52 protein-coding genes, 1 riboswitch and 1 other annotated feature (2 of these 54 running past the window's edge) are annotated in these 57671 nt (G+C 44.0%); of the genes, 25 read left to right on the top strand and 27 right to left on the bottom strand.

The window, feature by feature from the left end:
* The 8 genes from L1D23_RS16165 to L1D23_RS16130 all read left to right on the top strand — a co-directional run.
* On the top strand, nucleotides 1–2160 hold the 3' portion of the coding sequence (locus tag L1D23_RS16165; RefSeq protein WP_239868278.1) for a response regulator. Its footprint begins 357 nt before the window's first position; the window shows 2160 of its 2517 coding nt (coding positions 358–2517); its start codon lies off the left edge, out of view; its stop codon occupies nucleotides 2158–2160.
* A gap of 449 nt (nucleotides 2161–2609) precedes the next feature.
* The gene (locus tag L1D23_RS16160; RefSeq protein WP_345779110.1) at nucleotides 2610–5099 is read left to right on the top strand and encodes a response regulator; all 2490 of its coding nucleotides are present in this window, start codon (nucleotides 2610–2612) and stop codon (nucleotides 5097–5099) included.
* A gap of 290 nt (nucleotides 5100–5389) precedes the next feature.
* Entirely contained in the window at nucleotides 5390–5632 is a 243-nt protein-coding gene (locus tag L1D23_RS16155) for a hypothetical protein (protein ID WP_239836671.1), read from the top strand.
* Between the two features lie 150 nt (nucleotides 5633–5782).
* Nucleotides 5783–6334 (top strand): septation protein A, encoded by a 552-nt coding sequence (locus L1D23_RS16150; protein ID WP_239868272.1) that lies wholly within the window; start codon nucleotides 5783–5785, stop codon nucleotides 6332–6334.
* A 92-nt stretch (nucleotides 6335–6426) separates the two neighbouring features.
* Nucleotides 6427–6825: an acyl-CoA thioester hydrolase YciA gene (gene yciA / locus L1D23_RS16145; RefSeq protein ID WP_239836673.1), complete on the top strand. Its 399-nt coding sequence runs from the start codon at nucleotides 6427–6429 to the stop codon at nucleotides 6823–6825.
* Between the two features lie 113 nt (nucleotides 6826–6938).
* Entirely contained in the window at nucleotides 6939–7235 is a 297-nt protein-coding gene (locus L1D23_RS16140) for a YciI family protein (protein ID WP_239868269.1), read from the top strand.
* A 1-nt stretch (nucleotide 7236) separates the two neighbouring features.
* Nucleotides 7237–7638, top strand: a complete 402-nt coding sequence (locus tag L1D23_RS16135) for a GspS/AspS pilotin family protein (RefSeq protein ID WP_239836675.1) — start codon at nucleotides 7237–7239, stop codon at nucleotides 7636–7638.
* A gap of 331 nt (nucleotides 7639–7969) precedes the next feature.
* Nucleotides 7970–8191, top strand: coding sequence for a hypothetical protein (locus tag L1D23_RS16130; RefSeq protein WP_239836676.1), 222 nt, complete (start codon nucleotides 7970–7972; stop codon nucleotides 8189–8191).
* A 42-nt stretch (nucleotides 8192–8233) separates the two neighbouring features.
* Here the strand turns inward: L1D23_RS16130 and L1D23_RS16125 are convergent, their stop codons facing one another.
* Complete coding sequence (locus L1D23_RS16125) at nucleotides 8234–8482, bottom strand: DUF1289 domain-containing protein (protein WP_239836677.1); 249 nt, start codon at nucleotides 8480–8482, stop codon at nucleotides 8234–8236.
* A 213-nt stretch (nucleotides 8483–8695) separates the two neighbouring features.
* Here L1D23_RS16125 and L1D23_RS16120 point away from each other — a divergent pair, with 213 nt between their 5' ends.
* The 5 genes from L1D23_RS16120 (at nucleotide 8696) to L1D23_RS16100 (ending at nucleotide 13446) form a co-directional block, all read left to right on the top strand.
* Nucleotides 8696–9142: an META domain-containing protein gene (locus L1D23_RS16120; protein WP_239836678.1), complete on the top strand. Its 447-nt coding sequence runs from the start codon at nucleotides 8696–8698 to the stop codon at nucleotides 9140–9142.
* A 204-nt stretch (nucleotides 9143–9346) separates the two neighbouring features.
* A complete protein-coding gene (locus tag L1D23_RS16115; protein WP_239868266.1) occupies nucleotides 9347–10492 on the top strand; it encodes an ABC transporter substrate-binding protein in 1146 nt (381 codons plus the stop codon).
* 33 nt (nucleotides 10493–10525) lie between these two features.
* Nucleotides 10526–12235 carry a thiamine ABC transporter permease gene (locus L1D23_RS16110; RefSeq protein ID WP_239868264.1) on the top strand — a complete coding sequence of 570 codons (1710 nt, stop codon included), beginning with the start codon at nucleotides 10526–10528 and terminating at the stop codon, nucleotides 12233–12235.
* Nucleotides 12201–12848, top strand: coding sequence for an ATP-binding cassette domain-containing protein (locus tag L1D23_RS16105; protein WP_239868261.1), 648 nt, complete (start codon nucleotides 12201–12203; stop codon nucleotides 12846–12848). Before L1D23_RS16110 ends, L1D23_RS16105 begins: the two co-directional genes overlap by 35 nt.
* Nucleotides 12841–13446: a CDP-alcohol phosphatidyltransferase family protein gene (locus L1D23_RS16100; protein ID WP_239868206.1), complete on the top strand. Its 606-nt coding sequence runs from the start codon at nucleotides 12841–12843 to the stop codon at nucleotides 13444–13446. Before L1D23_RS16105 ends, L1D23_RS16100 begins: the two co-directional genes overlap by 8 nt.
* A 31-nt stretch (nucleotides 13447–13477) precedes the next feature.
* Here the strand turns inward: L1D23_RS16100 and L1D23_RS16095 are convergent, their stop codons facing one another.
* The 4 genes from L1D23_RS16095 to L1D23_RS16080 all read right to left on the bottom strand — a co-directional run bounded on the left by L1D23_RS16095 (nucleotide 13478) and on the right by L1D23_RS16080 (nucleotide 16911).
* Nucleotides 13478–13627, bottom strand: a complete 150-nt coding sequence (locus tag L1D23_RS16095) for a hypothetical protein (protein ID WP_006962746.1) — start codon at nucleotides 13625–13627, stop codon at nucleotides 13478–13480.
* Nucleotides 13628–13718: 91 nt separating this feature from the next.
* Complete coding sequence (locus L1D23_RS16090) at nucleotides 13719–14651, bottom strand: class I SAM-dependent methyltransferase (protein ID WP_239868565.1); 933 nt, start codon at nucleotides 14649–14651, stop codon at nucleotides 13719–13721.
* 11 nt (nucleotides 14652–14662) lie between these two features.
* Entirely contained in the window at nucleotides 14663–15358 is a 696-nt protein-coding gene (locus tag L1D23_RS16085) for a TIGR01621 family pseudouridine synthase (protein ID WP_239868203.1), read from the bottom strand.
* Nucleotides 15359–15480: 122 nt separating this feature from the next.
* Nucleotides 15481–16911 (bottom strand): sodium-dependent transporter, encoded by a 1431-nt coding sequence (locus L1D23_RS16080; protein WP_345779109.1) that lies wholly within the window; start codon nucleotides 16909–16911, stop codon nucleotides 15481–15483.
* A gap of 405 nt (nucleotides 16912–17316) precedes the next feature.
* Between L1D23_RS16080 and cls the strand changes: the two genes are divergently transcribed.
* The 4 genes from cls (at nucleotide 17317) to L1D23_RS16060 (ending at nucleotide 22093) form a co-directional block, all read left to right on the top strand.
* Nucleotides 17317–18771 (top strand): cardiolipin synthase, encoded by a 1455-nt coding sequence (cls, locus tag L1D23_RS16075; RefSeq protein WP_239868200.1) that lies wholly within the window; start codon nucleotides 17317–17319, stop codon nucleotides 18769–18771.
* 87 nt (nucleotides 18772–18858) lie between these two features.
* Nucleotides 18859–20064 carry a cystathionine beta-lyase gene (locus tag L1D23_RS16070; RefSeq protein WP_239868197.1) on the top strand — a complete coding sequence of 402 codons (1206 nt, stop codon included), beginning with the start codon at nucleotides 18859–18861 and terminating at the stop codon, nucleotides 20062–20064.
* Nucleotides 20065–20316: 252 nt separating this feature from the next.
* Entirely contained in the window at nucleotides 20317–21219 is a 903-nt protein-coding gene (locus L1D23_RS16065; protein WP_239868559.1) for a triacylglycerol lipase, read from the top strand.
* A 10-nt stretch (nucleotides 21220–21229) separates the two neighbouring features.
* On the top strand, nucleotides 21230–22093 hold the full coding sequence (locus tag L1D23_RS16060; RefSeq protein ID WP_239868194.1) for a lipase secretion chaperone: 864 nt from the start codon (nucleotides 21230–21232) through the stop codon (nucleotides 22091–22093).
* A gap of 15 nt (nucleotides 22094–22108) precedes the next feature.
* Here L1D23_RS16060 and L1D23_RS16055 read toward each other — a convergent pair whose 3' ends face one another.
* The 7 genes from L1D23_RS16055 to pspA all read right to left on the bottom strand — a co-directional run bounded on the left by L1D23_RS16055 (nucleotide 22109) and on the right by pspA (nucleotide 29544).
* Entirely contained in the window at nucleotides 22109–22669 is a 561-nt protein-coding gene (locus tag L1D23_RS16055; RefSeq protein WP_239868191.1) for a DNA-3-methyladenine glycosylase I, read from the bottom strand.
* Between the two features lie 62 nt (nucleotides 22670–22731).
* A complete protein-coding gene (locus tag L1D23_RS16050) occupies nucleotides 22732–25833 on the bottom strand; it encodes an efflux RND transporter permease subunit (protein ID WP_239868188.1) in 3102 nt (1033 codons plus the stop codon).
* On the bottom strand, nucleotides 25826–26911 hold the full coding sequence (locus tag L1D23_RS16045; RefSeq protein ID WP_239868184.1) for an efflux RND transporter periplasmic adaptor subunit: 1086 nt from the start codon (nucleotides 26909–26911) through the stop codon (nucleotides 25826–25828). The genes L1D23_RS16050 and L1D23_RS16045 overlap by 8 nt, the downstream gene beginning before the upstream one ends.
* Before the next feature lies 1 nt (nucleotide 26912).
* Nucleotides 26913–27944 (bottom strand): efflux RND transporter periplasmic adaptor subunit, encoded by a 1032-nt coding sequence (locus L1D23_RS16040; protein ID WP_239868181.1) that lies wholly within the window; start codon nucleotides 27942–27944, stop codon nucleotides 26913–26915.
* Between the two features lie 134 nt (nucleotides 27945–28078).
* Entirely contained in the window at nucleotides 28079–28468 is a 390-nt protein-coding gene (gene pspC, locus L1D23_RS16035) for an envelope stress response membrane protein PspC (RefSeq protein WP_239836691.1), read from the bottom strand.
* The gene (gene pspB / locus L1D23_RS16030; protein ID WP_239868178.1) at nucleotides 28461–28694 is read right to left on the bottom strand and encodes an envelope stress response membrane protein PspB; all 234 of its coding nucleotides are present in this window, start codon (nucleotides 28692–28694) and stop codon (nucleotides 28461–28463) included. Before pspB ends, pspC begins: the two co-directional genes overlap by 8 nt.
* Nucleotides 28695–28872: 178 nt before the next feature.
* Nucleotides 28873–29544 (bottom strand): phage shock protein PspA, encoded by a 672-nt coding sequence (pspA, locus tag L1D23_RS16025; protein ID WP_239836693.1) that lies wholly within the window; start codon nucleotides 29542–29544, stop codon nucleotides 28873–28875.
* Nucleotides 29545–29757: 213 nt separating this feature from the next.
* On the opposite strand from pspA, the gene pspF reads away from it, so the two are divergent.
* From pspF to L1D23_RS15995, 6 genes are all read left to right on the top strand, one after another.
* Nucleotides 29758–30756 (top strand): phage shock protein operon transcriptional activator, encoded by a 999-nt coding sequence (gene pspF / locus L1D23_RS16020; RefSeq protein ID WP_239836694.1) that lies wholly within the window; start codon nucleotides 29758–29760, stop codon nucleotides 30754–30756.
* Nucleotides 30757–30865: 109 nt separating this feature from the next.
* Entirely contained in the window at nucleotides 30866–32485 is a 1620-nt protein-coding gene (locus tag L1D23_RS16015; protein ID WP_239868175.1) for an ABC transporter substrate-binding protein, read from the top strand.
* Nucleotides 32485–33447: an ABC transporter permease subunit gene (locus tag L1D23_RS16010; protein WP_239836696.1), complete on the top strand. Its 963-nt coding sequence runs from the start codon at nucleotides 32485–32487 to the stop codon at nucleotides 33445–33447. The genes L1D23_RS16015 and L1D23_RS16010 overlap by 1 nt, the downstream gene beginning before the upstream one ends.
* Nucleotides 33434–34321 carry a putrescine export ABC transporter permease SapC gene (gene sapC / locus L1D23_RS16005; protein ID WP_239868172.1) on the top strand — a complete coding sequence of 296 codons (888 nt, stop codon included), beginning with the start codon at nucleotides 33434–33436 and terminating at the stop codon, nucleotides 34319–34321. The genes L1D23_RS16010 and sapC overlap by 14 nt, the downstream gene beginning before the upstream one ends.
* Nucleotides 34321–35319, top strand: a complete 999-nt coding sequence (locus L1D23_RS16000) for an oligopeptide/dipeptide ABC transporter ATP-binding protein (RefSeq protein ID WP_239868169.1) — start codon at nucleotides 34321–34323, stop codon at nucleotides 35317–35319. Before sapC ends, L1D23_RS16000 begins: the two co-directional genes overlap by 1 nt.
* The gene (locus L1D23_RS15995) at nucleotides 35316–36101 is read left to right on the top strand and encodes an ATP-binding cassette domain-containing protein (protein ID WP_239836699.1); all 786 of its coding nucleotides are present in this window, start codon (nucleotides 35316–35318) and stop codon (nucleotides 36099–36101) included. The genes L1D23_RS16000 and L1D23_RS15995 overlap by 4 nt, the downstream gene beginning before the upstream one ends.
* A gap of 93 nt (nucleotides 36102–36194) precedes the next feature.
* On the opposite strand, the gene L1D23_RS15990 is transcribed toward L1D23_RS15995, so the two are convergent.
* Together L1D23_RS15990 and L1D23_RS15985 are read right to left on the bottom strand one after the other, a co-directional pair.
* On the bottom strand, nucleotides 36195–36584 hold the full coding sequence (locus tag L1D23_RS15990) for a DUF2750 domain-containing protein (RefSeq protein ID WP_239836700.1): 390 nt from the start codon (nucleotides 36582–36584) through the stop codon (nucleotides 36195–36197).
* Nucleotides 36585–36650: 66 nt separating this feature from the next.
* Nucleotides 36651–37556, bottom strand: a complete 906-nt coding sequence (locus L1D23_RS15985; protein ID WP_239868166.1) for a manganese-dependent inorganic pyrophosphatase — start codon at nucleotides 37554–37556, stop codon at nucleotides 36651–36653.
* A gap of 183 nt (nucleotides 37557–37739) precedes the next feature.
* Between L1D23_RS15985 and L1D23_RS15980 the strand changes: the two genes are divergently transcribed.
* On the top strand, nucleotides 37740–38951 hold the full coding sequence (locus L1D23_RS15980; RefSeq protein WP_239868163.1) for a putative manganese transporter: 1212 nt from the start codon (nucleotides 37740–37742) through the stop codon (nucleotides 38949–38951).
* A 75-nt stretch (nucleotides 38952–39026) separates the two neighbouring features.
* On the opposite strand, the gene L1D23_RS15975 is transcribed toward L1D23_RS15980, so the two are convergent.
* From L1D23_RS15975 to L1D23_RS15915, 13 genes are all read right to left on the bottom strand, one after another.
* A complete protein-coding gene (locus tag L1D23_RS15975) occupies nucleotides 39027–40115 on the bottom strand; it encodes a response regulator (protein WP_239868160.1) in 1089 nt (362 codons plus the stop codon).
* 78 nt (nucleotides 40116–40193) lie between these two features.
* Complete coding sequence (locus tag L1D23_RS15970) at nucleotides 40194–41117, bottom strand: diguanylate cyclase (protein ID WP_239868157.1); 924 nt, start codon at nucleotides 41115–41117, stop codon at nucleotides 40194–40196.
* Between the two features lie 19 nt (nucleotides 41118–41136).
* The gene (locus tag L1D23_RS15965; protein WP_239868134.1) at nucleotides 41137–45933 is read right to left on the bottom strand and encodes a PAS domain S-box protein; all 4797 of its coding nucleotides are present in this window, start codon (nucleotides 45931–45933) and stop codon (nucleotides 41137–41139) included.
* The gene (locus tag L1D23_RS15960) at nucleotides 45930–47135 is read right to left on the bottom strand and encodes an EAL domain-containing response regulator (protein WP_239868133.1); all 1206 of its coding nucleotides are present in this window, start codon (nucleotides 47133–47135) and stop codon (nucleotides 45930–45932) included. The genes L1D23_RS15965 and L1D23_RS15960 overlap by 4 nt, the downstream gene beginning before the upstream one ends.
* Nucleotides 47136–47379: 244 nt before the next feature.
* Nucleotides 47380–48015: a bifunctional phosphoribosyl-AMP cyclohydrolase/phosphoribosyl-ATP diphosphatase HisIE gene (gene hisIE, locus L1D23_RS15955; RefSeq protein WP_239868130.1), complete on the bottom strand. Its 636-nt coding sequence runs from the start codon at nucleotides 48013–48015 to the stop codon at nucleotides 47380–47382.
* Nucleotides 48012–48785 carry an imidazole glycerol phosphate synthase subunit HisF gene (gene hisF / locus L1D23_RS15950; RefSeq protein WP_239868127.1) on the bottom strand — a complete coding sequence of 258 codons (774 nt, stop codon included), beginning with the start codon at nucleotides 48783–48785 and terminating at the stop codon, nucleotides 48012–48014. The genes hisIE and hisF overlap by 4 nt, the downstream gene beginning before the upstream one ends.
* Entirely contained in the window at nucleotides 48767–49504 is a 738-nt protein-coding gene (hisA, locus tag L1D23_RS15945; RefSeq protein WP_239868124.1) for a 1-(5-phosphoribosyl)-5-[(5-phosphoribosylamino)methylideneamino]imidazole-4-carboxamide isomerase, read from the bottom strand. Before hisA ends, hisF begins: the two co-directional genes overlap by 19 nt.
* Nucleotides 49505–49516: 12 nt before the next feature.
* Entirely contained in the window at nucleotides 49517–50131 is a 615-nt protein-coding gene (hisH, locus tag L1D23_RS15940; RefSeq protein WP_239868121.1) for an imidazole glycerol phosphate synthase subunit HisH, read from the bottom strand.
* A gap of 26 nt (nucleotides 50132–50157) precedes the next feature.
* On the bottom strand, nucleotides 50158–51231 hold the full coding sequence (gene hisB / locus L1D23_RS15935; protein ID WP_239868118.1) for a bifunctional histidinol-phosphatase/imidazoleglycerol-phosphate dehydratase HisB: 1074 nt from the start codon (nucleotides 51229–51231) through the stop codon (nucleotides 50158–50160).
* A 69-nt stretch (nucleotides 51232–51300) separates the two neighbouring features.
* Entirely contained in the window at nucleotides 51301–52341 is a 1041-nt protein-coding gene (gene hisC, locus L1D23_RS15930; RefSeq protein WP_239868114.1) for a histidinol-phosphate transaminase, read from the bottom strand.
* A 12-nt stretch (nucleotides 52342–52353) separates the two neighbouring features.
* Entirely contained in the window at nucleotides 52354–53646 is a 1293-nt protein-coding gene (gene hisD, locus L1D23_RS15925) for a histidinol dehydrogenase (RefSeq protein ID WP_239868110.1), read from the bottom strand.
* A gap of 5 nt (nucleotides 53647–53651) precedes the next feature.
* The gene (gene hisG / locus L1D23_RS15920) at nucleotides 53652–54548 is read right to left on the bottom strand and encodes an ATP phosphoribosyltransferase (protein WP_239868107.1); all 897 of its coding nucleotides are present in this window, start codon (nucleotides 54546–54548) and stop codon (nucleotides 53652–53654) included.
* 40 nt (nucleotides 54549–54588) lie between these two features.
* Nucleotides 54589–54724, bottom strand: a sequence feature (His leader region).
* Nucleotides 54725–54898: 174 nt separating this feature from the next.
* The gene (locus tag L1D23_RS15915) at nucleotides 54899–56500 is read right to left on the bottom strand and encodes a Na+/H+ antiporter NhaC family protein (protein ID WP_239868104.1); all 1602 of its coding nucleotides are present in this window, start codon (nucleotides 56498–56500) and stop codon (nucleotides 54899–54901) included.
* Nucleotides 56501–56615: 115 nt separating this feature from the next.
* Nucleotides 56616–56798: riboswitch (Lysine riboswitch) on the bottom strand.
* A gap of 606 nt (nucleotides 56799–57404) precedes the next feature.
* On the opposite strand from L1D23_RS15915, the gene L1D23_RS15910 reads away from it, so the two are divergent.
* Nucleotides 57405–57671, top strand: the 5' portion of a protein-coding gene (locus L1D23_RS15910; protein WP_239836716.1) for an H-NS family nucleoid-associated regulatory protein. The gene runs 141 nt beyond the window's last position; 267 of the gene's 408 nt are visible here — the first part of the coding sequence; its start codon is at nucleotides 57405–57407; its stop codon lies beyond the right edge, outside the window.

Genomic DNA, 57671 nt, shown 5'->3' with positions numbered 1-57671 from the left:
CTTTCGGTGACGGTCATTGTCATCTTTGGAGTCATCTGTAACCTAGTTCCTGAACTAACGGTTAAAGGAGTTACAATTACGGGCCCAAGTCAATTTGAACTGGACTTTGGCCCCTATACACAACCATTTTTCTTAGGGCTCACAGCACTAGTTATACTAACCTTCATCAACCTGCTATCACTTAAAAAATGTAGTAACAGGATCCGTCGTACAAGAATTAATTATATGATTCTTGGTATGACCATATTCATGTGCTCCACAGCAATAATCCAACTTGGTTTCACATTCTTTTTCAATGACTTCTCTTTGACCTGGCTACCACCAGCACTTTCAGTAAGTGAGATGTTGTTTATGGGCTACGCATTGCTTACATCGAGATTTTATAGCCCCAAATACGTTTTCTTTATCATGACCAGCGTAGTAGCTACCGCTTTGATCTATACGGGGCTGTTATCTGTTCTCAATGTATTTGACGATGTTAAGCGGACAGAAGTTATACTGATAGTGCTATTTGTAGGACTGACATGGCGAAAAGCTTATCAAACAACGCAAATGGTCATAAGTAGAGCCCTTTATGGTGACCCACTTTCTCCGGTAGAAAAAATTTCACGTCTAGAAGAGGAATTTCAAAATTCACCGACTTTGGCAATAGATATGCTTGCTAACTACTTAGGTGTACCAAAAGAAAATCTTCGTTTACTTGATGACTACCAAGGTGCAAGCTTTTACAGGCCTTATTTCGAAAGCAGCACTACTCCGCTTGTGATTGATGAGGTTGAAGAGGAGCTATCTCAGACCAGAGATCAAACGTTGAGCAACATCCATCACAACATGAGCGAGACACAGTCAGCAATAGTGCTTCCTATCTATGAAGGAAGAAATAGGCTCTCCCATGTACTTGTTTCTAGTTATAAAAACGATGGCTTGCACTTCTCCAATGAAGAGCTGTCTGCTCTCGAGCGAGTTTTGCAGAAAGTTCAGGTCCACATCAATTACGAGAGAAAAGTGCGACAGTCCCAAGCTCTTGCGAATTCCATCGCCCATGAGATGAGAAACCCACTTACACAAGTTCAGTTTGAATTTGAAAACTTAGAGCAAAAGATTGAAAGTCGACAATCATATAGTGATCTAGCTATACATGTAGACAAGGGGAGGCAAGCTATCAATAGAGGTCGGCAATTGATCGATATTATTCTTCGTGAAGTCAATAGTTCGTCTCTAGATCAAGAACCTGCTGTACCGACATCTATATCTTCAGCTATTCACTCAGCGGTCAATCAATATGGATTTGATGATGAATTGATGAGACAGCGTGTTCAGCTAGATATCCAACAAGACTTTGTTGTTAAGCTCAATGAAACGCTATTTAACTTTGTCCTATTTAACTTGCTCCGTAATGCAATCTATTATTTTGATTCATACCCGAATAGCACTATATGCATTCGAACAGAAGCAGGAGAATATGAAAATAGAGTCATCTTTTCCGATACTGGCCCTGGTATACCTCAAGATTACTTAACAAGAATCTTCGATGACTTTTTCAGCCATAACAAAAGTGGAGGAAGTGGTCTTGGTTTGGGGTACTGCCAAAGAGTGATGAAAGCATTCGGAGGTTCAATTCGCTGTAAGTCCCAAGAAGGAGAATTCACTGAATTTCATCTATCATTCCCAACTGTCGCTGGAGTAAAGCCAGTTAAAGTAGATAATGATGCGCCTCAAAATGTGAAAACTAGTATGCAAGAGCAAACGAATGCCTTTGTCGCTAATTTGACACACTCTAGTGAGAGGTCAGGTAAGCACCTCATTTTAGTTGTCGATGATAAAGAAGTTCAACGCTCCCTTGTCAAATTATACCTTGAGCAATTAGGCTACGATGTCGTCCTAGCCAACAATGGCAAAGTCGCTATTGAGATTATACACAACAACCCAATTAATCTAGTTTTCATGGATATACAAATGCCCGTCATGAATGGCTTTGAAGCGGCAAGCATCATAAAACGCTCTTACCCAACAATTCCCATTATTGCGTTATCTGGAGAGTCAGGAGAAAGAGAATTAAGTATGATAAGTGAACTCATGGATGGACGCCTTTCGAAACCGACAACCAAACAAGCGCTCGAACAAATGTTAACATCAGCTCTATCGATGAATGTTCATTAACAACTCCTCTATGCTGGAGTAGAATAACACTCAAAGAAAGGTGGAATAAAAAAGCGGTAAAAGGGAGACTCACTTTCACCGCTTTTTCGTTTTATCATCATGCTGTTCATCGAGTGAGCCATTCAGCCGAACCAGACTAAATCTAGTCATTATCCACTCTAAAACTTTACATAGAACAAGCTTTTCATATCAAAAAGTGGGACAGCGCTCAGACACAAATAAAAAACTAGTTGCATAATTACTTTTGTCAGGTAAATAAGTCTATCAACGTTGAATCTACTAACTCACATTAGTCATTGGTTGTCTTACACTTCTCACTCAAAAGTCAGTTAATTGCCTAGATACAAATGAATACCGACGAAGACACCAACCCAACTCGGACCCACGATAGCAATGTCAATATCTGGTGAAAACAGAACATCATGTTCAATTATTTATTGAATCAATTAATGTATACCAAGGCGGTTGTTTTAGTTTTAACCGCCCTACTCGTACTATTGTGGGCTGTCTACTTTTGTACAGCGCTTGCAAAACGTCATGGTACGTTCAGTTTGCAGCAATATGGCTACTATATTGGCTACACAATAGGTGTTTTCATATGGATGCTGAGTAATAGCTATTTTCATACAGACCTGATTAAGCAATTTAGTCATGAAGTGGCTATCAATATGGCTATCTTAGCCAACTTAGCCAACTTGATTGCATTTGCTTGTGCTTATTGCTTTATTGCAAAGCTACACAAACATTACACAGGACAATCAGTCCCTTATTGGCAACAGATATTGGTTTTTGCCATTTTTATCTTTAGTATTGCCTGTAATCTACTTCCAGGCTGGACAATAAAAGGCATAGACATTACTGCACCGAGTAACTTTCGACTGGAGTTCGGTCCATACACTAAATACTTCTTTCTTGGCATCGTAACACTGATTTTACTTACATTTACTAACCTGCTTTCACTTAAAAATAGTAATAGCCCAATCCGCAGAACTCGTATCAACTACATGATATTGGGTATAACCATATTCATGTGCTCAACAGCAATTATTCAAGTAGGCCTAACCTATTTTTTCAATGAATTTTCACTCACTTGGTTACCACCAACGCTTTCACTCAGTGAAATGCTTTTCATGGGTTATGGACTACTTACTTCTAGATTCTATAGTCCAAAATACATTTGCTTTGTAGCTCTAAACGTTGGAGCAACCGCTCTTATTTATGCAAGCTTGATTTCAATTCTTTATCCCTTTATTGAAATGAGATTGACTGATGTACTGCTATCAGTATTGCTCGTTGGCGTGACTTGGCAAACACTCTACAAAACGATAAGAAGAGGAGCCAGCCTGCTTCTGTACGGTGATTCAATATGCCCTGTAGAGCGTATTTCTCAGCTGGAGGAAGAATTTCAGCACTCACCGGCTCAAGCCATAGAAAGCCTTGCCAATTATTTGCAAGTACCCAAAGATAAGCTTCGTTTACTTGATGACTATCAAGGCGCACATTTATATCGTGCATATTTTAAAGATCACAGTGCCGCACTCGTCATTGAAGAGGTTGAAGAGGTATTGTCACAACTTGGGAATCATACATTAAGTCTCGTTCACCAGAATATGAACAAGACGCAATCGGCACTTGTTCTCCCTATATATAAGAGTAAAAACAATCTTTCACATGTCTTAGTGTCAAGTTCTAAGAATGATGGTGTGTATTTTTCCTATGAAGAGTTATCCGCGTTAGAGAGGGTGTTTAAAAAAGTACAAGTACATATTAACTACGAACGAGAAGTTCGTCAGTCACAAGCCTTAGCAAGTTCTATTGCCCATGAGATGCGTAACCCCTTCGCTCAAGTCCAATTTCAGTTTGAGCACCTAGGCTCAGGAATCGATAGCAACCGATCACTTGAAGAACTTGCTACCCACGTGAACAAAGGAAAACAGGCCATAAAACGTGGTCACCAATTAATTGATATCATAGTGCGCGAAGTGGATAATGCATCGCTCGATCAGGAGCCTGTACTCCCTTCATCTATGTCATCGGTGATACTTGCAGCAGTGAACCAATATGGGTTTGATGACGATTCTATGCGTCAAAGAGTCCACTTAGATATTGAGCAAGATTTTGTCGTAAAAATAAACGAAACCCTGTTTAACTTCGTTCTCTTCAATTTGCTACGTAATGCGATATATTACTTTGACTCCTACCCTGATAGCACAATAACAATCCGAACATTAAAAGGTAATGACCAAAACCAAGTTATATTCTCAGATACTGGTCCCGGTATTCCTGAAGCATATTTGTCTAAAATATTTGACGACTTCTTTAGCCACAACAAAAGCGGTGGCAGTGGATTAGGACTAGGATACTGTCAACGTGTAATGAAGGCTTTTGGTGGCACGATTTGCTGTGAGTCAAAAGAAGGAGATTTCACAACATTTTATTTGTCTTTTCCACCGATGCCTAACACCACTAATGTTAAACTTAATAACGGCGCTAACGAATCCTTGGAGCTCATTTCCAGCACGCCAACGATTGCTATTTCAAATCAGATAAAGTCCTCAGCCAAACGAATGGAAAAGCCGTTAATCCTCGTAGTAGACGATAAGCGGGTTCAGCTTTTACTTGCTAAGCTTTATCTTGAGCAACTAGGCTATAACGTCCTGCTAGCCAATAACGGGAAGGTCGCAGTTCAGACGATTCAGAATAACCCTATTGATCTCGTCTTTATGGACATTCAAATGCCGATAATGGATGGGTTTGAAGCGGCTAGCATCATCAAACGCTCACACCCATCTTTGCCCATCATTGCTCTGTCCGGAGAGTCGGGTGATAAAGAGCTAAAAAAAATCAATGAACTGATGGATGGTCATTTATCCAAGCCGACATCAAAGCAAGCATTAGATGAGGTGTTGACCACTGCATTAGCACCTGCTCCTGTCTAATACATCGCTGTTTCAAAACGACTCGCAATTTGCATGTCACCTATCATGCGATAACCCAAGGACTCATTTTCATTATCAACGCCTCATATGTGTTTGGATGTTGACGTGACTTTAACCTACATTAACTGGTTAATATCGTTAATAAAAAATCTATGACATGGCATTTTCAGTAGTTGTGGCACTTATTATGCTTTTAGACAGCTATGAATGAAAAAGTGGCAATATTTTGTCTTTGCCACTTTCTCAGTCTGAGAGAGATATCAGACTGACATAGCTAAGAGAGGCAGCTTATGGAAATTCATCGTCATACATACTATCGCCTTATTCATCATGGCATTAAAAGCTTGTTGGTTGATCGTCTTGGTCACTTTACTGAGCATGAATATCACGACTACCTCAACTATATGACAGGCAAATCGAGCTGTTTCGCAATGTCCAATGAAGAGCTTCAAGTTGCCGTTTCTAACTTGAAAGACGAGGGCTACCTCGAAGATATTAAGCCCCTAATTAGGCGATTAGAAATGCACTCATAAGTCATCAGTACTAGGCTGGTCAAATATGGCCAGCCACTTGAACACTTGAAACAGCAAAATAAGGTTTTAAATCCGCTGCTTTTAATACCTTTGTGATTTCATAAGACTTGGTTAGACTGAATCCCCCCAAACTCTATAGAACCGGCAATAATGAAACAACTGATCGATTTTATTCCGCTCATTATCTTTTTCGTTTTATACAAAATGCACGATATCTATGTGGCGACAGGTGCTCTAATCATAGCAACGGCTATCCAATTGGTTATCACCTATGCCTTATATAAGAAAATCGAGAAAATGCAGTTGATCACCTTTGTTATGGTTGCGCTGTTTGGCGGAATGACCATCTTCCTGCACGACGATGATTTCATCAAATGGAAAGTCACTATTGTTTATATCGTTTTCGCTATCGGCCTTGCAGTAAGCCATGTAATAGGCAAATCCGCGATAAAGGGTATGTTAGGTAAAGAAATCAACCTACCAGACCACGTGTGGTCAAAAGTGACTTGGGCATGGGTTGCCTTCTTTTCTTTCTGTGCTGGGGTGAACGTCTATATTGCCTTTAAACTTCCGCTCGATGTTTGGGTTAATTTCAAAGTCTTCGGCTTACTCGCAGCAACATTTGGCTTCACCTTAATCACAGGTATCTACATCTATAAACATCTGCCAAAAGATAAATCCGAAGCCAATTCTGGTGACTAACCACACGCTTTTGATATAATTAATACTAATTTTTCCCCTTTGAGATATTGCAGCGGCCACTTCGGCCGCTGTTTAGTTTTACGGATGTCAAAATGAGTAAAGAAATCACTTCCCCTCGTGGACAAATGCTTTTGCGCACCCTTGCAATGCCTGCAGATACTAATGCGAACGGTGATATATTCGGGGGCTGGATCATGTCTCAGCTCGACTTAGCTGGTGGGATTCTGGCTAAAGAAATATCGGGGGGACGTATTGTGACGGTTTCCGTCTCAAGTATTACCTTTAAAAAGCCAGTAAAGGTGGGTGATGTGGTTTGCTGCTACGGTGAGTGTACCAAGATTGGTCGCACATCAATGAGTATTGATCTCGAAGTATGGGTTAAGCCCGTCAAAGAACATGGTGTAGAAGATCGCTTTATGGTGTGTGACGCGACATTCAACTACGTCGCTATTGATACTGAGGGTAAACCTCGTCCAATCAAACAAAACTAATCTCACACTTTGCTGTCAGAAAGTCTTTAAAAAGCTGTTACATTCTGTAGAGTTAGGTAAATCACACAATAACCGGCTGCTTAGTCGCTTATTCATTATAAGGACATCAATACATGTGGTATGTTATTTTCTCTCAAGACGTTGAAAAATCATTGGAAAAACGTCTAAGTGCACGCCCAGCACACTTAGAACGACTTCAAAAGCTTCAAGATGAAGGACGTTTACTGACAGCAGGGCCTATGCCTGCCATCGATTCAGATAACCCAGGTGAAGCTGGCTTTACAGGTTCAACAGTTATCGCAGAGTTCGATTCACTTGCGCAAGCGCAAAGCTGGGCAGATGCTGATCCGTATATTGAGGCGGGTGTGTACGAGAAAGTCATCGTTAAACCATTCAAGAAAGTATTTTAAGATGAAACTGAAGATTACCTTAGCCGTGCTTTCTGCTGCCATATTGGCAGGCTGTGCCTCACCAGAGGGCGATAAACAGCGCGAGCTCGAATTGCTTGCCGCCAATCGAGCGAATTTGTTGGCTTCGGAGTTACCTATGGAAGCTGGCCCACTTTCTATCATGAGAGCGAACTCCAAAGGCACAATGATCGAGATCATGATGGTGTATAACCAAGATGCTCAAGGAGCTAAGCCATTGAAGCAAGTGCTTCGTCACAGCGTTAATAGTTACTGCACGAACCCTGACACAAAAAATAATTTGGAGGTTGGCTTAAGCTATCGACTTAAGATGCGTAACAGCCGCGGGCAACTGATGGTCGACGAAATCGTCACAAAACAAACCTGCCAAGCCGCAACCCCTTAAAATTCTCTAAAGACTCTGGAATGTAAAAAGACTTCCACAAGCGAAGTCTTTTTCTTTAAGCCTTCCAATAAATAGGTATCATTTCACATCAATCCACACCGCATATCGAGCTAACATAAATTAATGAAATTTTTATGACATTGCTTATATAGGCAAAATGAGACAATCTCACCTAAGGTCATATTGTTTAACAAAATAATCCTCCTCCCACTGAATACATAAGAATCAAAGCAAAGACAATTATTCTTTAAAAGTGTGATCTCATATTGACGATAGCTCAATCGACTCCTAACTTTTCATATTAGTGTCATAACCAAGGAGGATCACCTAAATGAAACGCGCAAGCAATTCCTATCGTCTGCAATTAATAAAAGAAGTCGCGACTCGGCAAGAACGGCTAAATTGCGGTGATCCTATGGCCAATTACATTCAACAACTGCTTGATTCAAAACCTGAATCTGAGCAACACCCTGAACAAAACTATCGCTTTAGCGGCAATCACTTTGACGACCATGTCGGTGGTTGGATAAGTGATAAGTGGGGAATAAAATAGACCCTCCTCGCTTTCAAAAAAGAAGGCGAATCTAGATTGGTATTAAAATAGATCTTGCTGTGGGCTTTGAAGCTCTAAGCCCACTTCTGGCTCGGTCTTCGCACCTTGCATTTTTCGGCGATAGCGTAAGCGGCACAGTTTGATAATGTGGCGCTGTTCGTCTGGGGTAAAATTCAACCAATTAAAACGCTCGTCACGCTTGCGCATACAACCTTTACAGTAGCCTTTTTCATCTACTGTGCAAACGCCTACACATGGGCTTGGGACGGCAAAAAATTCTAGTTGTTCCATATGTGCCTCATCATAGTTTTCTTAGCTACGCTTTAAGCACTTACTCCTACTGTATTAAATTTATAATTAAATGAAATTCAATAACTTTCATTATGTGACTGTAAACAAACTATGACCTTAACCTGACAAAAATAGAGCTTTCTGACCTATACTTTGTGCCATTAAAGTCGACAAAATGTCGAATAACGTTTCTATATTTCGGAGTTCATTACTATGAAGTTTAGTCCAAAAACATTACTTGCTGCTGCCTCACTCCCTTTTGTCATGACAGCTTGTGCAAGCAATGGAGGCGATGTGAAACAAATTACGGCTCAAGATCTTCAACATCACAACTGGGAACTGGTTAGTATTGATGGCGAAGCAGTTAAGGTAGAAAACCATCAGAAAAAACCTCGCCTTGAAGTGGGAGAAAATTTGATGGCTAATGGTAATGCAGGCTGTAACAATTTTTTCGGTCAAGCTGAGCTCAAGGATAACCAACTTCGCATTGAAAAAATGGGCATGACGATGAAAATGTGTATTGGAGACGTGATGGACTTAGAACGTGCATTTTCTCAATCCTTGGCGGAATGGAGTGACGTAACATTGACCGATGAAGGTATGGTATTAAAGAACGACATTCATACTTTGACTTTCAAGCTTAGCGACTGGAAAGGCTAGTTATTAACCTACATATTATAAAGCAGCCATCAATGGCTGCTTTTTTGTTATTAAGCTAAGAACATGTTCAATTCTCATACAGTCCGCTTACAATTCCTTCAAATACATAAGAAAATTAAATTTTTTCAGTCATAATGAATGAAAACCATAGATAGCACGGTCTATCACCACATCAATGAACTCATTCAAAGGGTAAGGACAACCATGAAAAGGCTGATCACTTTCATCTCTACTACCTTGTTGCTGTCTTTTGGGGCAACGGCGCAAGATAATTGGCAACAGATTACAGAGAAAGCCAAAGGGCAAACCGTATACTTCCATGCATGGGGTGGCAGTCAAGAAATCAACAACTATCTACGCTGGGCAAATAGCCAACTGCAAGCGCGCTATGATGTGACATTACAGCATGTAAAAGTAACCGACATCGCCGAAACCACAACACGCTTGATTGCAGAGAAAGCGGCCGGAAAGAATACTGGCGGCAGTGTCGATATGGTTTGGATTAATGGCGAAAACTTCAAATCTATGAAGAACAATCAATTACTTTTTGGCCCTTTTGTTCAGCACTTACCAAGCTGGCAGAAAGTAGATAAATCCTTACCGGTTGATCGTGATTTTTCAGAGCCAACAGAAGGTTTAGAAGCCCCATGGGGTGTCGGGCAGTTAGTTTTTATTCACGATAAACTAACTCTCAACAACCCTCCTGCCTCCTATACGGAGATGTTAAGTTACGCCAAGGCATTTCCAAACAAGCTGAGCTACCCTCGCCCGCCAGAGTTTCATGGTACCAGCTTTCTTAAAGCCGTATTGATTGAACTGACTGCCAATGATCCTGCTTTGGCTAAGCCGGTTGAACAGGTCAACTTTGATGCTGTCACTGCGCCTTTATGGAAATACTTAGATGAATTCCATAAAGTCGCTTGGCGACAAGGTAAGCAATTTCCGGCAAGCTCTGCAGAAACAGTACAGCTCTTAGATGACGGACAGCTTGAGCTTGCCATCACATTTAACCCAAATTCCGTTTACTCTGCTCAGGCAAACGGTAACCTAGCCGAGAGCACAACGGTTTATGCAATGGATGGAGGTGCTCTCTCTAATATTCACTTCCTTGCGATCCCATGGAATGCCAACGCCAAAGAGGGTGCATTAGTGGCAGTTAACTTCCTGTTGAGCCCTGAAGCTCAATCTCGCAAAGGTGACTTGTCTATTTGGGGCGATCCATCCGTGCTTGAGAATCAATACTTAACAGGCAGCGCAAAGAAAACAACGCTATTCAAATCTGTTGCTGAACCACACCCTAGCTGGCAGGCTGCTCTGGAAACAGAGTGGCAGAAGCGCTACGGTAATTAAGAGCAACCATAACCATTAAGTGACGAAAGCCAGATGTTAAGAGCTGCGTACACAGTATTCATTTTGATTTGCATTACCCCAACAATCCCCGGATTAGTTGGTGTATTGCTCTCATCATTTGGTTATGTTCCTCCTGTCGGCCTGTTCGATTTCTCACTCAGCAGCTATCAGCAGTTTTTCGAATGGCCGGGGATTGAGCACTCAATTGGGCTCACTTTATTCAGCTCCATAGCCAGTACTTATCTTTCTTGTTTAATCTGCTTTGCGATTCTTCAAAGCCTTTGGTTAGACCACCATTGGCGAAAAGTTGAAGCACTGCTTTCCCCCTTGCTAGCGATGCCTCACGTCGCTTTCGCGATAGGATTTGCTTTTCTTTTCGCTCCTACAGGCATGGTTGCACGTTTGTTGGCTCAAACCTTAGGTATTGACGTCGACACACATGAAGCAACTTGGTTAGTGCATGACCCTTATGCGCTGGGGTTAGCCATGGCACTTTCATTTAAAGAAGTGCCATTTTTACTGCTCATGAGCATTCCCGTTTTGCAGCAGATTAAAATCGACAAACTGTATCAAGTTAGCAGTTCTCTGGGCTATTCACCCGCACAAATGTGGTGGAAGGCGGTCTTCCCTCTTTGGTTGGTAAGAATGCGCTTCGCTTTGTTTGCCGTGATGGCTTATGGCGTTTCCGTGGTCGATTTGAGTTTGATCTTGGGCCCAACCAATCCACCTACTTTGGCCGTATTAGTATGGCAGTGGTTTAACGACCCTGACTTATCACTAATCCCTCGTGCGGCATCTGGCGCGGTTATGCTGTTTGTGTTAGCCAGTTTACTTTTAGTCTTAATCGTACTGGTCGAAAAGCTTCTCGTCGGCCATTTTGGTCAGTGGCAATACTCAGGTCGAAGAGGGTTTAGTCTGCCTGGGAAAACGCTGTTTACCGTTTCGGCCATTTTAGCCGGCATTATGTTTCCACTGATGTTGATCTGGAGCTTCGCTCATCGATGGCGCTTTCCGGACCTTCTCCCTACCCGATATAGCGACCGCTTTTGGAGCAATGAGTGGCTCAATATATTACCGACGATTAACCAAAGTTTGATCATTGCTGCCGTTACCGCTTGTTTTGCTTTGATATTGGGCGTAGTGGCTCAGGAAAGTCGTATCCGTTTTCGCTTACACTTGCCAGGTTATGTCATTGCTTTACCTATGCTTATCCCACAGCTTTCTATCTTATTTGGTATCCAGATAACCACTCTCTACTTGTCTGGTGATGCCTATTACATCTGGGTCATCTGGTCACACGTATTCTTTGCTTTCCCATTTGTGTACTTAGCACTGGATGGCCCATGGCGAAGCTATGACAACAACTATACTCGAGCGGCATTAAGCCTTGGCAAAACGCCTCTCTTTGTCTTTTTTCATATTAAGGTTAAGTTGCTGCTGCCTGCCATCTTGTACGCTTGGGCTGTCGGAGCCAGTGTAAGCTTGGCGCAATATCTACCAACTCTGATGCTCGGTGGGGGCAGAATTGCAACCGTGACTACCGAAGCCGTCGCTCTTTCGAGTGGCTTCGATCGACGCGTTACTGCCATCTACGCGATTTGGCAAGCCATCTTGCCATTTGTTTTCTTTGTCTCTGCCATCCTTATTGGCAGATTCGCATTGCGACAACCTGATTATCAAAAACAAACGAACAAGGATGCCCTTACGCATGACGCTGTCTCTAGAAAGCCTCGCCATCCATAAAACCAGCGGCGAAGCCCTATTTTCTGATTTGAATATATCCGTTTCAGCGCAGGAAGTCGTTTGCCTAATGGGCCCCAGTGGATGCGGAAAATCAACCTTATTGAGTTTGATCGCCGGGCATATGAGCAGCGAGTTTGTCCATTCCGGGCGCGTGCTACTGAATGGCATTAACTTAGCTGAACTTGAACCCCATCAGCGACAAGTTGGAATTCTGTTTCAGGATGATTTGCTATTTCCACACCTAAACGTGTGGCAGAACCTCGCTTTTGCCCTTCCTAACTCAATCAAAGGCGATGAAAGACGCCACCAAGCCATGGTCGCATTGAACAAGGTTGAGCTCTCACAACTCGCAGATTCATTTCCTGATCAGATTTCCGGCGGCCAACGTGCACGTGTGAGTCTTTTAAGAATGTTGTTAGCCAAGCCTAAACTAGCGCTGTTAGATGAACCGTTTAGCAAACTGGATAAAGAACTTAGAACACAGTTTCGTGACTGGGTCATCGCTCAACTGGCAGAAGCCAATATTCCTACTCTGATGGTCACGCATGACAAGGATGATGTTCCTGAGAACGGACGGGTATTAAGTTGGCCGTGGGAGACTCATCATGCTTGATCGGTTCAGTATCAAAGTCATTCGCTCCCCTTTGGCTATTACAGCCGCCGGATTAGATAAACTCGGTGTGACCGCAAACCAAACGACGCTAAGTGGTTTTCTTCTTGGGTGTCTGGCGTTTCCTGCTCTGTACTTTGAGCAATACGAGCTGGCACTTGTGTTCATCGTTATTAACCGAGTATTTGATGGTTTGGATGGCGCGTTAGCTCGGCGTCAGGGCATCACAGATGCAGGTGGATTTCTCGATATCAGCCTCGACTTCCTGTTTTATTCTCTGATCCCATTTGGCTTTGTGGTCGCTAATTCAGAGCAAAACGCGGTGGCGGGCGCCTTTATCATTTTCTCATTCATTGGTACTGGCTGCAGCTTTCTTGCTTTTGCCGTCATGGCAGGGAAACGGGGAATTGAGAATCCTGTTTATAAAAACAAATCCCTTTACTATATGAGTGGTCTGACTGAGGGCACTGAAACCATAGCGTGTTTCATTGCGTTTTGTCTTTTCCCGCAGCACTTTGCCATCATTGCATATCTGTTTGGCACAGCCTGCTGGTTCACGACCTTTACCCGCATCTATTCAGGCTTCCATACCCTGAAATAGACATTAAAAAGGTAGCTCAATGCGACCTTTGTTAAAAGACAAAATTGATTATCACTGCGACCAACAATCCGGAGAAGAAACTCGGAACATGAAACTGACGTTTCGGCATAGATTGATATTCTAGTACTGGCCCTTCTTGAAATGTTTTCTTTGATAATTCCTTGATGTAATCATTCTGCATATCCGTTCTCCCAACTGAAGTGATTCTGACTTCAGCATAGAAGCTCAAGTTAAGTTGAGGTCAATATGGAATTACAAAGATCTCAATAAATTTAGCGGAACAACATTACTTTAAGCGCAGCTTCACTATCGACATCAGCAAATTCTGGCGGATTATCTAACCGTTGAACAAAGCTAAGCTGTGGCGCTTCTTCCTTCATGCTTTCAATTAGGAAATCGCTACTGACCTGAGGAGAGTTCACACAAGCAAGCACTTCGCCCTTATCAGTGAGTAACTCAGGCAAGCGACGCAGGATTCTCTTGTAGTCTTTGGTTAGCGCAAAGCTGCCTTTTTGAAATGAAGGTGGATCGATGACAACTAGATCATATGGTCCGGATCTTTTTATTTTTCCCCATGACTTGAATATGTCGTAAGCCAGAAACTTCACTTGATTTAGGTTGTGCTCATTCAACCTATGGTTATCTCGCCCTTTCGACAATGACGCTCTTGCCATATCTACGTTAACTACTTGATCAGCCCCACCATCGATAGCCGCAACTGAAAATCCACAGGTATAAGCAAATAAATTGAGAACATTTTTATGCTTAGCATGCTGCTGAACCCACTCTCGGCCTAAGCGCATATCGAGAAACAAACCAAAGTTTTGGTTACGACCAATGTCGAGTTGGTACTTCAGCCCTGACTCAACCACAACAGGTTTAGTGTTCAGTTCACCGATAAGCACTTCCGATGGTGCACCTTCGCTGTATCTATGTTGGATAACCACACACTTGACACCTTTCTCCTGCCATAGCACAGTCTTAGACAACTGATGCAGTCCCTGTTTGAGCTGTTCAAGAAACTCATCGTCAACACTCTTGAATATATTGATCAGCAACTGGCAATCGACCCAGTCACAAGTGATCTGCTCTAAACCTTGGTATACGCGGCCTCGACCGTGAAATACACGCCTGACTTCGTGGGAAGTACTAGATAACTGCTCCGAAATGTGAGCGAAGAATGTAGGGAGTTGTTCAACCTGCATACTGGTTCCTGTTATTTTTTGATTTTCGGCCATGAGAGCTCCCAAGGTTTTAGCCAAGCATTAATGCCTTGGCTGACATTTTCCTGCCGCCATTTCTCACCAAGCCGAGCATTTTCTCTCGGGTCACAGACAAACTGGAATGCTTCTCCATGAAACTCAAATTCAAGCGCAAATGCATGGAGGTAACCTCGGTCTGATTTACTGGCGGGGGTATAAATCGCATCACCGACGATAGGTGAACCGACCGACTTTAGTGCTACCCTGATTTGATGCGTTTTACCTGTATGGGGCATGCACAAGAACAAACGCTCTCCCGGTTCCGCGCTAGCTGAAAGAAACTGCGTGATCGCAGGATTTGAATGAGAGTTGGTTAATTTCCATGCAGAGCGACGCGAGCGCTCCATATCACCGCTGACAAGCCCTTGTTTCTTTTTCGGCTTCTTACTACCAATCGCCAAATAGAATTTTACCACACGACGTTGAGCAAATTGTGTCGATAACTCACTCGCAGCCGCAGCGTTGCGCGCAAGCAAGAGAAGCCCAGAAGTCATCTTATCCAATCGATGCACAAGATAGAGTTGCTCATCACCAGTAACTAATGCCACTTCATGTAGCAACATGGTTTCGCCATCATCTTTATGAACGGAAACATTGGGATATTTATTAATGACGACAAAGTCTGAATGAGAAAAAACGATATCAAACATAGAGGGCTCCACTTTGGACGCATGAGTATACCTGTTATGCGTTCTAATTCCACAAGTAGATAAGCAAATAAAAACGGGGAGCCATGTAGGCTCCCCGTTTACGTAGTTAACTGGATTCAGCGTTACAGTTTCTTAGAAAGAACACCTGCAAACGCAATGATTCCGATACCTAGTAGCATGATCTCACCTTTGCCACTATCGAAGCCGGACTTAATGCCCATGAAAGCAACGATTGCGATAGCAACAGGGATAACGTATTTCACTAGGTTGTACCAAAGGCCAAACAGTGGGAAAGAAACTTCACCGTCGTTAGTGATTTCTTTCTCAAGGTCAGCACGGCTTAGACGCCAGCCCGCAAAGATACATACCAACATACCGCCAACTGCAAGGAAAATCTTATCAGTCAGTAGGTCGAAGATATCAAATGCACCAGTACCAAACAGAGTTGGACCAACGCCACCCAGAGATAGAGAAGCAAACACACATAGTGCCGCCATTACTGAGCTTGCTGCGATTACCGCTGTTGGGCGCTTCATACCTTTCTCATCGATTAGGTAAGAAACCACAACTTCAAGCAATGATACCGAAGATGTCAGTGCCGCCACAGTTAGACCAATAAAGAACAGTAGTGCAAACAGAAGACCAATAACGCCGCCCATTTCAGCGAATAGCTGAGGTACAACAACAAACACCAGACCAGGACCTGCTGCCGGCTCCATGCCGAATGCGAACATGGCTGGGAACATGGCAACACCTGCTAGGATAGCAACACCTGTATCCATCGCCGTTACCATACCGGTAGTCTGAACTAGGTTCTCTTTCTTCTTCAGGTAAGAACCGTACGTCATCATACAACCCATACCAAGACTTAGAGAGAAGAACGCCTGACCCAGCGCTGCAAGCACTACGTTGCTATCTACTTTGGAGAAGTCCGGCATGAACAGGAACTCTAGACCTGCCATCGCACCTGGAAGCATCAGACCTTTCACTGATACAACGATCAGGATAAGGAATAATAGTGGCATCAGAATCTTACCTGCTTTTTCGATACCGCCAGAAATACCTTTCATTACGATAACGATGTTAAACATCAGGTAAATACCCATCCACATCAGTGGCTGTACTGTGTCAGAGATAAAGCCACCAAAACTATCACCAATAGCTTCTGGCGTGCTAAGCAGACCACCACCTACTTTAAAGATGTATGCCAGTGCCCAACCGCCTACTACCGGGTAGAAGCCCATGATAAGCAAGCCACTGACAACACCGATAACGCCGGTAAATGTCCAACGACGATCAGTAGACTTAAATGCGCCGACTGCAGATAGACCTGTCTTACGGCCAATAGCGAACTCTGTCAACATAACGCTAAAGCCGATGAAAATTACAAAAATCAGATAAATAGCAACGAACGCACCGCCGCCACTCTCACCTGCCGTGTAAGGAAACTTCCATATATTGCCCAAACCAACAGCGGAACCTGCTGCGGCCATAACGAAGCCTAATTTAGACCCCCATGTATCACGGGGCTGTGCACTTATACTCTTAGCCACGATTACTCCATTAAAAATTTATAAGTTGTGTTTGCTTACGTTAGGCGTCGAAAAGTTGAGTGTATAAAAAAATTTACACTTATTAGAATTCTAGGTGACCCTAACAATGTGGCAAGTAAAACAGTTTGAGATTAAAATTGGAACCCCAAAAAGTGTAAATTCCCACCACCGCACGGTATATCGCGCTTAAACGCTGCTTTTTTGAACTAACACCTCCCCTTTTATCTACATTTTACACTTTTGTAACATAATAATTCTATTTAGGATATTTATCTAACCCACTACGTCACATTACTCATAACAACATTTGAAAACGAAATGTTTGTTGTCGCCGCACCTAACTGGATTTAATATTTAAGTTAATCCTTTATCATACTCAAGCGATTGATTTATTCAGGAAATTGAATGGAAAAGTTCTATCACTTCCTCACATTGGCTGGCATTGTCTTCTACTGGATTCTGGTTGCTGGGGTAACATTACGAGTTGTTCTCAAACGAAGAGCGGTGAGCGTGTCTCTTTCTTGGCTGATGATCATCTACATCATTCCTATCGTCGGCGTGGCTTGTTACTTCCTCTTTGGGGAACTAAACCTCGGCCGAAGAAGAGCAGAAAGAGCAAAAGAAATGTTCGTTCCTTTCGCCAAATGGTTTTCCAGCCTTAATGAATGCCATGCGCACGATACTGAGAGCTTTGGTCGTCACATCTATCGCATTGATGAACTGTGTAACAATCGACTTGGATTACCTGCCTTGAGTGGCAACACCTTATCATTACAAAGTTCTCCGAATGACATTCTACATTCGATCATTGAAGATATTGAGAATGCGCAAACCAGTGTACGAATGGTTTTTTATATCTGGCATCCAGGTGGATTGGCTGATGCCGTGGCTTCTGCTCTGATCAGAGCTGCGAAGCGCGGTGTAGAAGTCAAACTGCTTCTTGACTCTGCTGGCAGCCTACGTTTCTTCCGCAGTCAGTGGCTCAAGATGATGCAAACAGCTGGGGTTGAAGTCGTACAAGCTTTAGAGGTCAGCCCTTGGCGTATTTTTCTCCGCCGCCTCGACCTACGTCAGCATCGTAAAATCATCGTTATAGATGACAAGATTGGCTATACAGGTTCAATGAACTTAGTTGATCCTGCCTTCTTCAAACAGGAATCAGGGGTTGGTCAATGGATAGACATCATGGTGCGAGTGACAGGGCCAACCGTTAACGTACTCTCTGCCATCCACTGCTGGGACTGGGAAGTTGAAACTGGGTCGCGCGCTCTTCCCCAATTACCAGAATGCCAATTAGACCCTAACGAGCCTCAGCACCCAGTTCAAGTCGTCCCCTCAGGACCAGGGATGCCAGAGCACCTAATTTCTCAGGTATTGACCCTTGCCATCAATCAGGCAAACCAATCAGTGAGAATAACAACACCATATTTTGTACCCAGCGCGGATCTGCTCGAAACGCTTAAAATGACAGCGCAGCGTGGCATTACTGTTGAACTGATCATTCCGCAAAAAAATAATTCACTCATGGTGCAATGGGCTTCACGTGCTTTTTACGCAGAACTTATGGAGGCAGGTGTAAAAATTTATGAGTTTTATGGCGGCCTACTGCATACCAAATCCGTGGTCATAGATCAGCAATTCTGTTTAGTTGGTACCGTAAATATTGACATGCGCAGCTTATGGCTCAATTTTGAATTGACGCTAGCCATTGATGACGAAGCTTTCACCAAAGAAATGTACTGGCTGCAACAAAGTTATATAGAAACCTCTCATGAAGTAAAACTAGAGGAGTGGAAAAAGCGCTCTCTATATTCACGTTTCTTAGAGCGAACCTACTACTTATTCAATCCTCTTCTATGATAAGTAATTTCTGACTTCTGACTCTCTTGCTATTAATGCGTTGCCATGTTTTAAATAAGGCAACGCATTTTCAGATAAGGATTTTCAATGTCAGAAGATAAGCAAACCAAGCTGGTCACCGCAGGTCGAGACAAAAAATGGACCAATGGGGTCGTGAATCCACCAGTTCAACGCGCTTCTACTGTCGTATTTGATACCGTTGCAGAAAAACATCACGCAACGGTTAACCGAGCAAATAAAACCCTCTTTTATGGCCGTCGTGGCACCCATACTCACTTTGCTTTCCAAGATGCAATGGTTGAAGTTGAGGGTGGTGCCGGCTGCGCTTTGTACCCTTGTGGTACAGCAGCTATTTCCAACGCGATTCTTTCTTTTATTGAATCAGGCGATCATATTCTGATGGTGGATACCTGCTATGAACCAACTCGAGACTTCTGTGACAAGATCATGAAGAAGATGGGAGTGGAAACAACCTATTACGACCCAGTGATAGGCGAAGGTATCCGTGATTTAATTCAGCCAAACACCAAAGTGCTGTTCCTAGAGTCGCCCGGCTCTATTACCATGGAAGTACAAGACGTTCCAACCTTAGCCAAAATTGCCCATGAACATGACATCATTGTCATGCTCGACAACACTTGGGCCGCTGGTGTGAATTTCTCACCTTTTGAGCATGGCGTTGATATTTCCATTCAAGCCGCGACTAAGTACATTGTTGGCCACTCTGATGTCATGCTGGGCACCGCTGTCGCAAATGAAAAACACTGGGATCAGTTGCGAGAACAAAGCTATTTAATGGGCCAATGTGTGTCACCTGATGATGCCTATCTTGGGCTACGTGGCATTCGTACTCTCGACGTACGTCTTCGCCAACATGCAGAGAACAGCCTGAAAATTGCTAAGTGGTTACAAAATCGTCCGGAAGTCGATCATGTTCGTCACCCTGCACTAGAAACTTGCCCTGGCCATGAGTTTTTCCAACGTGATTTCACCGGTGGTAATGGCTTATTCTCATTTGTGTTAAAAACTAGTTATCCTCGCGCCACCACGGCACTGCTTGATGGTATGAAGCATTTCAGTATGGGGTACTCTTGGGGCGGGTTTGAAAGTCTGATTTTAGCCAACGAGCCAAAAAGCTTTAATAGCCTACGAACCGTTGCGAACCCCAACTTCGAAGGCACACTCATTCGGCTACATATAGGGCTGGAAAATATCGACGATCTGATCACTGATCTTGAACGTGGCTTGGAGCGCTATAATTCGCTCATTCTAGAACAACATACCACCGCTTGATCTAACAAACTCCTATAAGCCCCACCTCTGGGGCTTGATTTTAAAATATTGATATTATTGAATATTTTATCAATACATAATAACACGTTAAACAATTGTGTTGTTTTCCTTTCTCAATTCACAGTTCTATCGCTTAGCTTATATTCATATTTCTTATAGCTCATTTTCTAATCTACTGTTTATTTACTCATCAGAGGTCAAACCAGAAGGAGCTAAACTTTGAAACACAAACTGATACTTGCTGCGCTCTGTATCTTCAGCTTAGGGCTATCAGCAACCACTAGTGCGTCCAGTGCTAGCGGTTACACACAAACTCAACACCCTATTGTTCTTGTCCATGGGTTATTCGGTTTTGATACATTAGCTGGCGTGGACTATTTCTACGGCATTCCTCACGCTTTAACCAAAAACGGAGCAAGTGTTTACGTTGCTCAGGTCTCTGCGACGAATAGCTCAGAAGTTCGAGGCGAGCAGTTGCTAGAACAAGTTGAAACTTTACTTGCGGCAACAGGCGCATCAAAAGTCAACTTAATCGGTCATAGTCATGGCGGTCCAACAGCGCGCTATGTGGCTTCTGTCAGGCCAGATCTTATCGCCTCTGTGACCAGCATCGGTGGTGTCAATAAAGGTTCTAAAGTAGCTGACCTCGTTCGCGGTACGGTGCCTGAAGGATCTGGGTTAGAAGCTTTAGCGGTAAAACTGGCTGAAGGGCTAACGACACTGATTAATCTATTGTCTGGTGGCAATGACCTTGATCAAGATCCTCTTGCCTCTTTGGATGCCTTAACGACCGAAGGCTCACTTGCGTTCAATCAACACTACCCGGAGGGTATTCCCGACACTGAATGTGGCAATGGCGATTTATTAGCTGATAACGGTGTGTACTACTATTCTTGGACGGGTTCATCCACTTTTTCTAACATCTTTGACCCGACTGACGCTGCAATGATGATTCTTGGTCTAGCATTTGATGAACCAAATGATGGTCTTGTTGGGGCGTGTAGCACTCACTTAGGGCAAGTTATTCGCGACGATTACAAGATGAACCATCTGGATGAAATAAATGGATTGCTCGGTATTCATCATTTATTTGAAACAGACCCAGTCACCCTTTATCGTCAACATGCTAATCGCCTGAAACTGCAAGGCTTATAGGAAATAAAAGATGAAAAAGACCGCTCTAATAACGACAATGATGATCGCCTCGATGAGCCTCGGAGCGGTCTATTTCATCAACCGTAGCGAAACAGTAAATACAGCCGCTCAATCCGTATCTCAGCTCGACACTCAGATAGATACTTCATCAAGCCGTGATTTATTTGATTACACCTTGAGCAGTCTGGGTGAACAGGAGATGGATCAGATCAAAACGCGTATACAAAATGTTTCTCAGCGTGAGAAAGAATTGAGCCTTGATGAGACACTTTTCGAAACTTTTTTGCAATATAAATCCGACTTGGGAACTCTGGAGTCAGTCACTTTTCGAACCATTACATTGTCTGATTTAGAACAGCCCCACCTACAAATTCTAGCTCTGCAAAACCAGTACTTTACTGATGCACAAATTGAACTCTTATTTAGCGAAGAAAACCGACTGCGCCAATTGGCTATTGATAAGCTCGCCATCGCAAAACAAGGCTTAGATCCCGAATCACAAGCACAATGGCTAGAAGAGATATTGTCTGGTCAGCCCGACTATATCCTACGAGCAGAGCGTAATAACCAGCTCATTATAGGGCTCAACCACAGTGAGCAGATGGAAGCACAAGATAAACACCTCACCCGTGTCGAGTTGGTTGGGGAAGAGGCTGCGGGCAGGCTAAGTAAACTCGACGAGAAACGCGAGCAGTTTAATTCTCAACTGGATAGCTATTTGGCGCAGCGAAATGACATACTGGCTGACAACACTTTATCGGATGCCGCAAAGCAAACCCAGATAGCTTACCTAAGAGAGCAAAGCTTTGACACCGTACAGTGGCGCAGAGTCGAAGCACTGGAACGCATCCATGATCAAAACTTATCGCCATAGCATGCCCCTACGTCACTAGTATCTGGGTTTCTTGGGGCAATTCACCATATGATCGTCAACCATGCCTACCGCCTGCATAAACGCATAGCAAATGGTCTCACCTACAAACTTAAAGCCTTTCTTTTTCAGGAATTTGCTCATGGCTTTTGACTGCTCTGTCGAGGCTGGCACTTCGCTCATATCCTGCCACTGGTTGACCTTAGGCTTACCATCTACAAACTGCCATAACGCCTTCGATAAGCTGCCATATTCTTCGATAAGAGCTTTAGCCGCCCGCGCGTTGCTGAACACTGATTTGATTTTTCCTCTGTGCTTGACCACATCATAACTTTCTACGATATGTTCTGCATGTTCATCATCGTATGCCGCCAACTTATCTAAGTCATAATCATCAAAAGCCTGTCGGTAACCTTCTCGCTTCTTTAATATGGTTATCCAACTCAGTCCTGCTTGAGCACCCTCTAACGTAATAAACTCGAACAATACCTTATCGTCATAAACCGGAACGCCCCACTCTTTATCGTGGTATTCACGCTCAAGTTCATGATTCATTGCCCATGCGCAGGTGGTATCCATTGCTTTCTCCTTTAAATAAAACACCCCTGACAAAGCCAGGGGTGTTTGCACTCTTATGTCAATCAGTTTGGCACTGTCACTTTGTGGAAGATACGATACAACACTGGCACGACAATAAGTGTCAGTACGGTCGCAAATCCCAAACCAAACATGATGGTAACCGCCATGGGTTTGAAGAAGATATCCGGTAACAGTGGGATCATGCCCAAAATAGTCGTGATTGCTGCCATGCAAACAGGTCGCACACGGCTTAGAGACGCCTCGACAACTGCTAAATATGGGTCTTTGCCTGACTTCATTTCAATTTCAATCTGATCGAGCAGTACGATGCCATTTTTCAGCAGCATACCTGACAAGCTAAGAAAACCGAGTAATGCCATGAAACCAAATGGGGTATCCAAAACCAACAGCCCTGTTGTGACACCGATAATTGCCAGTGGCACTGTCAACCAGACGATGAGCGGCTCTTTAACAGTATTGAACAAGAACACTGTGACTAAGAACATAAATAAATAGCCCATTGGCATGGTAGTGAACAGTGAGGCCTGCGCATCGCCAGAGGATTCATACTCCCCCCCCCACTCCAACGCATAACCAGATGGCAGTTCGATGGCTTCAATCAAAGGCTGTAAACGCTTTTGCAATGTCGAAGCCGTTTCCTCTCCCAACAAGTCAGGATCAGCCATAACCGTCAATATACGCTTACGATTCTTACGTACTATAATCGGGTCTTCCCAGCGCATGTCGTAGCCTAATGTCACTTGTTGCAAAGGGATATATTCACTTAACGCTGGGCTCCAAATTTTCATGCCCTCAATATTGCGAATATCGACACGCTCTTCTTCTGGCAATCGAGCAACAATTGGCATTAACGTTGTACCGTCACGATATACCCCGACTGATTTACCTGAGAAAGACATTGCAAGGAACTCGTCAACATCTGATTTAGTGATGCCGTAACGGCGAGCTTGTCCTTCGTTAAACTGCGGCTCTAACACTTTAGTACGTTCACGCCAATCATGGCGGATGTTCGTCGCTCCAGGGTCCGCATGCATGATGTCTTCAACTTGTCTGGCAATCCCTCTAAGGATAGTTGGGTCAGACCCAATGATACGGGCCTCAATTTTAGCTCCACCGCCAGGGCCGAGTTCAATTTGCTTGAGCTTGTAATTGATCTCTGGGAAGTTGGCTTCAACATGCGCTCGAAAATTAGACATCAAATCCGCAAGTTGCTCATAATTCTCGACTCGAGTGGTGATTTCACCATAGGCAGCGTAGCTTTTCTCTGGCGCATAAGTCAGCATGAAACGTTGCAAACCTTTACCTGCTGTCGTAGTAATATGCTCAACTCCGTCTTGATCTGACAGCCAAGATTCCAAAGCTTTAAGCTTGGTGTTGGTTGCACGAATATCGGTCCCTTCTGGTAACCAGATATCGGCTTGGAACATAGGCGTTGTTGACGATGGGAAAAACGACTGCTTAACGAAAGTAAAGCCATAGATACTTGCCGCAAGACCAACAATCATAACCACAACCGTTAGCCAAGCCCGTTTCATACAAAACTCTAGAAACCCCTTGTATAGCACAAAGATCATACCGTTGTAGGGGTCACTGCCTTCGCCACCCCCTTTGATTTTTTGCCCTTTAAAGAAGATATCAGCAAAAAAAGGCGTCAACGAAATCGCAGTGAACCAACTGAGCATGAGTGAGATTAATAGTACCGTGAACAAAGTACCACAATACTCACCTGTCGCATCCTCTGACAATCCAATAGGGGCAAAGGCAGTCACGGCGATGACGGTAGCACCAAGCAATGGCCATTTAGTCTGAGTCACGATATCAGTCGCCGCCTGCATTCTTGTTCGGCCTTTCTGGGTCCCGATGAGTATTCCTTCAACCACTACAATCGCATTGTCCACCAGCATACCGAGCGCAATCACCAATGCTCCCAACGAGATGCGTTGCAGGTCGATTGCAAAGTACTTCATAAAGATAAATGTGCCCAACACGGTAAGGAGCAGAATCAAGCCAATAAGTAAGCCGGAGCGTAGCCCCATAAAGAACAGTAAAACGATAATAACGATCGCTACCGCTTGCCCCAAACTAACGACAAAGCCACTCACTGATTTGTCGACTTCTTTTGGCTGACTGTAGATTTCAGAGATCCCAACTCCCACAGGTTGTTGGTACTTTAGTTCGGCAAGACGACGGGCAAAACGCTTACCTACCTCAACCACGTTAACGCCTTGCGCAAAAGAAACACCGAGATTGAGCGCTAACTTGCCATTAAAAGTAATAATATTGTCCGGTACGTCGATGTAACCGCGTTTGATTTCCGCAACGTCACGCAGATAAATTAATCCTTGAGCACCACTTTCAGTAATGATCAAGTCTCCTAGCTGGTCAACATTCTGGAACTCACCCGTTGGTTGGATACGGATGTACTCATCACCGATCCGAATTGCACCAGCATCCGAGACCACATTTTGAGTTGAGAGCAAATTAAACACGGTATTAGGTGCCAAACCTAAACTACTCAAACGCTTCATCGAAATCTCAATGAAGACTTGCTCTTGTTGCTGGCCAGAAACAGAGACTTTACTGACCCCCTCTACCAACTCTAATTCACGCCTCAAATAGTCAACATAATCGAGTAACTCCTTGTAACTGTAACCTTCTCCTGTGATGGCAAGTAAAATACCGTAAACATCACCAAAATCGTCAATGACCTTTGGATCATTCACTCCGGGAGGAAACTGACCTTTAAGGTCATTGACCTTACGGCGTAATTCATCCCAAATCTGCGGTAAATCATCAGGGCCATAGTTGTTTTTCATGGTCACGGTAATTTGAGATAAACCTCGGCTGGAGATCGAATTAACTTCATCAACATAAGTCAGCTGTTGAATGGCCTTTTCGATTGGGTAAGTCACTTCTTCCTCGACTTGCTGAGGTGTCGCCCCTGGATAGGATGTCACCACCATGGCATCTTTGATCGTGAAAGCAGGATCTTCGAGACGGCCTAAACCAAAGAAAGCGGCTACACCACCAATCAAGAAAATTAATGAAATCATCCAACTGATGACACGGTTGCGAATGAAATATGCAGCGATACCAGTCACATCTTGGTCTTTCTGAGACAGTGGGTTATTTTGATCACTCATTGCCTGCCTCCTGCTTTACGATTTCCACTTTCATCCCTTCTCTTAATCGGGAAATTCCCGACACGACAACTTTTTGTTTGCTCTCAAGCCCCTCTAGGATTTGCAACGCTTCTTTCGTCATTTTGCCAATCGTCACAGCTTGTTTGGAAACAGTATTATCATCGTTTAGCACCCAAACAAACCTGTTAAGTCGGTCAATCTCATCACCATCTGCATTGAATACCGCTTCTATAGGAACCAAAACACCAGTATTCAAATTCAGACCAATATCATTACTTTTGGACGTAACTTCAACGGCCATACCGTCAAGGATGAACTCTTCTTCAGGCATAGGAAGTGACAAAGTTACGGTAAACGTCCTTGTGGCTGGGTCAGGTTCAGTCGTAAATTCTTTAATTGAGGCCGAGTATTCGTTACCACTTGGTACTTTAACCAGAGCCTCAATACGCGATAGGGTTTCTTGATCCGGCTGGTTGACGTATAGACGATCTGGCAACTGTATGAGCACTTCAACACTATCGAGACTATGAATATTCACGATTTGCTGACCGACTTGAATGTTTTCAAATTGCTCGACATTCACTCGGGAAATGATGCCATCGACAGGCGCCAGCAACTTAGTGAAAGATAGCCTCAACTGCGCTAACTTCAGCTCTGAGTAGGCTATCTGACGATTGGCGGCAATCTCATCAAATTGCGACTTGGCCAGCAGGCCTTTATCGACAAGAGGCTTAGAACGTCTATATTGGCTATCGATAACACTAAACTTTGCCGATGCGTTATCAACATCAAGCTCGTAATCTGTCGGATCCAGCTTCGCAAGCACATCGCCTTTTTTTACCTGATCGCCTTCTTTAACGTTGAGCTCACTGATTTCACCCGCTACCCGAAAACTTAAATGAGAGCGCTCAGCGGCATTGGCGACTGCAGGGAAATATAAGTGCTCCTTTGGGATACCACTGTCTATTTCTATGATTTTGACTTTAGGGGGACCAAAGTCAACGTATTCACTATCACCACCGCAGCCTACAAGAATGGCAGCTGTTGAGAGCACGATGAGGCTAATCCATTGCTTCATATTACAATCCTCGCTCCTTGATCCACTCCCTCACTTTGGTCCCGGGTTCAATGCCACTGACACCAGAAATGATGATCTGATCACCATCATTTAAACCACTCTTAACTTCACGCTTGTTGTTCAACACAATGGAAGCTTTTTCCACTACGCCATTGTGTGCTACACGCCAAACACAAGTTTTTCCATTTTCGTTAAATATTGCTGCATTAGGAATCCGTGTCGCTCCTTCTGAATCAATTTTGACATGCACCTCCCCTGCCATACCTGGCAAAATTCCGGTATCTGTTGGGCGTGCCATGACCATGGTGACCTTGTAAGAGCCCGTTTTAGGATCGGCCTCCGTATCTACTTCCTGAAAAGTCAGCTCATAGCGGCTCTCAGGAAATGCATCAAATCTCATAGTTGCAGTCAGGTTGATGCCGCTTGCAAAGCGATTCAACAGGTGGTCAGGGAGCTGGAATTGTACTTTCATTAACTGATTCGTCTGAATATTCATTACACCTTGCTTAGCAGCAATGTATTCGTAGTTATCAGTCGTAATCAGTGAAATCGTGCCATCATAAGGTGCGACCAACTTGGTATAACGAAGATTGGCACGGGCTTGTTCTAATGTGGCTTTGGCAGAGTTAAGGTTCGCCTTAGCTTGATCAAAATCTTGCTCTGAAACTACCATATCAACACGCAGTTTTTTATAACGTTCAAACTGAACATCCGCGAGGCGGTACTGCGCTTCTGCCTGCTTAGCTAATAAGGAATATTCATCTGGGTTTAGGGAGGCAAGGACTTCACCTTTGCTCACAGGTTGGCCCGAAAGGACATCGATAGACTGAAGTTGTCCGGGTACTCGGAAAGCTAAAATCGCTTTATCACCAGCTTCGGATGTGGCGGGAAAATGTCTTTCAAACTGTGCGTTGCCAACCGAAACGGTAAAGAGTTTTGCTGGTCTGGATTCGGGTTCAGGAACAGGAGGGAGCTCCTTACCACAGCCACCTAATGTTGCAGCTATGGCGAGAAGCACAAAATTCTTGTGCATAGTCAAACATCCATTTGTCACTTTTAGTTACAAAGATAGATGAATGATTACGCGACTGCCAGACACATACCAGTAAATTATTATTAAAATTAATAATTTGCTAACAAAACATAGTGGCGGCTCTCATTATCGAACTATAAACTTTTAAACTCTCGATCAACTTTAAACGTATCGGAGGTGACATACGCCTCTAGGCCACGAATTTGATTTTCAAGGCCATCAAAATCTTTCTCAAGCGTTTCTAGCAATGCCCCAGGAGCCTGACCTTGTTGCCATGGTTTACTTTTCAACTTGTGTTCCTGCTCCATTTTAAGAGATTCAACATAATTAGCAGGTTGTTTTTCAAGCATGAAAGTCATCGCGATATAGGCCAACAACACCAAGAAGCTGCCACCAAGAAGTGCAGCAGAGATCACTAAGATTCGAATCAACCAAACTTCAGTACCAAAGTAATTAGCTAAGCCTGCACAAACACCTGAAATCTTACCATTAACGGTATCGCGGTACAGCTCTCGCTTATTCATATCGGCGTCTCCAGTTAGGGGTTTCAGAATCAAGAATACGCTCTAACGTGTCCACACGCTTTTGCATCTGTTCTGCTTTTTCTGACAAGGTTTGTAATCTCTGGAAATCATCTTCTGATAGACCACTTGCCGTTTTCTTCTTGCTACGATAATGAAGTATTAACCATAGTGGAGCGACGAAAATCAGAAAGACAATCAGTGGTCCTGCAATAAGAAATGACGACATAAATGACTCCTAATAAATAGACAACAGTTTCACACGAGTACACCTCTACTCTGCCGCAAGCTGTTATAAAATCAATTAAATAAAACTAAGAACTTCGAAAATATTGGAAAAACCATAAATTGGTTTTAATGAGGTCAGGTGCGACCCACCTGACCTGTGCACCTTCAGATCTCGACTTTTATGACTTTTTTTCGTTCATCTGTTTTTTCAAATTTTCAAGCTCTTGTTCAATCTCGTCTTGCGCTTGCAGCTCAGCAAATTCCTGATCTAAGGATTTCGAATTACCGGACTTAGCATATACATCTGCTTCTGCTTCCAGTTCATCTATCTTACGAGTGTATTGCTCGAACTTTGCCATTGCTTCAGATGTACGCGCCGTATGTAAATGCTTCTGCACATCACGTCGGTTCGAAGCCGCTTGAGAACGAATAGCAAGTGCTTGCTGCTTAGCACGTGTTTCGGTGATTTTACTTTCAAGCTTACTGATTTCGCCGGTGAGCTTTTCAATCGTTTCTTCCACTAATGTTTGCTCAGTATGCAAACCTTTCAACATATCTTGCAGTTTTTGCTTTTCAATTAAAGCTGCACGAGCCAAATCCTCACGCTGCTTGGTCAGAGCTAGTGTAGCTTTCTCTTGCCAATCGCTAATTTGGCCTTCAAGAGATTCAACTTTACGTGCCAACTCTTTTTTATCAGCAATCGCCTTGGCCGAATTCGTACGAACTTCGACTAATGTATCTTCCATTTCCTGAATAATAAGACGAATCATTTTTTCAGGATCTTCCGCTTTATCTAATAAGGCACTAATGTTTGAGTTTACGATGTCGGCAAAACGAGAAAAAATACCCATATTTAACTCCTTATCCTGTAATCAATCACATTATCGCGACTTGGTTACATCTGATGTTCATTGTAGGTTTCACTTACTTATTCAATAACCAAGATACGTGCCAACTTATAAATATATAAAAAACAACAGTTTACGAAAACTGCCATTGTAATTCGAACTTATCTATGATGAATTTAGCTAACAATAGGTAAATTTCACCATTGGAGTGTTTTCATGCAACAAAATCTCATTGGCGAGTCACCAGCTTTCCTGACGATACTAGACAAGGTCTCCAAACTCGCAGCCATAGAACGTCCTATTCTAATCATTGGTGAACGAGGGACAGGTAAAGAACTGATTGCTCAACGCCTCCATTACCTATCAAAACGTTGGGATCAGCCACTAATTTCCCTCAATTGCTCTACCTTGAGCGAAGGCCTGATCGACTCAGAGTTATTCGGCCATGAGCAAGGCGCTTTTACTGGTTCAAAAGGACGTCACAAGGGGCGCTTTGAACGAGCTGAAAATGGCACCCTCTTTCTCGATGAGCTCGCCACCGCTCCACTGCTGGTGCAGGAAAAGCTATTACGAGTGATTGAATACGGCCAATATGAACGCGTTGGTGGGCACCAATTGCTTAACGCCAATGTGCGGCTGATCTGCGCGACTAACGCCGATCTGCCGAAAATGGCTGAGAACGGTGAGTTTCGAGCAGATCTGCTTGACAGGCTTGCTTTCGACGTCATTCATTTACCTCCACTTCGAGAACGTCAAGAAGACATTCTGCTGTTAGCGGAATACTACGCCATCAAGATGTGTCGAGAGTTGAACTTTGACTACTTCGTTGGTTTCTCTCCTGATGCTCAGCAAGCACTGCTTGACTATCAATGGCCCGGAAACGTCCGTGAACTTAAAAATGTGATAGAAAGGGCGGTTTATCAGCACGGGCAGCAAGATGAGCCAATCAACCAATTGATATTCGACCCATTTGCAACGCAGTGGCAAACAGAACCTGAGCCAGTTTCTCTTCAATCACAACCATTACCAGACCAACCAACCTTTCATTTTCCAATGGACTACAAAGCGTGGCAGGAAAGCCAAGATATTCGCTTGCTGAAAGCGGCCCTTGAAGAGAGCAAATTTAACCAACGGAAGGCAGCCGATATGCTTGGCCTGAGCTATCATCAGCTAAGAGGGATGATCAGAAAGTACGACCTCTCGAATCTTTCCTGAGTACGTATAGGTTATTTTAAAAACCATAAACTAATAATGGTAAATTACTGAGATATTAAGGCATAATGGGGAGTTCTATTATGCTTTGTCTCTGGCAATTGTTCTTTCTATGAAAGCATTCATTCAACTGACATTAAGTATCTTCAGCATCACCTTGCTTACAGGCTGTGGTGAAGAGCTTGATCACAATAAAATTCGCCAAAGTGGTTTCGTCTACTGTGGTCAAGGCGGTCCAACCAGCTTTAACCCTCAATTGGTTGATAGCGGCATTACGTCTGAAACTCTTAGCCCTCAGCTATTTGATACTTTGCTGACGCTAGACTCGAACAATTTCAAACCTATTGCCAACCTTGCGACCAGCTGGTCCGTTAACAAATCTGGCACAGAATATACGTTTAACCTGCGCAAAGACGCTCAATTCCAAAATACCGCTTGGTTTACGCCCAGCCGAGCCATGAATGCTGAAGATGTAGTGTTCAGCTTCCGTCGAATCATCGACAATTCCCATCCTTATCATTATGTTGGAAGTGGCCTCTACCCTTGGTTTAGCGGGATCGATTTTCAAAACCTACTCGTTGATGTTCGGGCTATCTCACCATATCAAGTCCGTTTCACCCTGAGCCGACCAGACAATACGTTTCTGTCCAATATCGCCACTAGCCATGCAGTTATCCACTCTGCAGAGTACGCTAGCCAACTTACGCTGAGCGATAACAAAGCCATGCTCGACAGCCACCCTGTTGGAACCGGTCCATTTTATCTTGATGATTATCAGGTCAATGACCTCGTCAGGCTCAAACGTCACAATGGGTACTGGAAAGGCAAACCTAAGATGGCTCAAGTGGTATTTGATATTTCTCACCGAGGTACAGGCACTTTAGCCAAGCTACTTCGTAATGAGTGTGATGTACTCAACTCGCCATTATCGAGTCAGATCCCTATTATTAAACAACAAAGCGATATTAAACTAATGGCTAAGCCGGCGATGAATATTTCATTCATTGCTGTCAATACCACTCACCCTGCACTTAATGACCCTAGAGTTCGTAAAGCTCTTAACTACGCCATTAATCGCCAAAACATTCTCGAATCCGTTTACTACGGCACCGGTAGTCAGGCCTATTCGGTGCTCCCTCCCAGCTCTTGGGCATATCTCAAAGACAGTGTGCAAATTCGTTACGACCGTAATTACGCGATTGCGTTAATTAAAGAAGCAGGATTCGATAAAGGGCTGGAGTTGACCATGTCAGTCCCTCTTGAGCCACGTGCTTACAACCCAAGCCCTCGTAAAACGGCTGAGCTTATCCAAGCAAACTTAGCAGATATCGGCATTACACTTAATCTACTGACAGATGATCGCTATGATCGCACTGACGTCGCCAGCAACACCAACATCGATCTGTACCTTACAGGCTGGATTGCCAATACAGGTGACCCAGATAATTTCCTCCGACCATTACTATCGTGTGATTCAAAACGAGTGGGCTTGAATGTCTCCAGCTGGTGTAATGCTGATTTCGATTTCCTACTCGACCTTGCACTGGAAGTCGATAAGCCACGTTACCGTCTTAACTTGTATAAACAGGCACAAAACATTCTCAACGAAGAATTTCCGGTGATTCCACTTAGCCATGGTATGCAGTTCCAAGCTTATGATGCTTCATTACAAGGGTTTAAAGTGAGTCCATTTAACGCACAACCTTTTGATGCGGTAGAGAGGGTCAAATAATGTTTCTCTATACTGTTCGACGTATCAACCTTTTCATCATCACATTACTTATCCTAACCATGGTAGGCTTTAGCCTGCTTAGGCTTGACCCAAATTCTCCTTGGACCGTTCAAGATTTCTGGCCGGGTTGGATGACTTATATTGGCGAGCTGATGCACCTCAACTTTGGGATGACAAAAAGCGGAGTTCCAATCGCAGATGAACTCGCTGTTGTTTTCCCTGCAACGTTGGAATTATGTTTGATCGCTTTTGCCCTTTCTCTCCTGATCGGGATCCCAGTTGGCACGCTCGCCGGTATGAAGCAAGGCAAGTGGATTGACACAGCCATTTCCTTTACCTCAATGTCCGGTTATTCCGCACCGATTTTTTGGGTCGCACTTCTCATGATCATGGCATTCTCACTGCATTTCGAGCTATTCCCAGTCGCTGGCCGTTATGACCTACTCTATGAAATTGATCATGTCACGGGTTTTGCCATCGTGGATGCATTCTTTGCGCGTGGCGAGTATCGCGCTCATGCACTACAAAGTGTTTTAGAGCACTTGATACTACCTTGTTTAGTGTTGGCGCTTGCTCCAACCACTCAAGTTATTGGTTTAATGCGTACTTCGGTTGCCGAAGTCATGGGCCAAAACTATATTCGAGCCGCTCGCATCAAAGGTCTATCGACGCACAAAATCGTCACTCAACACGTGCTGAGAAATGCGATACCGCCGATTATCCCTAAGATAGGCGTTCAGCTATCCAGTATGTTGACTCTAGCTATCATTACAGAATCGATCTTTAACTGGCCGGGTATTGGTCGCTGGTTACTCGACGCACTTTCCAATCAGGATTATGTTTCTATTCAGGCTGGTGTTATTGTTGTCGCCACCTTAGTGTTGACGGCGAATATTCTTTCAGATTTGGTTGGCGCTATGGTCAATCCGTTAGTGAGGAAAGAGTGGTATGCTAACCGATAACATCTATCAGGAAGAACAAATCCCGACGCAATTCGAGCGTTTCTGGCGCAGCTATCGTGCAAACGGCTTAGCCATGTTCGGTTTATGGTGCCTTGTTTTTATTGTTGTCGTCACTTTAGCTTCTCCTTGGCTGACTCCTCATGACCCTCAAGCCCAGACGGGGGAACTGCTTGTCCCTCCCTCTTGGAACCCGGCAGGCACAGTCGAATATTTTCTCGGTACTGATGACCTAGGTCGAGATATCCTATCTCGGATTATTGAGGGATCACAGTTAACGTTCGGCGCTGCTGTTATCATCACACTCATTGCAACAATTGTGGGTTGTTTGATTGGTATTTTAGCTGGCATGACCAAAGGATTGTTATCAAGTACACTCAACCATTTACTTGACACCGTCATGTCGATTCCATCGCTTCTCCTCGCGATTATTTTTGTCGCTTTCTTGGGGTTTGGCGAGTTTAATATTCTACTTGCGATATGCCTCGCTTTGATCCCAAGGTTCGTCCGCTCAGTCTATATCGCTGTGCATACTGAAGTTGAAAAAGACTACATTATGGCTGCTCGCCTTGATGGTGCGAACGACTTTTATCTGCTCTGGAATTCCATCCTTCCCAATATTTTGGTTGTGATTGCTTCTGAGGTAACCCTCGCTCTGTCAATCGCGATTTTGGATATTACTGCACTGGGCTTCCTTGGTTTAGGCGCACAAGCCCCAAGCACCGAGTGGGGTGCGATTCTTGGTGACTCTGTTGAATTAATCTATTTAGCACCTTGGACAGTGACGCTTCCTGGCCTTGCCATCATGTTCATCGTGATTGTCATTAACTTGGTGGGTGAAGGCGTTCGTCAGGCACTTAACGCGGGGATCGAATAATGCCATTACTAGATATTCGCCACCTAACGATTGAGATTGAAACTCCGCAAGGCCTGATGAAGGCAGTGGATCGCATGAGTCTAACCATGAACGAAGGAGAAATTCGTGGATTGGTGGGAGAATCTGGCTCAGGTAAGAGTTTGGTAGCCAAAGCCATCGTTGGAGTCTGTAAGGAAAACTGGAAGATAACAGCCGACCGAATGCGCCTTGGCAATGTGGATTTGCTGCAGTTAACCCCTAAAGAGCGTCGCAGAGTCATCGCTCGTGATATTGCGATGATCTTTCAAGAGCCTTCAACGTGTTTGGATCCTTCGGAAGAAGTCGGACGCCAATTGATAGAGTCCATCCCCGCTCATTCTTTTACCAGAAAGTGGTGGGAGCGCTTTAAATGGCGTAAGAAACAAGCGGTTGCTCTACTTCATAAAGTAGGGATCAGAAACCACGAACAAATCATGTCAAGCTATCCGTATGAGCTGACGGATGGTGAATGTCAAAAGATCATGATTGCGATGGCCATCGCCGCTAAGCCTAAGCTTCTGATTGCCGATGAACCAACCAATGATCTCGACCCAATCACTCAATCTCAAATCCTACGACTTCTTAGTCGTATGAATCAGATCAACAACACGTCGATCATGCTCATCGGCCATGACTTGACAACCATTACCCAGTGGGCAACGCGGATTACCGTCATGTACTGTGGCCAGTCTGTAGAGTCAGCAGACACTAAAAAGATTCTTGCCAAGCCAAAGCACCCTTATACCGTTGCTTTACTTAAAGCTATGCCCGATTTCGGTGAATGGATTCCTCATAAAGAGAAACTCCAGTCTCTCCCAGGTAGTATTCCGCCACTGCAGCATCTACCCATTGGTTGTAGACTTGGCCCCCGTTGTCCTTATGCTCAAAGGCAGTGCGTAGAAATGCCAATCACCAGACGAGTCAAAAATCACAAATTTGCCTGCCACTTCCCTCTGAATATGGAGAAGAAGAAAGCATGAGTGCGCTACTAGAAGTTAATGGCCTAAGTAAAGAGTTTGTCACTCGCTCAGGCTTGTTTCGCAAAAAAATCCACCATGCCGTTAAACCTGTCAGCTTTACATTAGAAGCCGGGCAAACCATTGGTTTTATTGGTCAAAACGGTTCAGGAAAGTCGACATTAGCTCGCATGCTTGCGGGAATGATCGAGCCAACCAGTGGTGAAATACGGGTCAATGGCGAACTTTTGGAACACAAAGATTACTCGACTCGTTGCAAATTGATCAGGATGATATTTCAAGACCCGAATACGTCACTCAATCCACGTATTCAGATTGGCCGCATTCTTGAAAGTCCTTTGAAACGAAATACCAGTATGACACCTGAAGCACGTATGAAGCGCGTTAAAGATGTTTTGCTTAGGGTCGGACTCCTTCCAGAGCACGCTTATTTTTACCCTCAGATGCTGGCTGCGGGCCAAAAGCAGCGCATATGCTTGGCTCGTGCGTTGATTCTACAACCTTCGATTATTATCGCTGATGAAGCACTAAATGGTTTAGACATGGCCATGCGTTCTCAGATTATTAATTTATTCTTAGAATTGCAGGAAGAGATGGGCGTATCGTTTATCTATGTTTCCCAACACTTAGGGGTTGTCAAACACATTACCGACAAGGTGATGGTTATGCATGATGGAGAGGTAGTGGAAGCAGGTGAAACACAGCAAGTGTTAACCTGCCCAGACAACATCATTACTCAACGCATGGTGGAAAGTCACTTCAACAAAGCAACCTGTTTCAAATAATAATCCCATCTGCCAAGGCTGCAATGGGATCATACACTGTTCTTGACTTAGCCATACGGTAGTGACATCTCTTGAGAACAGATACCCTTAGGTTTAGCGTTTCTTTTGGTGCTTTTTCAGTTCAAATTCGAACTCATCAGGGTACAGAACTAGCCCTTCTTCGCTTTGATTAGGAAACACGACAATAGACAACTCATCGTCTTCAAGTCCGTAGGTCCAACGACTAAACCATTTTGCGGTCGATATAGCCTCCGCTTTGCAGTGCTCCCAATCACCTGTAGCCCATTGATTGGCAAATTCTTCATGGGGCCAAACCGGTATACAATCTTCATCTTCTGTATTAAGCATCACACAGCCATGCTCATCAGTCAAAATCCAGACTTGTCTGTTTTTGGCGATTTCTTTCACTGTGTAACTGAATCGCTCGTCTTCACGCATTTTTAGCACAGAGTCTATCTGTTGTTGTGAAAGTGGCTCTGACATTTCCTTACTCCTTAAAGCAAAACGCCCACGATGACCGTGGGCGTTACATTTAATCATTGAACGGTGTTATGCTAACTCAGCCTGAAGCCAAGGCCAACCTTGCTTCTTACGACTTAGCGTATTTTCCATCATCAGCACACCATCTTGCTCATGCTTGGTCAGCTTTTCCGCCCACTCACCTTTGTATAGTAGACGAGTTTGAGCAGTAGTGATGTCTGTTAACATGACCGCAGCAAAGGCTAGGCTTTCTTCAGCACAGCGGCGCTCTAGATCAGACTCCAGCGCTTCAATCATACCATCAACTTGCTCTAGAGTAGCCAGTTCAACCTGACCGACAACAACATCACGACCGTTAAATGGGTAACCTTTCAGATCTTTTTCTACAAGCTCAGCCGCAGAAAGACCTTCGATGTTTGTTTTTGCGATAAGAAGATCTTTAATGAAAGCGTCAACATCACATACGTCTGCAATTTTCGCTAGCTCTTCAACGGCATCTTTATCTTTCTGTGTGCAAGTAGGAGAAGCAAAGCCGACGGTATCAGATAGGATCGCCGACATCATTAGCTTAGCGATTTGTGGTGTGATTTTATGACCTTCAATTTTGAACATGTTGAATAGAACAGTGTTGGTACAACCAACAGGCCAAATCCATGCTTCCATAGGGTTTACGGTCATGACATCACCAAGACGGTGGTGGTCAACAATACCTAAAATTTCAGCTTCAGCCACGTCATCCGGTGCTTGTGCTAGATCTGAGTAGTCAACCAACCAAATTTTTTCACCCGCAACAGAAGTACGAAGTTCAGGTACTTCTGCGCCCGCGACTTCAAGAATGTGCTGTGTTTCACGGTTAATTTCACCTTGGCGAATTGGCATTGCTTCAAAGCCACGAGCCTTGAGCAGCTCAGTTGCTACCAATGCACTACAGATGCTATCACTATCAGGGTTCTTGTGACCTACAACTAGAATCATCTTTTTTCCTATTACGACTTACATAGGCCCATATTGGGCAATTACTCACAAAGGCCGATACTTTACCTGAATTTTGAAATTTGTCATGAGTTAGCAAAAAGAAAAGTGTAAATCACAACTTTTAGTTGCAAATAATCCTCATTAAAATATATTGATAATTATTCTCATTTGTATTTTGGTATTATGAATTCGATTAGGCTTTTAGCGGCTTTACCCCATTGGCTGTCTTTCTCTCAGTTCCAACCAGCTTACAAACGCCTTTTATTACCCGTTGTTTTGCTGGCTTTAGTGCTTAACGAAGCAACCCGAGAGGTCACAGTTTCAACGTTGTCTGATGCCTTTTGGGCAGTGTCAGCCTACGTTGCTTTTACTTTGGTCATCTACCACTATATGTCCCTATGGATGAACAAAGAGAGCAAGCTGGTTAACTTATACCAGAGCTCACGTAGCTATCAGGTTTTCTTTGCTTCTTTACTGGGTGCACTTCCCGGATGCGGTGGTGCCATCATAGTCACGACACAATTCGTTAGTGGACGAGTCGGGTTTGGTGCTATTGTCGCGGTGTTAACCTCTACGATGGGGGATGCTGCGTTTCTTCTGTTAGCCAGTAAACCTGACATAGGTTTGGCCGTTGTTGCACTGGGCATTGTGGTAGGCTCGATCTCTGGATGGGTTGTCAACGCTATCCATCAAGACGACTTCTTAAGACCAACCGTTACATCAGCATTAGCTGAAAAATTCTGCTGCCGCTCTGATCATAGTCAGCAGTCCCACTTTGAAAAGAAGGCCATCAATCTCCAAGGTGCCTTTTGGCAATGGCTAATCGTACCAGCAACATTTGTGGCCGTACTAGGCTCGTTTCAAGTGGATATCAACGCGCTTCTTTCTCTTCCTGCAGCGAGTATTGAATGGCTAGGAACAGGGCTTATCATTCTTAGCATGTTACTTTGGTCCTTAACCAAAGAAATCAAAGATTATGAGTCAACAGTATCGGAAGATAAAAAAACCGTTTCTTCACATCCCCTGCAGAAAGCGGCGCAAGATACTAACTTCGTAACTGCATGGGTTGTTCTCGCTTTTATGACCTTTGAACTCATAGCCTACTTTGGTCACATTAACTTAACGGAGACTTTTTCCGGTTGGGGTGCGTGGATGCCTTTGCTCGGGGTCGCTGTCGGTATGCTACCAGGATGTGGGCCTCAAATCTTAGTCACCAGTCTCTACATTTCAGGCGCGGTGCCTTTATCTGCACAATTAGCGAATGCGATATCCAATGATGGCGATGCGCTATTTCCTGCTATCGCATTGGCCCCTAAAGCGGCACTAGTTGCGACTGTTTACTCTGCGATTCCAGCCCTAGTTGTGGGTTACAGTTACTACCTAGTATTCGAGTGACAACGTTAAGTCTACGCACAAATGAGTTTGCATAAAATTGATGGCTTCTATCGTTTAGTAACTGGTTCAGGTGGCCTATTTTAACGCATTCGCGATTTTCGCAAGAAGGATATCAGCTTTCGTCGGTTTCACAACATAATCGACAGCACCCAGGCTGATACTGGATTTAATGATGTCTTTATCAGAGTGACTGGTTAGCATGATAATTGGTATGTGCTTAATAGTCTCGACCTTTTTCACTGCGTCTAACGTTGCTAAACCATCCATGATCGGCATATCTATATCGAGAAGTATGAGCTCTGGTTTCATGACTTTTGCTTTCATAAGAGCTTCGACACCATTACTTGCGCTTTCGACTTTATAGCCCTTTGGCTCTAAAATTGAGGATATGATTTTTAGCATCACAGGCTGATCATCAGCAACAACGATCAACGGCCCTTTAGATAAAGTCTGAGGCTTTGAAGCGTCCAGAGAGCTGGAAATCTTATTCAGCATTTCTGCACTGTTATTGCGATATTTTTCTAGATCATCACGAAATTCCTTAATAGAGAATTGGCTGAGTGTCGTTCTTTGTACAGATTCCGGCATTGAGCGCACAATATTAGTAAATGCTTTTTCCCACTCAATGGCTGGCACTCGAGCCAATAGCTCATTAAGCGACTTAGTCACCTGTTCAAACTCACTATCTTGCTGAGTTGATGTCTCCTGTACCTGCGTTTGCAAAGCGTCTATCGACTCAATACTGCTATTAATGCTCTCTTCCATCTTAAGATTATCTTGTTCAACTTGTTGGAGCTCTACTTTGGTCGCCAAGTGCTGCGCTAGTCGACGCAATGTCAGGATAACCTTGTTGGTGTCATAAATTGGCTTGATCGTTTCATAGCTATAGAACAGTTCCTGAACACATAGGTCATATGCTTCCTGACGATAAGATTTATTGCACATTAATAGATCGTATTTAGGAATGTGTGCTTGATGTTGAAGAGCACCATGCTCATTGAGTAACTTGGAAAGGGTTGCCGCTTCTTTAGGGCTTTCAAAAGCATAGATAGAAATAATGCTTAAGTGTGGCTGCTTAAGCGACTGCACAAACTTGGCTTGTTCTTTCTCAATATTAATGGGTGACACATTATCGAACAATATTGACGCAACAGGCTTTACCATATCTAGTATTTCTTTCGAATTATAGAATATATAAATACTGGTTTGCGAAACATCCATGTCACCCCCTAACTCTTTCTTTTAACTCGATCGTGCACTTTTTATTGCACTCATTACCGTCGCATCTAGCTTATCTGTATAGTTGTGTTTCTCAGAGCCAATTTGAGCGACAACACTCGCCTCGGTTAATTCCCTTTCTAGTGTATCCAGACAAAGTTGAAACTGCTTATTTGAGCTATTCGCTAACAAAATGGTAAATATGTTATCACTAAGCCGGGCGATAACCCCCTCATCAGTGACTGATGAATTAATGATAGATACAACAATAGCCAGCAACTGTTGATACTCATCTCCCTTTTCTTTGCCAGGCAAGGTCACATCCAGAGCCACAATATACAGAGGAGTCCCCACTGCACGAACATTACTCTCCTCCTTCTCCAAGTATATTGACCACCCTAATCGGTTTAAAAAACCCGTTTGGTTATCTTTTAATGGTTCAGGTAAAAAACTAATTTGCTTACGAGATAAAGCTATATTTTGCAGTTCTAACTGCAATAGGCTTGAGAGTAGTTTAGAGACTAATTCAACAGTTTCTTTACCATCCGCAGGAATTCTACCAGATGGTACTGTATCAATCGCACATAAGGTGCCAAACAGATCGCCATTGGCAAAACAAACTGGGATCCCAACATATGACTTAATTTTTTCCGCTCTATAAATTGGCGCTTCAACATAAGATGGAATGTCATCGACATCAGGAGCCCACCTAGGCCCTTCACCTTTGACCATGCGACTGCACATAGAGTCATTCCAATTAATGACCGTTAACTCGTCGATTTGATACCCATCTCCTTCAACCTGTAATATAACCCACTCATCCTCATTTTTACGCGTCATCATCCAAGCCCCATACCCATACTTATTTCTAAGGTATTTCAGCGTACTACGACTCGCCTCAGAAAATGTCGCAAAAGGCGTTTGATCCATCACATGTAGGTTTAACAAAGTACCTCCTTGCCATCGGCTAGATGATTTTATCTCGCTCTAACTGCTGCTGTATTTTCTTCATCATATTGACCACTTCTTTTATCGCTTGCTCGACGTGTTCAATATCATGGCTGTTTTTTTCTATCGAACGAAAGATCTCACTCAGTAATAAAGCCCCACTGGAAGCTGCTGCCCCCTTCGCACCATGAGACAAACTTTTAACTTGTGATAAGTCGTTCTCTTGGCAGGCTACTTGCATTTTCTCGATATCCTGCGACACACTTTCCCAAAACATCGATAAAACAGCTCGAGTCATTTCTTCATCTCGGCTACCGATCACTTCACTGAGGTGATTTAAGTCGATCAATGGCTTCGAGTCATTTTCAGGTAAATCAAGAGTTTTGACTGGTTCAGCAAGTTGGTTCTCACTGTCACCTTTCGGCTTGCGTAGTGATTTGCCACGTAAACGAAGTGCTAATACTTTCCTTAGGGTAGAAAGCTCAACAGGCTTGGGAATATAGTCATCCATTCCCGCTTCTAAACAATGTTCCGCTTCACCGACCAACGCATTGGCAGTAATGGCAATGATCAGAGTCCTTTCACTGACCATTTCCGACTCAATACGGCGAATTTCTGAAGTCAGTTCAAAGCCATCCATTTCCGGCATATGGCAATCTGTTAACACTAGCGCATAGTCATTTGATTGCCATTTTTCAAGCGCCTCACGCCCGTTGTCCACCATATCAAAGCGATAACCTAACTTAGTAAGCTGCTGCGCCAATACCATCTGATTGGTTGGTTGATCCTCTGCGCATAGGATTGTGATATCTTGATTATTCACCCAATCAATTTCGCTGTTATCGGTGCTCTCAGCTGTAATCGCTTCGCTCCAATCAAAATCTGGGCTTTCTTGACCGGTCAAGATAGCTAGACCGATCACTAGCTCACTGGGCTTGAGTGGGTGTGTACCAACACCATACTTATCCGGCGCTATGTACCCCCCTTTTGCTGCCGGATTATCACTGAGTATCAGCGAACGCCCTTGAGCCACATTGGCGATATCATCGTCGGTTAAATAGACCGCTTTATGCTCTTCCCAAGTAAACGATGACTGAACATCAACAATAATATCTCGTGTCTCGAAGCTGCTTAGAATTTCAGCACATATGTGCTTGAGGTTGGCATTTTCAATGTCTAAAACCAACGTTATCGTAGAGAAATCAAAACGACCAAATACTGAGTGGGTACGGCATGGCGCAGCAGGAATCGTAAACGAAAATTTGCTTCCTTCACCAATACGGCTTTCGACATCAATATTACCCCCCATTAGATCAATGAAGGATTTAGTAATGCTAAGACCAAGCCCTGTACCACCAAACTTTCTTGTGGTTGAGCTGTCAGCTTGTGTAAATGGCTTAAACAGCTTCAATTGCTGCTCTTCTGTCATACCCACGCCATTATCTTCTACCGAGATCGAGAGAAGCTGCTGTGCATTATCATAGCTCGTCGCCACTTTGACTAAGCCCGATTTATCTTTGCACTGACTAAACTTGACGGCATTGCCAAGCAGATTAAGGATAATTTGGCGAGTTCTAACTGGATCTATAAGTATAAATTCTGGAATTTGGCTCTCGTATGTCATAAACACATCAACGCCTTTCTGATTAGCGCTTAACCACAGCGCCTCCAGTGTTTTTTCTATCAGATAAAGAGGGTTAGTTTCCGTCGGATCTAACTCCATCTGCCCCGATTCGATTTTCGAGAAATCGAGAATGTCGTTAATGATTTCCAGTAAGGAGAAGGACGAATCACGAATGGTGCTCACCATTCTCCCTTGATCGTAGTCGAGAGCAGTTTCTTTCAGAAGGTCTACCATGCCTATAACACCATTCATCGGTGTACGTATTTCATGGCTCATCGTGGCGAGGAAGCGAGATTTGGCTTCATTCGCTTGTTTTGCGGCAATACTCTCTTTCTCGAGAGCGGCCTGAACTTCTCTCTCTTCTGTGATATCGAGGTTAATACCAAAGACATGACGTAAATTAGAGTCTTTATCGACAACTACATCCCCAGCGGCCTTAACCCAATGCATTGTGCCTGTAGCCTGGTTAATAATTCGAAACTCTGCGTTATATACATCACCGTCTTCAACCGCGCGATTAAAGCTTGTTACTGCACTTTCACGGTCATCAGGGTGTATGCTTTGTTCCCAATCGGGATAGGACACTGGCTTATTAGGTTCAATACCATATAGGCGATACATGCCTTCATCCCAGCGCAGTGCCTGTGACTGAATGTCTAACGACCAGTTACAGATACCGCCAGCGTCAGAGGCTAAACGCATTCCTCGTAATAACTCGTCTCGCACAGCTTTTGCAGAGCGAAGCTCTTTTTCAATCCGTTTTCGGTTAGAGATATCTTCAACAACAGCCACAAAATATTTGGGTACTGTGTCATCCTCGCAAACGATGGACACTGAAATAGTCGCCCAGAACTCTGACCCCGATTTACTTAAGTAGAGCTTATCGATAGTGAACGATCGCTTGTCGTTTCCGATTAGTTGCCCTACCAAATGTTGGCTCTTTTCGCGGTATTCAGGATGAGTCACATCGAGATAGCTCATCTCTAATAGCTCAGGTTCACTGTAACCGAAGATCTCACACATCTTATCGTTTACTTCGATAAAGTTGCCATCAAGATCCACTCGGCAAATACCTACTGCCGCCTGATTGAATGCGGCGCGGTAGACCAGTTCCCGCTCGCGTAATTCCGACTGTAGTCTCTTCTCTCGCTGTTTGGTCTCTTCTTGTAATGTAATATCTTTAACTACGCCAACAAAAACCTGAGCATCTCCCAACCAAGTTTCCCCAACAGAAACCTCGATAGGAAATACACGACCAGATTTATGTAACCCTTCTACTTGGCGTGGTGTCCCGATGAGTTTTTTATTTCCAGTTAACAAGTACTTAGAAATGAAACCGTCATGAACATCAGCATAGTGTGGAGGCATAAGAATGCTGACATTTTCCCCAACCAGCTCCTCTCTTATTCGACCAAAAATCATTTCAAGCGAGCGGTTAACATCAACGATAATGCCTTTATTATCAATCACCACCGTACCATCGAGCGCAGTATCAAAAACCGTACGTAGGCGACTTTCAGAATCACGAGCTTGCTGGGTTCTTCGGGCAACTTCATCCTCAAGCTTAATTTTCGCTTGATCCTCAATCCTCTTAATTTCAGTAATATCCGTCTGAACACCAATGTAATGAGTGAGTTCGCCATCATCATTAAATACAGGGTCGATACGTAAATTGTTATAGAACAAGGTACCGTCTTTTTTGTAGTTCTTTAGCACTACCGAACAAGATACTTTATTGGCTATTGCATACCTGAGTTTCTCAATATCTGGTTGCTCGGTATCATTACCTTGCAGGAATCGGCAATTGCGACCGATGACTTCATCTCGTGTATACCCAGTAAGATCTTCAAACGCTTTATTAGTAAATATGATTGGTGAGTCAGGCAACCGTACATCTGCAACCGTAATACCCGTTGCTGTCGAATCGATTGCGCGGCTTTGGATTTCTAATTGAAAACGCTGTTCATCCGTTTCTTTGGTTAGCTTAGCTCGCTCCACAACGATTTCTTTGAGGTTTTTCAACTCAGAAACCATTTTAGCAATTTCATCTTTTCCGGATATTTCCGGTAAAGTCACATCCTTCTCTCCATGTGCTAAGCTGTTGATTGCTTTAGATAATTCATTCAGCGGTCTGGCGATTCTTTTCCCAAGATAAAACGCGACTAAGATGATGAGCGTCAATAATAAGCCCGCCAGCGCAAAAGAGCTTTTGTATAGACTTTCCGAATCCGCGAATGCCTCGCTGACTTCAACACGTATTAACGCGGACCAACCTAAACCTGGGTAGTCATAAGCGCCATTGGTGTAGGCGTATCCTGTCACCTGATCGACTTGTTTCCGAAAATGGGTAGACACATTTGAGCCACTCAGCCCTGACACCGCCAGTCTTGCCCCCTCAACACCATTGGTTGCTAAGTTTAATTGGCTCAGAACTTCGAAATCCCGTTCATAGACAGCTTCACTTTGTCCTACCGGATCGTAGTCAACAATTATCCGGCCCTTGTTATCAAGTATCGTTAACTCAGAACTTAAGAAACCACGTTTCGATAACAGGTCGTATGTATCAGAGACAATGGCCTCTACAGCTTTAAAATCAACCACATTTACCCAAAGGCCCGCCGGCTCTCCAGCTCGGTCTAAAATTAGCGTGGCAAAAACCATATCGTAAGAATTAGGGTTGTCATCGATCAAATATCGTTCAGGCCCAAAAACATAACTACTTCTTGGGCTGTCTGGGGCTAATGTGATTCCAGAAATGGCTTCCGAAAACCACTGGGTCTCTCTTACCTCTCGTGCGGTACGTGTGAGATTAGGTAACGTTTTTCCAAATTCATTCTCTGTATTACTAGCAAGAATATTACCTTCGTAATCGAAAATAAGTATCCGTCGATAAACTTTATAATTTTGTACAAAATTATTAAGGTTTTCAGCCATCAAAGAACTGGTTGCCACGTAGTCTAACTGCTCTTTATCTACCACACCTAACGACATAGGAAACGCTTGAGCATCGTGGTAGCGCTCAAATAAGTTACGCTCAATAAGGCGGATAAGCAGCGCCGCTTCCCTTTCAATATTCGTGAACGTCGTCTCTTGTAGAATGTCTTTACCTTTCCAAGATGTCAGAGTCACCGCCCCCAACATCAACACTCCAAAAACAAAAAACAGTAACGGTAGTTTGGTAGAAAACTTCATGAGCGATCCTCATAAATGCTATTTGACCGCTTCATATAGGCAAGGATGTAGCTCAACTTGTCTGGTTTAGAATACAAGTAACCTTGAGCAATGTTGCAACCGATAGACACTAAAAACTCTTCAACTTCACGATTTTCGACCCCTTCGGCTACAACACTCATGCCCATTGCTTTACCCATCCGAACACTTTGCTCGAGAATTGCTTGAGACTTGGTGTTTGTTAAACAGTCGAGCACAAAGCGCTTGTCTACTTTAAGTTCATTGAAAGGGATAGAGTGAAGCTGAGCAATAGAAGAATAGCCTGTACCAAAATCATCGATTGAAAGATTAAACTTAAGTAGCCTTAGCCGAAGTAATTGCGTATTAATAGCCGCCTGATCATGAGTCAGCGCTGTTTCGGTTAACTCACATAAAATGTTTTCTTGTGGAATTTGATATTCATTTGCAACCTGGTCCAGCCAACTGGTAAAACCTTGGTCTTCCAAAACTTTTGCCGATATATTGAGGGAAAATGTAATGTCTTGAAGAGATTGGAAATGTTTGGCTATATCAGAAAAGGCTGCTCGAACAATGGTTTTGGTAAGTGATAAAATGAAGTCTAAATTCTTTTCTGCTACGGGAATAAAACTGTCAGGAGGGATAATATTATCATCTTCATCCACAACACGAGCCAAAACTTCTAAGCCACAGACCCGACCCGTTTCCAACTCTATCTGGGGTTGAAAGAATGCCCTCACGCAACCCGTATCAATAAAGTGTTGAACCGATGCCGCACTCAAAACCGGGGGAGGACGATTGTTGATTCTTGATATTGTTGACTTTTCGACCTGTGACATCAAATCTTTCACCGTAGTAAAAGAGATGGGTTTCTTCAAACTACCTAAAATGTCGAGCTTGTAAAGACGGGCTAGGTTCGAAGATGAAGATAACACCTCTTCTTCCTCGCCACTGATTAAAATAACACTGCCACTGAAATGGATTTCGCCTAAGTATCGCAACACCTCAAAGCCATCTTCAACTGGCATATTTAAGTCACAAAAGATGATATCAATATCGTGCTCGACTGCGAGTTGTTTGGCTTCTTTTCCATCACATGCTTCTAGCACATCCTGATAATCGAGATTTTGTAAGCAGAGCTTCAGGGTGTGCCTCACTACTTTTTGATCATCTGCGATAAGCGTTATTTTTTTGCCGTGAGCCACCTTCACTCCGACCTCCTCATAACTCAACAACCTCACTTCGTCTTACGCTACAACTTCTTACCAACAAAAGTAGCAACATAAAAGCCCTTTTAAGAAGAGTAGTTTATATACGCGATAACGAAAGAAACGATCGATAAAGATGGTGTTTACAACAAAAAAACCGTAAGGCGTACTTACGGTTTAGTCAGGGGAGACGTTGAGATGAGTATACTTAGAAGATTAGGTTTTGCTCGAAGGCCAAAAGCTATTTATGACGCTCTTTAAGTTTGTTGACCACATCATTCATCGATAGGCCTTGGTCTTGAAGCAATACCAGCAAGTGGTAAATCAAATCCGCTGACTCACATACTAGCTCCGCCTTGTCACCCGACGTCGCCGCAAGCGCGACTTCAACGCCTTCTTCGCCCACTTTCTGCGAAATACGCTTGGTGCCACGGGAATAAAGGTTGGCAGTATAAGAGGAATCAGGGTCGGCACTCTTGCGGGCAGCCAATAACTGCTCAAGTTGATGAAGCCACACCATTTGTGACTCCTCTTGTGGGTCGACATCCCAGCAAGTGGGATTACCCAAGTGACACGTAGGACCAATGGGATTCACTTTCACCAGCAGCGTATCGTTATCGCAATCTAACTGCATGTTTACTAACTGCAATACATTGCCTGAGGTCTCACCTTTGGTCCAAAGACGCTGTTTGGTACGAGAGAAAAACGTCACTTGACCCGTTTCATCCGTTTTTGCCAACGCATCTTGGTTCATGTAACCCATCATCAGCACTTGGCTTGATTGGAAATCTTGTACGATGGCAGGCACTAAACCATCCACCTTGTCCCAGTTGATACGCTCAGCTAGAGAACTGACTTCGGTGGTGTTCAAACTCATAGTCGCACCTCAATACCTTGTTGTTTCAAATACTGCTTTAGTTCACCAATGTTGATGACTTGTTTGTGGAATACCGATGCGGCAAGCGCACCATCGACATTCGCTTTTTGGTAAGCTTCTGCGAAGTGCTCCATGGCACCCGCACCACCTGATGCAATCAGCGGTACGTTACACACTTCACGCACCATGTTTAGCTGATCGATATCGTAACCGTTACGCACACCGTCTTGGTTCATCATGTTCAATACGATTTCACCAGCGCCACGCTTTTGCACTTCTTGCACCCAATCACGCGTTTCCCACTGGGTCGCTTTGGTGCGTTCTTCATCGCCAGTAAACTGGTAAACCTGATACTTGCCTGTCTCTTTGTCGTAGTAAGAGTCGATGCCAACCACGATACATTGAACACCAAACTTATCCGCAAGGTCAGTAATCAACTGCGGATTCGCCAATGCCGGTGAGTTGATAGACACCTTGTCTGCACCAAACTCAAGAATGCGTGCTGCATCTTCGGCTGATTTAATGCCACCAGCGACACAGAAAGGGATATCAATTACTTCTGCAACGCGAGCCACCCAACTTTTATCGACAACACGACCATCACTGGAAGCGGTAATATCGTAGAACACAAGCTCATCAGCGCCTTCTTCCGCATAACGTTGTGCCAGAGGAACGATGTCGCCGATGATTTCGTGGTTACGGAACTGGACGCCCTTCACCACTTGTCCATCACGAACATCAAGACATGGAATTATTCGCTTTGCCAGCATGCAAATGCCTCCTCTGCTGTGAACTTACCATCTAACAGTGCTCGACCGACAATCACGCCTACCACACCACTACCTTTTAGTGCTTCGATATCTGCTAGCGAGCCGATGCCGCCTGAAGATTGGAACTGCACTTGTGGGTACTGTTTACATAGGTCAACGTAAAGCTCTACGTTTGATCCCGCTAACGTACCGTCACGAGAAATGTCGGTGCAAAGCACGTGCTGCAAATCTACTGTTAGGTAATCATTGATCAGAGCTTCAATCGTCACGCCTGAATCTTCTTGCCAACCGGAGATTGCCACTTTACGTGTACCGTCTTGATCGATGTTGATGTCTAGCGCGAGAACGATTTTCTCTGCGCCGTATTTTTCCATCCAACCTTTTACAAGCTCTGGTTGTTTTACTGCTGTCGAACCAACCACAACACGCTGAGCACCTGCTTCTAATAGATCAATCACGTCTTGCTCTGTACGCACACCACCACCGATTTGGATATTCGCTGGCGTGCTTGCGAGTAGCTTTGCAATCAAATCAAGTTGGCGCGCTGTTGTGTCTTTTGCACCCGTTAGATCGACTAAGTGCAGCCAGTTAGCACCTGCCTGGTGGTACAAGGTGAACTGCTCTGCTGGGTCAACTTTGTATTCTGTTACCTGGCCGTAATCGCCTTGATAAAGACGAACCACCTGTCCTTCAATTAAATCAAGAGCTGGAATAATCACACTAAATCCCTTTTATAATTCTAAGAAGTTTTGAATAAGCTTCGCGCCCGCTTTTGAAGAACGCTCAGGGTGGAATTGCACGCCGTAGTAATTACCGCTTTGCACCGCTGCCGTGAACGGGTTGCCGTATTCACATTCTGCAATGGTGTAGTCCCCTACTGGCATGGCAAAACTGTGTACAAAGTAGAAGTACTCGCCTTCTTCAATACCTTTGAACAGCGGGTTGCCTGATTTTGCGGAGACTGTGTTCCAGCCCATATGCGGCAGCGGCAAGTCGCCAGTTTGTAGTAGCTTCACTTCGCCATCACAAAGTCCAAGACACTCAACCAACTCACCTGCTTTCTGGCCTTTCTCTTGAGACACTTTGCCCAACAGTTGCATGCCTAAACAGATACCTAGCAGCGGCTTTTCTACCTGTTTTACCAAGCTGATAAGGTCACGCTCAGCTAGGTTTTTCATTGCTTCACTGGCGGTTCCTACACCCGGTAGGAATAGCTTATCTGCCGACAATACAACTTGTGGGTCTTTTGAAATCGTTACGTCATAGCCTAGGCGTTCAATGGCAAACTTCACCGAAGAAACGTTGGCACAGCCAGTATCGATAATGACAACTTTCTGCTCTGTCACTGTTTTTCTCCTTGCTAGCGTTAGCCTTACAGCACGCCTTTACTACTTGGTAGCTCAGTGCCTTCTACTTTGATTGCTTGGCGCAGAGTACGACCAAACGCTTTAAATAGACTCTCAATGATGTGGTGATCATTGTCGCCATCAGAAGAAAGGTGCAGCGTACACGCTAGGGTGTCAGTTAGAGAGCGGAAGAAGTGAACCACCATCTCGGTTGAAAGGTCACCGACTTGCTCACGGCTGAACTTCGCGTCGAACTTAAGGTAAGGACGCCCTGACAGGTCTAGAGCACATTGCGCCAAACACTCATCCATTGGCAGGCTAAAGCCAAAGCGGCCAATACCACGCTTATCACCTAGCGCTTCTTTCAGCGCTTGACCCAACGCAAGTGCGGTATCTTCCACTGAGTGATGATCGTCAATGTGTAGGTCACCCTCCACCTTACACACCATCTTAAATCCACCGTGCGTCGCAATTTGATCTAGCATGTGGTCAAAAAAGCCTAGGCCTGTAGAAATATCATTACCGCCTTGGTCATCAAGATTTACCGCGACTTTAATATCAGTTTCTTTCGTAGTACGAACCACTTCAGCAACACGCGCCTTCACCGTGAGATCTTTGAGGATCTGTTTCCAACCCATGGTTTCTGGGTTGTATTGAATGCCGCGAATTGCCATGTTTTCGGCAAGTTGAAGATCGGTTTGACGATCGCCAATCACAACAGAGTTTTGGAAATCCACTTTGCCACCTTGAAGGTACTCTTTTACCAAACCCAATTTAGGCTTACGGCAAGAGCAGTTATCTTCATCGAAGTGAGGACAAATCAGCACGTCATCAAACTTCACACCTTGAGATTCAAAGATCTCCATCATCATGTTGTGTGGTGCATCAAAATCAGCTTGTGGGTAGCTGTCGGTACCCAAACCATCTTGGTTCGTAACCATCACTAAACGGTATCCTGCATCCTGCAACGACAGCAGACTTGGGATAACAAATGGCTCTAACTTTAGCTTATCTAAGCGGTCTACTTGAAAATCAACCGGCGGCTCAACAATTAAGGTGCCATCACGGTCAATAAAAAGGATTTTTTGTTGTTTGCTCACTCGAACTTCCTTATTGCTAATCTTTGGCGCCCCCGCTAGTCAGCGAAAGCAATTAATTTTTATCTCTACTTATGAGTAGTAGTTTCTAATAAATCCGAGTGTTTTTTCGCACTCGTCGCGGTTACCGACACTGATACGTACGCAGTTCTCAATTGGCGAGTTACGCAAGATAATGCCTGTTTCCCAAGCAGCTTTGAAAAGATCATTACCATCTGGGAATTTAACCAATAGGTAGTTACCCCATCCTTCAAAGACTTCCAAGCCCGGAATCATCGACAAGCCCACCTGCAAATAAGCACGGTTCGCGTTCAAATCGAGAACTTGGAATTTTGCTCTCGCTAGGCCGGCTTCAGAAAGCGCTTGGGTAGCAATTTCAGCAACAGGAACTGGTACTGGGTATGGTGCGATAACTTTAAGAAGTACATTAATCAGCTCTTCGCTCGCAAGCGTAAATCCACAACGCAAACCCGCAAGGGCAAAAGCTTTAGACAGAGTACGCAGAATTGCAAGATTCGGGTATTGCGCCAGTAAATCTACCGTTGACGCTTCTGGGCAGAAATCAATGTACGCTTCGTCCATCACCACGATTGCACGGTCTTTTGTCATTTCAAGCAGAGAGACAATGTCTTCACGCTTAACCAAGTTACCCGTAGGGTTGTTTGGTGAACATACGAAAACCAGTTTAACGTTATCCAGACTAGCTTCGATGCCAGCAAGGTCTAGTTGCCAATCTGATGTTAGCGGCACGGTTTTTCGCTCTACACCAATGGTTTCAGCGCTGATAGAGTACATACCGTAAGTTGGTGGACAGTAAAGAATCGCATCTTCGCCTGGTTCACAGAATGCACGAATCAGTAACTCGATGCCTTCATCTGCACCGCGAGAAGTCAGCGTTTGTTCTGGTTTCACCCCTGCATACGCAGCGTAAGCAGAAATCAATTCCTTCGGTTGGCATTCGCTGTAACGATTAAGACGAGCAAAATCTGTTTTGTATTCATTGTTGAATGGCGATTCGTTGGCGTTCAGCCATACATCACCCGTACCACCGATACGACGAGCTGATAAATAAGGGGTCAGTTGTTGGACCTGTTTACGCGCTAGCTTTTCCATCTCATTACCCTCTTACTTAGCTGCCAGTTTTTCTACACGAATAGTCACGGCACGTTTGTGTGCATCCAAACCTTCTGCTTCAGCCATGGTCACCACTGTTGGAGCAAGGTTTTTTAGACCATCAGCAGACAGTTCTTGAACCGTCATACGCTTAGAGAAATCCGCCAAGCCTAAGCTTGAATACGTACGAGTGTAACCGTAAGTAGGGAGAACGTGGTTAGTACCCGATGCGTAATCACCCGCCGACTCTGGTGACCAATCCCCTAGGAAGATGGAACCTGCATTATCGAGTAAAGGTAGAAGCTCGCGAGGGTTCTTGGTCTGAACAATCAAGTGCTCAGGACCGTAGTAATTCGAGATGGAGACCGATTGAGTCAACGACTCTGCGATGATAACCAAACTTGAAGCGAGTGCCTTCTCAGCAATATCCGCACGCGATAGCTCTTTGAGTTGGCGCTGAACTGCGTCAGTGACTTGGTCCGCAATCACAGGTGAAGGCGTCACAAGCACTACTTGAGAGTCAGGGCCGTGCTCTGCTTGGCTTAGCAGGTCGGCAGCAATAAAATCAGGGTCCGCAGTTTCATCGGCCAAAACCAGTACTTCTGAAGGACCCGCTGGCATGTCAATCGCCGCACCGCGAAAATCATTGCTCACCTGACGTTTTGCTTCAGTCACGTAAGCGTTACCCGGACCAAAAATCTTATCAACTTTGGATACCGTTTCTGTGCCATAAGCCATCGCAGCAACGGCTTGGCCACCACCGACGTTGTATACTTCATCAATGCCGCACAGCTGAGCAACATACAAAATTTCGTCTGCGATTGGTGGTGGAGAACACAACACCACTTTGCGACAGCCCGCAATCTTCGCAGGGACGCCAAGCATCAAAACCGTCGATGGCAATGGCGCGCTGCCACCCGGAATGTACAAGCCCACTTTTTGAATTGGGCGAGTTACTTGCTCACAAAGTACACCCGGTTGAGTTTCTACTTTGATAGGTTGTGGCTTTTGCGCTTTGTGAAACTTAGAGATGTTGGCATAAGCTTGCTCAAGTGCATTCTTCATCTTCTCCGAAAGGCGCGCTGACGCTTCCTCAATCTCTTGAGCCGACACTCGAATGGATTCCGGCTTCACACGGTCAAACTTCTCAGTCAATTCAAGCAGGGCCAAATCGCCCTCATTACGAACTTTCGCGATAACTTCAGAAACCGCAGCCGTGATGTTCGCACCTTCAGTTATTGCCGGACGCTCTAAAATAGAATCTTGCTGCGTTTCACTTAGCGATTGCCATACGACGGTTCTCATGGCGATTACTCCATCATTTTCTCAATTGGAAGTACCAGAATTGAGCTCGCACCCAGTTCTTTCAGTTGTTCCATGGTTTCCCAGAACAGGTTCTCGGTACTCACCAAATGAACAGCCACTTTCTGTTGGTCCGCAGAGAGAGGTAATACAGTTGGATCTTCCGCACCAGGTAGCAATGACTTGATTTGGTCTAGCTTATCCGTTGGAGCGTGTAGCATGATGTACTTCGACTCTTTCGCTTGCTGTACACCCTGCATTCGAGTCAACAGTTTTTCGATTAGCGCGACTTTGTCTGCATCGAATTCACCGGTACGTTGAATCAACGTTGCTTTTGATTTGAAGATGATTTCTGCTTCTTTTAGACCGTTAGCTTCCAATGTTGCACCAGTAGACACTAAGTCAGCGATCGCATCTGCAAGACCCGCGCGAGGGGCAACTTCTACTGAGCCTGTCAGCATACATGTTGAGAATGGGACACCCGCTTCATCCATGTAAGCTTTTAGCAGCTGTGGGTATGTAGTTGCGATGCGCTTACCAGCAAGATCTTGAGGGCCGTTGTACTCTTCGTCTTTGTCAATTGCGATAGACAAACGGCAGCCACCGAAATCAAGCCGACGAAGTTGGATAAATTCCGATGGTTCGCCCAATGCTTTACGGTCGAGGCGAACTTCTTCTAATTCATTTTCACCAATAAAGCCTAGGTCAACGACACCATCCATAATCAAACCCGGAATATCGTCGTCACGAACCAAAAGCAAATCAATTGGCATATTTTCAGAGTGAACGACAAGGCGTTCACCCATAACGTTGAATTTAACGCCACACTTTTTAAGTAGAGCTTGGCTCTCTTTACTAAGGCGACCTTTCTTTTGGATTGCGATTCTTAGGCGTTGTGTTTGCATTGCTTTTATCCCTGTGCAAATTAATTCTTAAATCGTTAAAACTAAAAAACCCTCGGAAGAGTAGTCTCCCGAGGGTTCTAAATCTTGTAGTTTGCGATTTCTGCCTCCGGGAGTTTCCTGTCCCCCGGGTATGCGTACATCTCCCGAAAGACTAGACTGGGTGATGATGGTGATGAATGTTCATTACAAAATTACGCATACTTATAAGCTCTTCAGTTCGCTTGCTTGATAACCACACTAACCAAGGAAAAACTATTTTTCAACTAAAAATTAAAGATTTTTAAAATTTGTATTAGACAAATAAAAAGGAGCTTTCGCTCCCTTTTAAGTTCTTTATTGAGTTCAATTCATTAAGCGTTATGACAGCTTTCTATCTTGGCTCTTGAAAGAATTGACAACAATACACAAACGCCAAAGAAGGCAACGGCTGAAGCGGCAAATGAAATTCCTACGGAAGCCGTCATCCCCAATGTGATAAAACCAATACAAGATACAGCAGCCACTGAAAGCGCATAAGGTAACTGGGTCGCCACATGATCAATATGGTTACAACGAGCCCCTGTTGAAGACAGAATCGTCGTATCAGAAATTGGCGAGCAGTGGTCACCAAATACTGAACCAGCTAATACAGCACTTAGCATAGGCAACATCAAAGCAAGATCCGTTGCGCCAGCCATATCACCGGCAATTGGAAGCATGATGCCAAATGTCCCCCATGACGTACCGGTAGAAAATGCCATAAGGCCAGAGAGTAGGAATAGAATAACTGGCAGCCAATGTGGATTTATATTACCTTGCGCCAATGTCGACAGGTATTTACCCGTATTCATATCACCAATCACTGAGCCAATAGTCCAAGCAAAAACTAAGATCAAAATGGCACCAAACATTGATTTTGCACCAATCCATAGTGTGCGTGTGATCTCGCTTACCGCAATACCTTGCTTAAATACCGTAAACAGTGCGATAGCTAAACCAACAAGGCCACCATAAATTAACGAGGTGCCTACATCGGTGTTTTCAAAGGCACCTAGAATATTAAATGCCTTGCCATCAGCAGCCAAAGCTTGACCGCCGGTGTATAACATAGAAGCAATGGTCGCAACAATCAGGAATACGATCGGCAAAACCAAGTCTGAAACTTTACCGCCTTCGCTCTCTTGAATATCTAACTCTTCATTGATTTCATGAGCTTCCTGTGAATCATTCGCTTGCTCTTTCTCAAAACCATGGCCTTGTGAGGCCGCAATTTCGTGATTACGCATTTTACCAATATCAAGGCCAAACCAAGCAACGGCAAACACCATCAGCAATGCAAATACCGCATAGAAGTTCATTGGAATAAGACGCACATACGCGCCAAGAGCGGAATACTCAGTAATGCCATGTGAAACGAGAATGCCACCAATAATCGTCATGATATACGCGCCCCAGCTTGATGCAGGCATAATCACACACATTGGTGCTGCGGTTGAGTCTAAGATGTAAGCCAATTTAGCTCGAGACACATAGAAGCGGTCTGTGACAGGACGAGAAATCGCACCAACGGCTAGGCTGTTAAAATAGTCATCAACAAAAATAAATACGCCTAGAAAAGCCGCGAGTAATTTGGAACCACGTTTACTTTTAACGCGAGATTGCGCCCATTCGGCGAAAGCACGGGTACCACCCGATAACGTCAGTAACGCCGTCATCATACCAAGTAAAAGTAGGAAACCAACGATACTCATATTCCATGTATTAATACCGCCGTCTTCAATGAAGACACTCGATACCGTTGAGCCTACATAGCTGAGTGTATTACCCAGAGAGTAATCGTTAAGAAGGACAGCGCCCAAAGTGATACCCACACCTAAAGACACCAATACACGACGAGTAATAATCGCCAAACTCAGTGCAACCAATGGAGGTAGCAAAGAAATCGGAGATGTTGCAAAATCAATTAAATTCATGATCTTCAAAAACCAGTAATAAATGGTTAGAGATCTACTGCAGATAAATTGAAAGAAATGAGTATCAAACAATTTATGTTGAACTAAGCGAAAGGGAAGCGAAAACTCCACCCTGCCCTACAGTAGCGCTCCATAGTTTTACAAAATTATAGACTATGGCAGTGTTACCCCTTTCGAGTGTAACCCCAGCAAGCACCGTTGATATGAATACTCACTTCGGCAAAACAACCTTTCATATCTGTTCATTGGCATCACCCCAACAAATACTACTGATTTATTTCGCACCTCTACCGCGACAGTTGATATTTTAAACTACTGAAAAACAGTTTTAACAACAATTTAACCAACACATCGCATTAGGTGGCGCCCATTGTACTGATCGAAAGCCCCATTGCAATACATCTTACCCAATTAAGCATTAATGATTTTTCTTCTTCTGTGCATAAAGTTTCTGCTCATACCATTTAAGCTCAACTAATATCATAACGGGTGAGCGATGACCCTTCCTATTTATTCATCAACTCGGTCTTTTCGATGTACATCTTCGATTACGCTCGTAAAGTGAAGAAAAAAATCAGCATTTAGTGAGAAAAAATATGAATTAAAGAAGATTTGTTACTATCTTGATAATGTCATGACAAAAGGATAATCCAACTTATTTTTATGATATAAAATAAATATCATTAGTGTATGAAACTTATCCTCTATCAGTATTGTCAAAATCACAAAACCAACGATATTCTATGCAACAAGAATTCATCAGTTAATAAGAAAGGTCTCATTACTCTAATCCTTAGGCGATTAATTAATAGTTTTTATAACAATTTAACTGGAAAATATTGTATTGCGAATAATACGGGTTTAATATTTATTTCATCGGCTCCTTAATTAAGTGGGAAATTACATGTCGGAACTAACAAAAACTCTATTAAACATTCGTAGCCTACGAGCATTTGCGCGTGAGCTTACCTTGGAACAACTAGAGGAAGCTCTAGACAAATTATCAACTGTTGTAGCTGAACGAAAAGAAGCGGAAGAAGCAGAGCGTGAAGCCAAAGCAGCACAAGAAGCAAAATTGGCAGATATTGCTGAGCAAATTAAGCAACTAGGTCTAGATAAAGACATGGTTATTTCAGCTCTAGCAGGTGAAGCTACTGGTAAACAGAAATCA

This window comes from Vibrio sp. Isolate24 (assembly GCF_022398215.1).
Lineage (GTDB): Bacteria > Pseudomonadota > Gammaproteobacteria > Enterobacterales > Vibrionaceae > Vibrio > Vibrio coralliilyticus_A.
The sequence above is the reverse complement of the archived record's forward strand: the minus strand, read 5'-3'. Positions and strand labels throughout refer to the sequence as shown.

Coding starts and splice junctions, on each gene's coding strand:
- L1D23_RS16160 (WP_345779110.1), top strand. CDS start 2,610: ATGTATACCAAGGCGGTTGTTTTAGTTTTAACCGCCCTACTCGTACTA.
- L1D23_RS16155 (WP_239836671.1), top strand. CDS start 5,390: ATGGAAATTCATCGTCATACATACTATCGCCTTATTCATCATGGCATT.
- L1D23_RS16150 (WP_239868272.1), top strand. CDS start 5,783: ATGAAACAACTGATCGATTTTATTCCGCTCATTATCTTTTTCGTTTTA.
- yciA (WP_239836673.1), top strand. CDS start 6,427: ATGAGTAAAGAAATCACTTCCCCTCGTGGACAAATGCTTTTGCGCACC.
- L1D23_RS16140 (WP_239868269.1), top strand. CDS start 6,939: ATGTGGTATGTTATTTTCTCTCAAGACGTTGAAAAATCATTGGAAAAA.
- L1D23_RS16135 (WP_239836675.1), top strand. CDS start 7,237: ATGAAACTGAAGATTACCTTAGCCGTGCTTTCTGCTGCCATATTGGCA.
- L1D23_RS16130 (WP_239836676.1), top strand. CDS start 7,970: ATGAAACGCGCAAGCAATTCCTATCGTCTGCAATTAATAAAAGAAGTC.
- L1D23_RS16125 (WP_239836677.1), bottom strand. CDS start 8,482: ATGGAACAACTAGAATTTTTTGCCGTCCCAAGCCCATGTGTAGGCGTT.
- L1D23_RS16120 (WP_239836678.1), top strand. CDS start 8,696: ATGAAGTTTAGTCCAAAAACATTACTTGCTGCTGCCTCACTCCCTTTT.
- L1D23_RS16115 (WP_239868266.1), top strand. CDS start 9,347: ATGAAAAGGCTGATCACTTTCATCTCTACTACCTTGTTGCTGTCTTTT.
- L1D23_RS16110 (WP_239868264.1), top strand. CDS start 10,526: ATGTTAAGAGCTGCGTACACAGTATTCATTTTGATTTGCATTACCCCA.
- L1D23_RS16105 (WP_239868261.1), top strand. CDS start 12,201: ATGACGCTGTCTCTAGAAAGCCTCGCCATCCATAAAACCAGCGGCGAA.
- L1D23_RS16100 (WP_239868206.1), top strand. CDS start 12,841: ATGCTTGATCGGTTCAGTATCAAAGTCATTCGCTCCCCTTTGGCTATT.
- L1D23_RS16095 (WP_006962746.1), bottom strand. CDS start 13,627: ATGCAGAATGATTACATCAAGGAATTATCAAAGAAAACATTTCAAGAA.
- L1D23_RS16090 (WP_239868565.1), bottom strand. CDS start 14,651: ATGCAGGTTGAACAACTCCCTACATTCTTCGCTCACATTTCGGAGCAG.
- L1D23_RS16085 (WP_239868203.1), bottom strand. CDS start 15,358: ATGTTTGATATCGTTTTTTCTCATTCAGACTTTGTCGTCATTAATAAA.
- cls (WP_239868200.1), top strand. CDS start 17,317: ATGGAAAAGTTCTATCACTTCCTCACATTGGCTGGCATTGTCTTCTAC.
- L1D23_RS16070 (WP_239868197.1), top strand. CDS start 18,859: ATGTCAGAAGATAAGCAAACCAAGCTGGTCACCGCAGGTCGAGACAAA.
- L1D23_RS16060 (WP_239868194.1), top strand. CDS start 21,230: ATGAAAAAGACCGCTCTAATAACGACAATGATGATCGCCTCGATGAGC.
- L1D23_RS16055 (WP_239868191.1), bottom strand. CDS start 22,669: ATGGATACCACCTGCGCATGGGCAATGAATCATGAACTTGAGCGTGAA.
- L1D23_RS16050 (WP_239868188.1), bottom strand. CDS start 25,833: ATGAGTGATCAAAATAACCCACTGTCTCAGAAAGACCAAGATGTGACT.
- L1D23_RS16045 (WP_239868184.1), bottom strand. CDS start 26,911: ATGAAGCAATGGATTAGCCTCATCGTGCTCTCAACAGCTGCCATTCTT.
- L1D23_RS16040 (WP_239868181.1), bottom strand. CDS start 27,944: ATGCACAAGAATTTTGTGCTTCTCGCCATAGCTGCAACATTAGGTGGC.
- pspC (WP_239836691.1), bottom strand. CDS start 28,468: ATGAATAAGCGAGAGCTGTACCGCGATACCGTTAATGGTAAGATTTCA.
- pspB (WP_239868178.1), bottom strand. CDS start 28,694: ATGTCGTCATTTCTTATTGCAGGACCACTGATTGTCTTTCTGATTTTC.
- pspA (WP_239836693.1), bottom strand. CDS start 29,544: ATGGGTATTTTTTCTCGTTTTGCCGACATCGTAAACTCAAACATTAGT.
- pspF (WP_239836694.1), top strand. CDS start 29,758: ATGCAACAAAATCTCATTGGCGAGTCACCAGCTTTCCTGACGATACTA.
- L1D23_RS16015 (WP_239868175.1), top strand. CDS start 30,866: ATGAAAGCATTCATTCAACTGACATTAAGTATCTTCAGCATCACCTTG.
- L1D23_RS16010 (WP_239836696.1), top strand. CDS start 32,485: ATGTTTCTCTATACTGTTCGACGTATCAACCTTTTCATCATCACATTA.
- sapC (WP_239868172.1), top strand. CDS start 33,434: ATGCTAACCGATAACATCTATCAGGAAGAACAAATCCCGACGCAATTC.
- L1D23_RS16000 (WP_239868169.1), top strand. CDS start 34,321: ATGCCATTACTAGATATTCGCCACCTAACGATTGAGATTGAAACTCCG.
- L1D23_RS15995 (WP_239836699.1), top strand. CDS start 35,316: ATGAGTGCGCTACTAGAAGTTAATGGCCTAAGTAAAGAGTTTGTCACT.
- L1D23_RS15990 (WP_239836700.1), bottom strand. CDS start 36,584: ATGTCAGAGCCACTTTCACAACAACAGATAGACTCTGTGCTAAAAATG.
- L1D23_RS15985 (WP_239868166.1), bottom strand. CDS start 37,556: ATGATTCTAGTTGTAGGTCACAAGAACCCTGATAGTGATAGCATCTGT.
- L1D23_RS15980 (WP_239868163.1), top strand. CDS start 37,740: ATGAATTCGATTAGGCTTTTAGCGGCTTTACCCCATTGGCTGTCTTTC.
- L1D23_RS15975 (WP_239868160.1), bottom strand. CDS start 40,115: ATGGTAAAGCCTGTTGCGTCAATATTGTTCGATAATGTGTCACCCATT.
- L1D23_RS15965 (WP_239868134.1), bottom strand. CDS start 45,933: ATGAAGTTTTCTACCAAACTACCGTTACTGTTTTTTGTTTTTGGAGTG.
- hisIE (WP_239868130.1), bottom strand. CDS start 48,015: ATGAGTTTGAACACCACCGAAGTCAGTTCTCTAGCTGAGCGTATCAAC.
- hisF (WP_239868127.1), bottom strand. CDS start 48,785: ATGCTGGCAAAGCGAATAATTCCATGTCTTGATGTTCGTGATGGACAA.
- hisC (WP_239868114.1), bottom strand. CDS start 52,341: ATGGAAAAGCTAGCGCGTAAACAGGTCCAACAACTGACCCCTTATTTA.
- hisD (WP_239868110.1), bottom strand. CDS start 53,646: ATGAGAACCGTCGTATGGCAATCGCTAAGTGAAACGCAGCAAGATTCT.
- hisG (WP_239868107.1), bottom strand. CDS start 54,548: ATGCAAACACAACGCCTAAGAATCGCAATCCAAAAGAAAGGTCGCCTT.
- L1D23_RS15915 (WP_239868104.1), bottom strand. CDS start 56,500: ATGAATTTAATTGATTTTGCAACATCTCCGATTTCTTTGCTACCTCCA.